Here is a 54,705-nt window from a genome sequence, read left to right as displayed (position 1 = left end):
GCACGGCGAGCGGGTAGCGGCGGCGCACCGCGAGTGCGGCCGAGGCGATGAGCGCGAGGGTCGCCATGAGGGCCAGGCCGCCGAGGCCGGAGGGCGGCATGTGGTGGGGCACACCCTCCTGCTTCGAGTTGTCGATGGCGTAGTGGAGGGTGGCGATGCCGACCACCAGCGCCAGGAGCGTGTCGAACTGCCGCGCGCGCCGGGTGGGCCGCGGCGGCGGGCCAGCTGGGTGCCTGGCGTCGCGGATCGCTTCCCGCAGCCGCTCCGGCGTCGTACGCACCTTCATCACCGGCTCATTGTCGCCGCCGCACGGGGCCCTCCGAGTCCGTCCCGGTGGTCATTCCCGGCGCAGCGGATACATCAGCCGCCTACATCGCAGGGATGACGTTTCGGGTGCTCGTCCCAGCGTGGTACCGCAAGGGGTCCGGGCGGGCGACGCGCTCAGGCCGGGCCCGCTCCTAGCGTTCACGGAGCCAGCTTCCCGTACCCAAGGAGCCCTCTCATGACCACGCCGGTGATCGAACTGTGCGGGGTGAGCCGCCGATACGACGACGGCCCGCCCGCTCTGGACGACGTGTCACTGACCGTGCAGGCCGGCGAGGCCGTCGCGATCCTCGGCCCGTCCGGCAGCGGCAAGTCCACGCTGCTCAATCTGGTCGCGGGCCTGGACCGGCCGGATACGGGCACCGTCACCGTGGACGGCGTGCGGGTGGATCAGCTGGGCGAGGCCGGAGCGGCGCTGTACCGGCGGTCGAAGGTCGGCATGGTCTTCCAGTTCTTCAACCTGCTCGACGATCTGACCGTCGCCGACAACGTCGTCCTGCCCGCACGGCTGGCGGGTGTGGCACGTGGCGAGGCCGGCCGTCGGGCGGCGGAACTCCTGGAAATCCTCGGCATCGACCGGCACGCCCGCGCCTGCCCGGGCCGGCTGTCCGGCGGCGAGCGGCAGCGCGTCGCGGTGGCCCGGGCGTTGATGAACCGGCCGCCGCTGCTCCTGGCCGACGAGCCGACCGGGGCCCTGGACACGGCTGCCGGACAGGACGTCAGCAGGCTGCTCGCCGACCTCCATGCCGAGGGCCAGACCGTCGTCGTGGTCACCCATGACCTCGCTCTGGCCCGGTCCTGCACGAACCGTACGGTCAGGATCGCCGACGGCCGGATCACCGAGGACGTCCGGTCGCACGCCGTCACCCCGGAGGCCGTTCGATGAGCGCGCTCGGCAAGGTGGTGCGCTCGGGGGTGGGACGACGCCGGGTACAGACGCTCGTGATCGGGCTCGCCGCGATGATGGCGGTGGCCGCCTCCGTCCTCGGCGGATCGCTGCTCGTGGTCTCCGGCGCGCCCTTCGACGACGCCTTCGCCAGGCAGCACGGCGCGCATCTGTCCGTCCAGTTCGACGCGGGCGAAGTGACTGCCGCGCAGCTGTCGGGGTCCAAGGACGCCGAGGGGGTGAGCAGCGCGGCCGGGCCGTTCCTTACGGCGACGGTCACACCACGGGCGGACAACAGCCCCGGGTGGCCGATGACCGTGGTGGGACGGGGTGATCCCGGTCGAGGCGTGGACGAGGTGGCGCTGCTCGACGGGCGGTGGCCCACGCGCCCCGGCGACCTGGTGCTGTCCGCCGGATCCGCCCTCGTCCCGACCCTGGGCTCGAAGGTCGCCTTCCCCGATCTGCCCGGCGAGCCGACGCTGACGGTGGTCGGTGTGGCCCGCTCGGTGACGCAGACCGCCGACGCCTGGGTGGTCCCGGCCCAGATGACGGCGCTCACCGCGCCCGGCAGCGGCGGCCACCAGATGCTCTACCGCTTCACCGGCGCGGGCACCGCCGCGCAGGTCACCGCGGGCCGCGAGGCCGTGACGGAAGCCCTGCCGCCGGGAGCGGCCGTCGGCGAACAGTCCTGGCTCACCGTCAGGAAGACCGCCGAGCGCGACACCGCCCTCTACGTCCCGTTCCTCATCGCGTTCGGAGCCCTCGGCCTGGTCATGTCGGTGCTCATCGTCGGCAACGTCGTCGCGTCGGCCGTCGGTACGGGAACGCGCCGCATCGGCATCCTCAAGGCCATCGGCTTCACTCCCGCCCAGGTCGTACGGGCCTACGTCGGCCAGGCGCTGATCCCCGCCGCGGTCGGCACGGCCCTCGGTATCCTTTCCGGCCACCTGCTCGCCGTCCCCGTACTGGCCGAGACCGGGGAGGTCTACGGCACCTCCTCCCTGACCATCGCCCCCTGGGTCGACCTGGCGGTGGTCGCCGGGGTGCTCGGCCTGGTGACAGCGACCGCGTGGGCGAGTGCCTGGCGGGCCGGCCGGCTGCGTACCGTCGACGCGCTCGCCGTCGGGCGGGCCGCTTCGACGGGACGCGGCCGGTGGGCGGCCCGCCTGGCCGGACGGCTGCCGTTGCCGCAGCCGGTCGCCCTGGGCCTGGCCCGGCCCTTCGCGCGGCCCGCCCGCGCGCTGGCCATGGGCACGGCAGTCCTGTTCGGCGCCATCGCCGTCACGTTCACCGTGGGGATGGGCGCCTCGCTCGGCGAGGTGATGAAGGCCAAGGCCCACGGTGCCGCCGATGTCGTCGTTCCCGCGCCCCTGCCGGAGTTCGGGTCCGAAGGCCCTGGCGCCGACAGACAGCCCAGGGCCGATCCCGCCGTGGTCGCCGCGGCCATCGAGGCCGGCGCCGGGACCGGGAAGTACTACCGCGCCGCGACGACACGGGCGACCGTCTCCGGCGTGACCGGCATTACCGACGTGATCGCCTTCACCGGCGACGCCTCCTGGGGCGGCTACACGATGGTCTCGGGGCGCTGGATCGCCAAGCCCGGCGAGGCCGTGGTCCCCACCCCCTTCCTGGCCGCCACCGGCACCCGCGTCGGCGACACCGTCACCCTGAACGGCCTGGCCGAGCCGGTATCCGTCCGGATCGTCGGCGAGGTCCTCGACCCCCGCAACGACGGTATGCAGGTCTTCACCGACGCCACGACCCTCACAGCCGCACACCCCGACCTCACGGAAACGAGCCATCACATCGCGGTCACGTCAGGCACCGACGTCACCCGCTACGTCGACGCGCTGAACAGGGACCTGGCACCGCTGGGGGCCAGTGCTCAGGCCGGCGGCCTCGACGGCGGCAGCGACATGGTCGTCACACTCAACGCGCTGTCCGCGATGCTCACCCTGATGCTCGTCGCCGTCGCCGCGCTCGGCGTGCTCAACGGCGTGCTGCTCGACACCCGCGAGCGCGTCCGGGAGATCGGTGTCCACAAGGCGCTCGGCATGACCCCCCGGCAGACCATCGCCATGGTCCTCACCTCGGTCGTCGTGACCGGACTGGTCGCCGGCGCCCTGGGCGTGCCGCTCGGCGTAGTCCTGCACGGCTGGGTCATCCCCGCGATGGGCGACAGCGCGGGGCTCCGCCTCCCCGACTCCGTCATCGCCGTCTACCACGGGGCCGAACTGATCCCGCTCGCACTCGGCGGCCTGCTCATCGCCACCCTGGGCGCGCTCCTGCCCGCAGGCTGGGCCGCCAGGGCCCGAACCGCCACGGCGCTGCGCACCGAATAGGAGGTCAGGTTCCGGGCTCTGGCTTCCGGCCCCCACCACCGCACGCGGTGGCGGGGGCCGCCTGCCCGGCCTGAAGGAGCCGAAGGAGCTCTGGAGTGCTCATGCGTGCCGTCCGTCGTCGGCCTCTCTGTGCATGCCCATGCACAGAGCCCAGACGACGAAGATGTTGACGGCGACCAACGTCAGGGCCCACAGCGGGTAATACGGCACCCACAGGAAGTCGGCGATCGCGCTGAGCCCCGCCACGGCTACGCCGAGGAAGCGTGCCCACAGCGCTCCGCTGAGCACGGCGCACCCCGCGACGACGATGACAACGCCCAGGATGAGGTGCACCCAGCCCCACCCCGCCAGGCTGAACTCGAACACGTAGTGGCGCGTCACGATGAACAGATCGTCCTTGGCGATCGCCCGATGCGGGCGCATGCCACGGGCACGGGTTGGCGTTGGCTGTTCTGGGTGGGACGGCGTCACTGGCCACGTCCGACTCGGGTAGCGGGGCCCGCACGGAGCCGGACGATCCCATCGGAACCGTTGGCTACGGACGGCTGCCGGACTGCGCACCGACGGCCGCTGCACACCAGAGCCCCAGGTCAGATGCCTGGGCCTCAGCCGTTCTTCTCCATGCCCGGGCGCAGGCGCTCCAGCAGGGCGTACAGGGTTGCGCTCTCGTCGGCGCCGAGCGTGTCGAGCGCGCCGTGGGTTGCCTGCATCTCCTCGCGTACGCGGCGGATGATCTCCCGGCCCTCGTCCGTCGCCATGACGTTCTTGACGCGGCGGTCGGCGGGGTCGGGCTCGCGGCGCACCAGGCCGCGGGCCTCCAGGCGGTCCACGACCCCGGTGACGTTCGAGGCGTCGCACACCAGCAGCGTGGCGAGCGCGCGCATCGGAAGCGGGCCGTCGAGCTGGGCGAGGAGCTTGGCCTGCGTGGACGTCAGACCGTAGTGGGCCGCCGCCGCCGCGAAGTCGCGCCACTGGGCCGTGCCGATGACGGCGAGAAGCTCAAGGAGCTGGAGCTTGGTGGGGGACTCGGGGGGCGTCGCGCTCATGGTTCGAGCGTACTCAAGATCCTTGACATTATCAATTGTTTACTTGACCACCTAAACTATCGAGGTTTACCGTCGAGCAAGTACTTGATGAGGTCAAACATCTACGTTCTGAAACATTGAGAGAGCAGCCCGGACATGAGCCCCGCCACCCCACCCTCCCAGGCCGATCGCCGACGCGAGACGACCGTCATCCTGGCCCTGAGCCTCGCCGCCATGGTCGTGTCGATGATGCAGACCTTGCCGGTCCCGATCCTCGGTCTCATCCGCACCGACCTCGGTACCTCGACGGCCAACGTCAGCTGGGTGACCACCGCCACGCTGCTCTCCGCCGCCGTCTTCACCCCGCTGCTGGGCCGCTTCGGTGACCAGCACGGCAAGAAGCCCACGCTGGTGGCCGTCCTCGGCGTCATGGTCGTCGGCTCCGTCGTCGCCGCGCTGGCGACCTCGCTCCCGCTGCTGATCCTGGGCCGCGTCCTCCAGGGCGCCGCCACCGCGATCTTCCCGCTCGCCCTGTCCGTCCTGCGCGAGGAGGTCCGTCCGGAGAAGCTGCCCGGCGCGATGTCGCTCGTGAGCGGCACCCTCGCCTTCGGCAGCGGACTCGCACTCGTCGCCACCGGCCTGCTGACCTCCGGGCCCGACGCCGACTACCGCAACGCGTTCTGGATGGCGACCGGATTCGCCGTGCTCGCCCTGCTCGCAGTCGTCCTCCTGGTCCCCGCGACCCGCCACAAGACCGGCGGACGCACCGACTTCCTCGGTGCGTTGACCCTCGGCATCACCCTGCTGCTGCTCCTGCTGCCCATCTCGCAGGGCCACGAGTGGGGCTGGACCTCCACCCGCACGCTGGGCACCCTCGCCGGCGCCGCCGTCATGACCGCCGTCTGGGTCCTCACCGAACTCAAGGTCCGCGAGCCTCTCGTCGACATGCGGATGTTCGTCCACCGGCCGGTGCTCATGGCCAACCTGGCCGGCATCCTCGTCGGCTTCGGGATGTTCGCGAACTTCCTCGGCGTCTCCTACCTCGTCCAGATGCCCGAGGCCCTCACCGGCTACGGCTTCGACGCGTCCATCCTGCGCGCCTCCGTGCAGTTCCTGCTGCCCGGCGCGATCGTCTCGCTGCTCGCCTCGCCCATCGGCGGTCAGCTGGTCCGCCACCGCGGCCCGCGCACGGCTCTGACCCTCGCCGCCGGGCTCGGCGCCGTGGGCTTCGGCTGGCTCGCCCTGGACCATGGCCACACCGCCTCGGTGATCGGCGCCGGTGTAATCGTCGGCGCGGCCGTCAGCTTCGGTTACGCGGCCATGCCCGCCGTCATCATGGCGAGCGTCCCGCACCACCAGAGCGGCATCGCCAACGGAATCAACTCCATCTCGCGTTCCACCGGCAGTGCGATCGGCAGCGCCGTCGTCACCACGATCCTGGCGTCCAAGACGATCGGACACCTGCCCGCCGGCGCCCCGGCCCTGCCCGCCGAGTCCGGCTTCACCCTCACGTTCTGGCTCGGTGCGGCGGCTTTCGCCCTCGTCGCGGTCATCGGGCGGCTCGGCCTGCGGGGGCACCAGGAGCCTCATGTCGCACCGGTGGCGAGCACTGACTCCGTCACGAAGGTCGCCGAGACGGCAGCCTGACCCCTGTTCAGGTCATCCGTCGGACCGCCGGGTCAGGAAGGTGTGGGGGTCGTGGGGGCCGTGGTGTTCCCACCACCATCACCTGGTGCCTCGGGCCTGCGGGCCACGGTGTGCGCCAACTTCGCACCGACAGGCGTTTATTGACCGATCGTTCCGCATGGGCTTATGGTCTCCGGTGTGGCCAGGACCAAGGAATTCGATCCGGACGCCGCGCTGCAGTCGGCCCTTGAGCTGTTCTGGCGGCGCGGCTACGAAGCGACGTCGATCGCCGACCTCGTCGAGCACCTCGGCATCGGCCGCCAGAGCATCTACGCCACCTTCGGCAACAAGCACGAGCTGTACCTGAAGGCCATGGACCGGTACTCGGAGAGGCGCGATCCACTGCTCCTCGCCGAGCTGTCCCAGCCGGGGCCCGCACTGCCCGTGGTGCGGGCGGCCGTACGGCGCTTCGCCTCGGAAGCGGCCACCCCCGAGAGCCGGTTGAACGGCTGCCTCGTCACCAACACGGCGGCCGAACTGGCCCCGCACGACCCCGCGGCGGCCCGCCGGGTCGAGAGCAGCTGGGAACACTTCGAGACCCTGCTGCACTCCGCCCTCGTACGCGCACGGGCCCAGGGCGAGCTGCCCGAGGACCGCGATCCGCGAGCGCTGGCCCGCATGCTGCTCGTCCTGTTGCAGGGCATACGGATCGTCGGCAAGGCGTCCAGCGATCCCGCACGGGTGCGGGATGCGGCCGAGCAGGCGCTGACCCTGCTGGACTGAATCTCACGCGAAGGAACCACCGAACTCTCTTGCATGCCCGAATAATGGACCGAGCGATCAAATACGAGGAGGGGCATGACCGCCGGGGGAGCCGCCCACGTCGTCGACGTGCAGCACCGAGTCGACGTTCAGCACCGATACGCCTTCGTCCTTCTCGGGAGCGTCCAGACCACGCTGATCTTCACGCTCGCCGCGATCGCCGTACCGCTGCCTCTCATCGGGCGTGAATTCGGCTTGCAGCGGCCCGACTTGATCCTGCTCAGTGCCTCGTACGGACTGACCTTCGCCGGGCTGCTGCTCTTCGGCGGCCGCCTGGCCGACCGTTACGGCGGGCGGCGTACCCTCGCCGCCGGCCTCGTTCTCTTCGCCGTCGCATCGGCCGTCGCCCCGTTCGCTCCCGGTATCGGGGCACTGCTCGCGGCCCGCCTCGTACAGGGCGCGGGCGCGGCCCTCGTCGCGCCCGCCGCCATGGCGGTGCTGCGCGTCGTCTTCCCCTCCCCCACCGCGTACGGCAGGGCAATGACCACCTGGGGTGGACTCTCCGTGCTCGGCGCGACCGCCGGCAATCTGCTCTCCGGCGTCATCCTGTCGTGGCTTTCGTGGCGCTGGACCTTCGTCGTCCCGCTCGTGGTCGCGGTCACGGCCCTGGCCCTAGCGTCCCGGCTGCTGCCGCGCACCGCTCCGCACCCGGGCAGGAGTCTCGACCTGCCGGGCGCACTGCTCGCCACCACCGGGATCACCCTCGCCAGTTACGGGCTCGTCGTCACCGACATCCGGCCCTGGTCGTCGGCCGGCGTGCTCGCCCCCCTGCTCGGCGGGGCCGTGCTGCTCGGGGCGTTCCTGTACGCCGAGCGTCGCGCCCGCGACCCGTTGCTGCCGACCCGCTTCCTGCTCAACCAGCGGCGCGCCCTCGCCCTCACGGCCATCGCGCTGAGCGCCTGCGGGACCGCGATGACCTTCGTGGTCCTCTCGCTCCACCTCCAGCAGACACGCGACTGGTCACCGCTGCAGACCTCGGCCGCCTTCGTACCGTTCGCCCTCGCACTGCTCGCCTCGGGCCGGGCGACTGGACCACTCGTCAGCCGGTACGGGGCCCGAGCCGTCACGACCGCGGGGCTCGGCACCGGCGCGGCCGGGCTGGCCTTCCTCGCCTCCACCGGACTCCACGCGCACACCCCGTACGCGTACGGGCTGCTTCCCGGCCTCGTGCTGCTGTCGGCCGGCACCGCGGCTTCCTTCGGCGGTGCCGCCGTGCTCGCGACCGAAGGCGTACCGCCGCAGCAGACCGGGCTCGCGGGCGGTGTGCTGAACAGCGCGATGGAGCTCGGCCCGACCGTCCTGTTCGCCCTCCTGCTCACGCTCGGCAGCGATGCCGTGTCCCTGGCCGCGACGGGGTCCGCCCTTGCCGTCGCGGCCTTCCTGAACCACCACGCCAAGTAAGCCGTGAATCAAAGGAGTTACGAAGAATGAACCGCTTCACCGGCAAGACCGTGCTCGTCACGGGTGCGGGCTCCGGACTCGGCCGCGCGATCGCGCTCGCCTTCGCCGCCGAGGGCGCATCCGTGATCGCCGCGGGTCGCACCGCCGCCTCCCTGGACGAGACGGTCGGCCTCATCGAGACGGGTGGCGGAACGGCTGCCGCCGTCACCGTCGACGTCACCGACTCCGACCGGCTCCGGGACCTCGTACGCGAGAGTGTCACCCGCTTCGGCGGGCTCGACATCGCAGTCAACAACGCCGGGATACTCCGCGGCACCGTCCCTGCAGGAGAGGTGAGCGAGGAGGACTGGGACGCGGTGCTGCGGACCAATGTCACCGGTGTCTGGCTGGCCATGAAGCACGAGATCGCGCACATGAAGGAGAACGGCGGTGGGGTCATCGTCAATATCTCCTCCAACCTGGGCGCACACCTGCGTATCCCGAACGCCGCCGCGTACATCACCTCGAAGGCAGCGGTCTCCGCGCTGACCCGCGCCGCCGCGCTCGACCACATCCACCAGGGCATTCGCATCAACGCGGTCAGCCCGGGTGCCTCCGCCGCTCCCATGTCGCTGCGGCCCGGCGAGACCGAGGCCGACCGCGCCGAGCGGATGAAGTCGGAGAACCCACTCGGCCGGGTCGCGGAGGCCGAGGAGGTGGCGGCCGCGGTGCTCTACCTGGCCTCGCCCGTCGCCGGCGCGGTGGTCGGCACCGATCTGGTCGTCGACAGCGGGTCATCGGCCTGACGGTTCGTAGGCAGGCGTGGGTCGTCAGCCTGACGGTTCGTAGGCAGGTGTGGGCCGTCAGCCTGACGGCCGGCCGACTGGAGGGCCACGCCCGACGACGCCGGTGCGTCAGGACCGTGTACGCACCACCGCTAGCGCGGCGCGGTGTCGTCGGCCGGGAACGCGGGGCCGTGGCCGGGCACGATCTGGTCCGCGGCGGCGAGTACCCGGAGCCGGGAAGTCAGCAGGATCTCGTGGTCCGGGGCCACCGGGTCGTCCACCGGGCCGTTGGGGCGCCACCACAGGTCGCCCACGAAGGCCACGACACCCGAGTCCGTGCCTGCCAGCAGGGTGATGTCCTCGCGGCTGTGGCCCGGGGTGCGGATCAGCCGGAGCGAGGAGCTCAGTTCGTAGCCCTCGGCGTCGCGGTCGGTCCACTGGTCGTTCCGGTAGATCGCCTTGTGGTCGTGGACGCGGGCCCGGCCGAAGAGGCCGACGTTCATGGTGTTGTCCGGATGGTGGTGGCTGAGCACCACATCGGTGATGTCGTCGGGGCCGATCCCCAACTCCGCGAGCGGACCGAGTATCCGGTCGCGGCCGGCCACCATGCCCGGGTCGACGATCACGTGGCGTTCCCCGTCACGGATGTAGGAGACGGTGGCGGCCACCCCGGGGCCGGTGGAGAGGGTGTAGCCCGTGGTCAGGATCTGGAAGGTGGCGCTGCGGTCGAGCGGTGCGTCTGTCATGGCCCCAAGTCTTCGTTGTGGGGCCCTCCTTCACGAGTGGCCTCTCTGCCACTGATCGCAGGAATCGTGCCACCCTGCCCGCATGCCGTCCTTCGTCAATGTCGCCGCCTACGCCTCGCCCGGTGTCGGGATGCTCGGAGCCGGCATCGTCTCCGAGGTGTTCGACGCTCGCGGCCAGGGCCTGCCACGCTTCGACTTCGCCCTGTGCACCGACCGGCCCGGGCGGATCCGCAGCGATGTGGGGCTGCCGATCGTGGTCGAGCACGGCCTGGAACGGCTGGCCACCGCCGACCTGGTGATCGCCCTGCCCTGGGCGGATTTCCGTACACCGCCGGGACCCACCGTGCTCGATGCGCTGAACGCCGCGCATGAGCGGGGCGCGCTGGTCGCGGGACACTGCGTCGGCGCCTTCGCGCTGGCCGCGGCCGGTCTGCTCGCCGGGCGGCGCGCCACCACCCACTGGCGGTTCACCGGCCTGCTGGCCGACCGCTACCCGGACATCACCGTCGAGCCCGACGCCCTGTACATCGACGAGGGCCGGATCACCACAGGCGCGGGAGCCGCCGCCGGCTTCGACCTCTGCCTGCACCTCCTGCGGCGGGAGTACGGCGCCGCCACGGCCAACGCCATCGCCCGGGACCTGGTCCTGCCGTCCCACCGGGACGGGGGGCAGGCCCAGTACCTGGACACTCCGGCTCCCGAGGACTGCCAGGACGACCGGCTTGCCGACGTGCTCGCCTGGGCCCGCGAGAACCTTCACGCGCCGCTTCCCGTAGCGGAGTTGGCCCGCCGCTCCCTGATGAGCAGGCGCTCCTTCGCCCGCCGCTTCGCCGCTTCGACCGGCACCACCCCGCACGCCTGGCTGCTCGGCCTGCGGCTCAGCCGCGCCGAGGAACTCCTGGAGACCACGGACCTGCCCGTCGAGGAGATCGCCCGCCTCGTCGGCTTCGGGAGCGCGGCCGTCCTGCGCGCACAGTTCGTACGGCGCCGGGGAGTGCCGCCCCGCTCCTACCGCCGGTCCTTCACCCGCACTCCGTAGTCGGCGGGAACATGCCCCCGCCCCCTGAGCCCTTCGCCAGGTGGACGGCCGACGAACGGCTGACCTCGCCAGGTGTTCATGGTCGTGAATAGAAATCATGTACACGACCGTTGACGCGGTCACGACAGTCCCTCTAGCGTCCATAGAAAGCGCTTGTTGCTGCGGATCTCAGGACTCTGCCGCGCGCCCTCCGTTCATGTACCCGAACGGGGCGCCGCCACCGTCCCACACCTGAAGCCGCGACAGAAAGGGGGCGGCAACCCCCAGTTCCCCCGCCGCGCCCGCCGTGACCGAACGCCGCGTTCACCGCCACCCCCTGTGAGAAGAACCCACCCCCTGGAGACGAACGATGCAACTGAAACCCGTCATCGCGTGCGTCAGCCTGTTGGCCGGCACGCTCGTGGCGCTGTCCGGTAACTCGGCGCAGGCCGCGGCCGTCCGGTACGAGGCCGAGCGCTCGCCCGCCGTCTGCAGCGGCGCCATCGAGTCCGAGTGGGGCGGCTACTCCGACAGCGGCTTCTGCAATGCCAGCAACGCGGTCGGCGCCCACGCGCAGTTCACCGTGAACGCCGCCACCGCGGGCACCGCGACGGTGCAGGTGCGCTTCGCCAACGGGACCAGTACCGCACGGCCCGCGAACGTCGCGGTCAACGGCGCGGCGGCCGGCTCCGTGGCCTTCGAGGGCACCGGGGCCTGGACGGCCTGGGTGACCAGGACGGTCACCGTGCCGGTGCGGGCGGGCAGCAACACGATCCAGCTCAGCCCGACCACCGCCAACGGGCTGCCCAACATCGACTACATCGATGTGGACGTCCAGTCGGGTGGCACCACGCCTCCCCCGGCCGGCACCGCGCTGTACGTGGCACCGAACGGCACCGACGGCGCGGCCGGGACGGAGGCGGCGCCGACGACGCTCACCTCGGCGCTCACCCGCGTCTCGTCCGGCGGGAGGATCTACATGCGCGGCGGCACGTACGCCCTCGCCCAGACGGTCACCATCGCGCCGGGCAACAACGGCACCGCCGGCGCCCCCAAGGAGCTGTCCGCCTACCCGGGCGAGACTCCGGTGCTGAACTTCTCCGCCATGGCCGAGGACCCCGCCAACCGCGGGCTCGCCGTGAACGGCTCGTACTGGAACATCGACGGCCTCGTCGTCGAGCACGCCGGTGACAACGGGATCTTCGTCGGTGGCAGCAACAACACCATCGAGCGCACGGTGACGCGCTTCAACCGCGACACGGGTCTGCAGCTCTCGCGGACCGCCTCCACCACCCCGCGCGACCAGTGGCCGTCCAACAACCTCGTCCTCAGCGCGGAGTCGCACGACAACGCCGACTCCGACGGTGAGGACGCCGACGGTTTCGCCGCGAAGCTCACCGTCGGCTCCGGCAACGTCTTCCGCTACGCCGTGGCGCACAACAACATCGACGACGGCTGGGACCTCTACACCAAGACCGACACCGGCCCCATCGGCGCGGTGACGGTCGAGGACTCCCTCGCCTACGAGAACGGCACGCTGAGCGACGGCAGCCAGAACTCCAGCGGTGACCGCAACGGCTACAAGCTCGGCGGCGAGGACATCAAGGTCGACCACGTGATCCGCCGCAGCATCGCCTACGACAACGGCAAGCACGGATTCACGTACAACAGGAATCTCGGCACGATGGCCGTCTCGGACAACGTCAGCATCGACAACGCCGAGCGCAACTTCTCCTTCGACGGTGGCACTTCGGTCTTCCGCAACAACGTCTCGTGCCGCAGCGGCAGCGGCACCAACGACAAGACCGTGGGCGACGTCGGCAGCACGAACCAGTTCTGGTCCGGCACGAACGGGTCCCGGTGCTCCTCGTACGCGGGCGCCCTGGCCTGGTCCTACACGACGGACGGCCGCCTCGCGGTGACCTTCGGCGGCAACCGGGTGACTCCGTAACCGGTCCGTTGACCCATGAAAAGAAGGCCCAGGTCGATGACCTGGGCCTTTTCGTCTCACTTCTCGCGTCCACCGGCGCCCGGCGGCGGTTCAGTCGTAGCTGAAATCGCCCACGGTCCAGGCACTGACGTCCTCGATCGAGACCCGGTACATCCCGCCCGTCTCCGGGATTCCGACGGTGCCCTGCAGGATGCGGGCGACGTGGAAGTGCAGATGGGTGGGCGGGTCGTCCTTTCCGGTGGAGGTGGTGAAGATGCCCGAGAACTCGCCCAGCCGGGCGGAGTCCGTCAGGACCTCCGACACACGCTGCCTCCACACGGCTTCGGGAGCCAGTCGGCCGGTGATGACAGCGCCACCGGCGACCACGGTCAGGGACATCTGATTGCTTTGCCCGGACTCCACCAGAGCGGCGATGTCCACGAGCAGTTCGTCAGTCTTCGACATGGAAGCCGAGTCTATTAGCCGCGCCGCCGGGCGGCTCGGGGCCGTCCCCTCCTTCCTGTGTCACCGGCCCGCGCCCCTGACTGTTCGACTCTGATTACCTCGCCGTCGAACACGCGAAAACCTGTGACGGCCAAGGTAGACATTGAGCAAGCGCGTGGCTATGGTTTCTCTCGTAGCCAAGGTTGAAGGGCCCGGCAGGGACGAACTGCCGGGCAGTAGTACACGCAGTGCGGTGCGGTGGTGGAGCGTCGAAGCCAGGGTTTTCGCAGGACGGCGACGGGGCTGACGACCGGACCGGGTGGCCCGCGGTGATCAGGGGCCACCACCAGCAGTGAGCGGTACGCAGAACAGCAGTCGGTTGGTATGCGGTATCTCAGCAAAGGCGCCGGACTGCGGGCGCGCGTGCTGAGGGGTCCGGTAGTCGGGTCCTCCGCCCGGTCAGTACGAGGGGCGGCGGGACGGTCTGCCGGGCGAGGTGCACGCGGTTCAAGGGTGCACCGACGGCAACACCGGTTTGGTACATGTTGATCCAGAGGGAACGAACGGAGGATGCAGGCGCCATCAGGATCGCCCGGGCGGGATGGATACGGCCCGGGTACCGCAAGGCCCCGGAACGGAAGGTGGTCCCCGGTCAAGCAACCGCGATCCCCGCACTCCCGCCCTCCTTCAGGGCGAGGCCGCGGAAACAGAAGGTCGGCGCAGCACTGAGGCCGACAGATGGTGTTGAATTTCCTTCGGGGCCTTGGTGCCGTACGGCACCAAGGCCCCTCGACGCGTTCCCAAGAAGAGGTGCAGATGACAGCGGATAGTGCGCTCGGCGGCCGGCTCGACGACGATGACTACCCCGCGTACACCATGGGGCGGGCGGCCGAGATGCTCGGCACCAACGCCGGCTTTCTCCGTGCTATCGGAGATGCCCGCCTGATCACCCCGCTCCGTTCCGAGGGCGGCCACCGCCGCTACTCCCGGTATCAGCTGCGCATCGCGGCCCGCGCACGCGAACTCGTCGACCAGGGCACGCCGGTCGAGGCCGCCTGCCGCATCGTGATCCTCGAGGACCAGCTCGAGGAGGCACAGCGCATCAACGCCGAATTCCGCCGCACCACGGTGAAGGCGGACGAGAGCGTCGGCTGAGCCCGATACAGGGCCCAGTTGGCAGTCACCAGCCGGCCGACCTGCGCACTGTGCGTGCGTGCGCAGGGCCGGTGAGCGGGGGGAGTGGTTGCGCCTCCCCCCGGAGATTCCCCGTACCCCCGCCTCCTGCCGGCCCTCGTCAGGCACCGGTGCGGCGCGCGTAGTGGCGCTGGGCCTTCGCCCGGTTGCCGCACCCCGACATGGAGCACCAGCGGCGCGTGCCGTTCTTCGAGATGTCGTAGAAGTGCAGGATGCAGGCGTCGTTGGCGCACGGACGGATGCGTCCGGGGCGGTCGGCGAGCAGCTCCAGCCAGCTGTCGGCCGCGTGCCAGGCGGGCGCCCAGGTCGCGTCCTCCAGTTCCACCCGCGTGTGCGGCAGCCCGTCCGTGCCCAGGCTCCGCCGTACGTGACCGTGGGCGAGTACGCCGTTGAGTGCTTCCGCCGCCTCCGCCGCCTCCGGCGTGGCTGATTCCTCGCGTACGACCAGGGTGTCGAGCGCCGCACGGGTCCGCAGGAGTCGGGCGAGCGTGGTGGCATCGGCCGGCACGCCGGGGCCGGTGCGTTCGCGCACGGCCGGACCGGCCAGCCAGGCGGCCAGCCCTTCGACGGTTTCCAGCAGGTCGTGACGGCCCTCCGCGTCGATCCAGCGCGTGTTGAGCAGGTCGAGAGCGAGCGGTTCGCCGGTCAGCGGCCGGGGGTCGGCCCCGGGGGTCTGCGGCACGGCGCGGGTCCTTCCGTCGCGGGCGGAGCGGGTCACCCGGAGTGGGTCACCACCACCGATACTAACCGGCCAAGTACTCATGAACGGTTGACCGAACTGGTTCTAACCCTTAACTTTTATTTCAACGGTTACGCGATCACCTCGCGGCCCTGACCCGGAAGCATGGGGAGCAACCATGAGCAAGGCACCGACTCTGCAGACCGGCCACATCGGCCTCAACGTCACCGACCTGGACCGTTCGCTCGCCTTCTACCGCGAGGTCTTCGACTTCGACGTACTGGCCGAGGGCAAGGAGGACGACCGCCGCTGGGCCTTCCTCGGTCGCGGGAACCGGCTGCTCGTCACCCTCTGGCAGCAGAGCGAGGGCACCTTCGCGGCGGACCGGCCGGGACTGCACCACCTGTCCTTCCAGGTGGACACCGTCGACGAGGTCCGGGCCACCGAGCAGGTCCTGCGCGGGCTCGGCGCCGCGTTCTCGTACGACGGCGTCGTACCGCACGGGGAGAACGGCACCTCGGGCGGCATCTTCTTCGCCGACCCCGACGGGACCCGCCTGGAGATCTACGCGCCCACCGGGGCCGACCCGTCCGACGCACCGACCACCGGCGCCCCCACCTGCGGGTTCTTCTAGAGGGGAAGCCCGTGGACAGCAGCTATCACAGCGGAGAGACAGCCGTTCAGGACCGGGCCGGCCTCACCCGGCAGGCCGGGTCCGCCGGGCGCGCGATCAAGGACAGCGTTCCCGAGGTGGCGATGGCCTTCCTCGCCCAACAGCCGATGCTGGTACTGGGAGGCACGGACGGCGCGGGCCGGGTCTGGGCCACCCAGCTCACGGGTGAGCCCGGGTTCCTCAGCACGCCCGACCCCCGGACCCTGCACGTCGGTTCGCTCCCCCTGCCGGAAGATCCGCTCGCCGGCGTCCTGGCCGGACCGGACGGCGGTACGGGCCCCGCGCGGATCGGCGCGATCGCCATCGAACCGGCCACCCGCCGCCGCATGCGCGTCAACGGCCGCGCGGTCAGGGACGGTCAGGGGCTGCGTATCGACCTCGACCAGGTCATCTCCAACTGCCCCAAGTACCTCCAGACACGCGACTACCGCCTTCTCCCGGCACACGACCACGATGCCCGGACCCGCTCCGTCACCGACAGCACCGCGCTGAGCCCCGCCCAGCAACAGGCGCTGCGGACCGCCGACACCTTCTTCGTCGCCACCGCGTCCGACCGGGGCGACGCCGACGCCTCGCACCGGGGCGGCAACCCCGGCTTCGTCGAGGTGCTCTCGCCCACCCGGCTGCGCTGGCCCGACTACCTCGGCAACTCCATGTTCCTGACCCTGGGCAACCTCGAACTCAACCCGGCCGCGGGCATCCTGCTGCCCGGCTGGGAGACGGGCGGCACCCTGCACCTCACCGGCACCGCGCACACGGTGTGGGACGCGGAGGAGACCGCTCGTGTGCCCGGCGCTCAGCGGCTCGTCGAGTTCGAGATCGAGGGCGTACGGGAGATCACGGCCGCCTCGCCCCTGCGCTGGTCCGAGCCCGGCTACTCCCGGTTCAACCCACCGGTCGTCTGAGCGCGCCGCGCCCCGCCCCCTCCCGGCCGGGAGACCTTGACCACATCGCCCGCGCGGGGGGATGCCGGCGCCGTACCCGGATGTTGGCACCCGGAGGACACCACAGCCACTGAACAGGACCTGACGTGACAGACGTACATGCCGACCGCGCCGCAGCGACCCTTTCGCGCCCGTTCGCAGTCCGCGGGCTGTCCTCGCGCAACCGGATCGCCATGGCCCCCATGACCCGGCAGTTCTCCCCCAACGGCGTCCCCGGCCAGGACGTGGCGGACTACTACAGGCGGCGGGCCGCCGGCGGTGTGGGGCTGATCATCACCGAGGGCACCTACATCGACCACCACTCCGCGGGCACCAGCGACCGCGTCCCGCGGTTCCACGGCGCGGACGCCCTCGCGGGCTGGGCGGCTGTCGCGGACTCCGTGCACCAGGTGGGCGGCGCGATCATCCCGCAGCTGTGGCACGTGGGCGTGACGCGCGCCGAGGGTGCCCCGCCCGTGGTGGACGCGGAGCCGGTCAGTCCCTCGGGCATATCGCTGGCGGGTGACCCGAAGGGGCGCGCCATGACGCAGAAGGACCTCGACGACGTGGTCGGTGCCTTCGCCGACGCGGCGGCCGCCGCCGAGCGTGCCGGCTTCGACGGCGTCGAACTGCACGGCGCCCACGGCTACTTGATCGACCAGTTCCTCTGGTCGGGGACCAACCGGCGTACGGACGCCTACGGCGGCGACCTCGTCGCGCGGACCCGTTTCGCGGCCGAGATCGTGGCGGCCTGCCGCGCGGCCGTGTCGGACGCCTTCCCCCTCTTCTTCCGGATGTCCCAGTGGAAGATGGACGCGTACGGGGCGAAGCTCGCCGAGACGCCCGAGGAGCTGGACGCCCTGCTGACGCCGCTGGCCGAGGCCGGTGTCGACGTCTTCCACGCGTCCACCCGCCGCTACTGGCTGCCGGAGTTCGACGACTCCGGTCTGAACCTCGCCGGATGGGTGAAGAAGATCAGCGGCAGGCCGACGGTCACCGTCGGCTCGGTCGGCCTGGACGGTGACTTCTTCGGCGCCTTCCAGGGGAACAGCTCCGGCGTCACGGGCGTCGAGCAGCTGCTGGAGCGGATGGAGCGCGACGAGTTCGACATGGTGGCCGTCGGCCGCGCGCTGATCGCCGACCCCGAATGGGCTGCGAAGACGCTGCGCGGGAGCACCGGCGAGATCACGCCCTTCGGTGCGGAGATGCTGTCGACCCTGCGCTGATCACGGGGTACCGGGGGCCGGACGGCATCCCGAGCGTGGGGGAAGCCCCGGGCCGTCGGCCCGGGGCTTCCCTCATGACACGGATCAGGCGGTTCGTCAGGACGCGGTCGGGGTCCAGCCGCCGAGCCAGTCCGCGGTCTCCTGGCCCGCCGCCTGGCTGTCGGTCAGCTGCGGGCGGTTGCTGCTCGCGGTGCCCGCGCCGGGACCGGTGTTCCGGTACTCGGCGAACCGGTCGTCCTTCCACGAGAATCCGCCCATGTCGGCCCAGGGGGTCGTCTTGATCGCGGCGCTCAGCTGGGTGTCGCGGACGGTGGTCTGCGGGTCGAGGCTCGCGTCGCCGCCCGCGTGCCAGTTACGGCCCAGGAAGAAGCTGCCCGCGGTCACGTCACCGTTCACGACGGACCGCGTGATCAGGAAGCCCTTGCGGTCCGCTGCGGTGCTCGGCGCGGTGAGGTAGCCGGCGGACGTGCCGTCCCAGCGCTTCTTCAGCGTCAGCACGGACCGGTCGATCACGGCGCTGGCCCGGCCGAAGACGAAGTCGACGTTTCCGGCTATGTAGGAGTTGGTGACGTACACCCGGCCGAGCCTGTCCCGGGCCGCGGTGTCCAGCAGCAGGGTGTCCTGGTCGCCGTCGACGATGACGCCGTCGAGGAGGACCTTGTCGGCGGCGGTGCGCAGGGCGACGGCCTGGTGGCCGCTGAGGCTCTGGTTGGCGCGTTCGTCGAAGCTGTTGGTGATGGTCAGGTTGCGGGCCTGGAAGTCGTCGGCCTCGACGGCGACGGTGGCGCTGCCGCTCGTGCCGTACGTACCCGAACCGTCGGGCTTGGGCGTGCCCGCCGCGTTCCCGTAGACGATGACGGTGTCCTTGCGGCTGCCGCCCGAGCCCTGGAGGGTGACGTGCGGCTTGTTGGCGGGGACCTTGACGGTCTCGCGGTACGTGCCGGGCGCGACCGAGATCACCACCCGTGAACCGTTGCCCGCGGGGACTGCGTCGACGGCCTTCTGCACGCTCGTGTACTGACCGCTGCCGTCCTTGGCCACGGTGATCGTCGTGGCCGCCGCGGCCGTCGTGCTCACCGTGCCGATCGTGGTGCGCGGTCCGGCGCCCGCCTTGAGCAGGGCCGGGACGTCGGCCGCGCTGTCGAGGGTGTAGCCGTAGTACGTCTTCGGGTCGAACGCCGCGCCGCCCCCGCTCTCGTTGCGCCCGCTGGTCCCCTTGAAGACGTTGCCGCGCTGGACGACGGCGGCCGTGGTGTCCCGGGTGACGGGGTTCGCGAGCCCCTCGAAGTAGGAGTTCTCCAGGACCATCTTCGTGCGGCCGCGCGCGTAGTTGCCGTAGGACGTCGTGATGTCCGTACCGGGCACGTCCTGGAGGTAGTTGTTGTACAGGTGGGCGCGCGCGACGTTGTCCGTGGACGGGTTGCGCTGCTCGGTCTCGCGGAACCAGTTGTGGTGGATCGTGAGATCGGTGGTGACGTTCTCGGTCCAGCCGATCCCGAAGGTCTTGTTGTTGTCGCTCAGCTTGTTCCAGGACACCGTGACGTACGTACTGTCCTTGCGTACGTCGATGAGGCCGTCGGCCATGTGCCGGAGGTCGTTGTGATCGACCCACACGTGGTGTGCGCCGTCCATCTGGATGGCGTCGAAGTCGTGGTCCTTGTCGTTCCAGATGCCCTGGTACGAGTCCCTGATCGTCAGGTTCCGGATGATGACGTTGTGTACGCCCTGGCCGAGGAAGAAGCCGCCGCCGACGATCTGGCCCGAGGTCCCCGCGCCCACGATCGTCTTGTCCGACGCGACCTTGATCTCCTTGCCGACCGGGTTCATGGTGATCGTCGCGGCCACGACGATCACGTACGGCTCCGGGGCGGTCGCGTACCTCTCCAGGTCGGCGAGGGACTTCACGGTGACGACCGTGCCGCCGCGCCCGCCGTACGTACCGTCCTGGCCGAGCGCCTTGACCGAGGCGAAGCCGTCGGCGGCGTCAAGCACCGATGCGGGTACGGCCGTTGCAGCTGAGGCGTTCGCCCGGCCGTCCTCGCCGAACAGGCCCACGTCGGTGCCGTAGGCCATGGCGACGGCCGCGGTCAGCGCCAGCGGGACACCGACGGCCAGGGCCGGCCTGCGTCTGCGGTGACGGGAAGTACTGCGTGTATCAGTCACGGGATGCGTCCGTTTCCACTCCGTGGGGGATGGGGGCACTCGTCAGTCGCCGCCGGGGAACGGAAGGTTGCCGCGGACGTGAACAGGTCCGGCGCCGCCGTGAGCGGCGCCGGACCACGGGCCCGGGAAGAGTTGAGACGCGCGTGCGCGGAGGTCCGCTCAGGCGCGGCCCGTCGCGGCGGGGCCGACGAGCTCTTCCAGGACGTCCTCCATCGTGACGAAGCCGATGACGGTGCCCTTGTCCCCGGTCACGGCCGCCAGGTGCGTGCCCGCGGCCCGCATCGCGGTCATGGTGTCGTCGAGCGGGGTGTCGATCTCGACGCGGATGACACGGTGGAAGGCGCTCCTCGGGAGCGGCTGGGTCCGCTGGGCGACGCCGAGGGCGTCCTTGATGTGCAGGTATCCCAGGATCTCGTCGCCCGGCCCGGTGACGGGCAGCCGGGAGAAGCCCGAGGTGGCCGCCGCGCGTTCCAGCTGCTGCGGGGTGATGTCGTGGCCGACGGTGACGGTCCTGTTGAGCGGGACCATCACCTCGCCGACGGGGCGGGTGCCCAGCTCCAGCGCGTCGCGCAGCCGTTCACCGTCGGCCGGGGCGAGCAGACCGGCCTCGCTGGAGTCCTTCACCAGCCGGACGAGTTCGTCGTCGGTGTAGACGGACGTGACCTCGTCCTTCGGCTCGACGTTCAGCAGCCGCAGCAGGACGTTGGCGAAGGCGTTGATGCCGAAGACGACCGGGCGCAGCGCCCGGGTCAGCGCCACCAGCGGCGGGGCCAGCGCGAGCGCCGTCTCCGTGGGGGCGGCCAGCGCGATGTTCTTCGGGATCATCTCGCCGACCAGCATGTGCAGATACGTGGCGAGGGCCAGCGCGATCACGAAGGCGATGGGGTGCACCAGCGCTTCGGGCACGCCGGCCGTCGCGAAGGGCGGCTCCAGGAGGTGGGCGATGGCCGGTTCGGCCACGGCGCCCAGGACCAGGGAGGAGATGGTGATGCCGAGCTGGGCGGTGGCCATGGCGGCCGACAGGTGTTCGAGGCCCCACAGCGTGCTCCGGGCACGGGTGTCGCCCTTGACGGCCCGGGGCTCGATCTGACTGCGCCGTACGGAGATCAGGGCGAACTCCGCCCCGACGAAGAACGCGTTGGTGACGAGGGTGAACACGCCGATGGCGAGCTGAAGCACGGTCATCGGGAGCCCTCCTCGACGAGCGAGGCGGGAGCCGGCGCGGGCGCGGTGACGCGGACCCGGTCGGCGCGGTGGTGTTCGACGTGGAGCACGGTCAGGTGCCAGCCCTCCACGGAGATCTTGTCGGTGGGTACGGGAATGCGTTCCAGGCGGGTCGCGACCAGTCCGGCGAGGGTTTCGTACGGGCCTTCAGGCACGTCGAAGCCGATGGATTCGAGCTGGTCGAGACGGATGCTGCCGTCCGCCTCCCAGACGGCGCACCCCTCCGGGGACGGTGCGCCCGGCGCCAGGTCGGGGCGCTCGTCGGGGTCGTGCTCGTCGCGGACCTCGCCGACGACCTCCTCGACGATGTCCTCGACGGTCGCGACGCCCGCGGTGCCGCCGTACTCGTCGATGACGACGGCCATCGTGCGGCTCTGCCGCAGCCGTCCCAGGAGGGTGTCCACGGGCAGCGAGTCGGGGACGAGGAGCGGGGGCGTGGCCAGGTCGGTGACCGGGGTCCTGTGGCGCAGCGGTTCGTCCAGCGCGAGCACGTCGCGGATGTGGACGGTGCCGATGACCTCGTCGAGGCTGCCGCGGTAGACGGGGAACCGGGAGAGGCCCGTGGCGAGCGTCAGACCGGCCGCGTCTGCGGCGGTGGCGCCTGCTTCGAGGGCCCGGACGTCCACGCGCGGCGTCATGACGTTCTCGGCGGTCAGGTCGGCGAGGTGGAGGGTGCGGACGAACAGCTCGGCCGAGTCCTGCTCGATCGCGCCCTCACGGGCGGAGTGCCGGGCCAGGGCGACGAGTTCCTCCGGGGTACGGGCGGAGGCCAGCTCCTCGGCGGGTTCCATGCCGAAGCGGCGTACGACCCGGTTCGCGGTGTTGTTCAGGTGGCGGATCAGCGGGGCGAAGCAGGCGGTGAACGCGCGCTGCGGGCCGGCTACGACCTTGGCGACGGCCAGCGGGCTGGAGATCGCCCAGTTCTTCGGTACGAGTTCGCCGATCACCATCAGCACCACGGTGGAGAGGGCGACGCCGAGGAGCGTGGCGACGGCCGGGACGGCGCCCGGGGGCAGGCCGACCGTTTCCAGGGGGCCGCGCAGGAGCACCGCCAGGGAGGGCTCGGCGAGCATGCCGATGACCAGTGAGGTGACGGTGATGCCGAGCTGGGCACCGGAGAGCTGGAACGTGAGGCGCTTGGCGGCCTTCAGGGCGCTCTCGGCGCCGCGCTCGCCGGCCCGGGCGGCGCGCTCCAGCTCACCGCGTTCGATCGTGGTCAGGGAGAACTCGGCTGCGACGAAGACCGCGCATGCCAGCGTGAGTGCGAGCGCGAGAAGGAGAAGGAGGACTTCGCTCACCGTGCCACCGCCGCCCGGCGACGCGGCGGGGCGGGAATGGCACGGTTCGTACTGGGAGGCTCACCCATTGCGGGACCGGAGCTCCTTTTCGGTTCGATGGCGGTCACCTGGTGCAGGTCTGGGGCGGATGCCCACGCCAATGGTAAAGGGAAAGCAAAGCGTTCCCCTGTGGCCCCGGTCACAGGGGGTGCTCCCCCTGCCCGTCCCCTCGGTCCTCATCCGCGGCCCGGTCCTCCTCGCGGGCGCCGCCGTCTACGCGCCGCGCCGCCGGACCACGGGCCGACGGACCGCCGCCCCGCCGTTCCCGACTTGCCGGACCTCCCCTTTTGAGGTTGGTTCGAAGTAGGTGTGTACGTGGTTCCCGTCTCCCCGGTCTGGGGGTGAACCGGCGTGCTGTTCACCGATCGAACCGACGCGGGGCAACAGCTGGCCGAAGCGCTCCGGCACCTTGAGAAGGAGCACCCCGTCGTCCTCGGCCTGCCGCGCGGCGGAGTCCCGGTGGCCTTCGAAGTCGCGCAGGCCCTCGGCGCTCCCCTCGATGTGATCGTCGTCCGCAAACTCGGCGTTCCGTACCACCCCGAGCTGGGATTCGGTGCGATCGGTGAGGACGGGGTGAAGGTCATCAGCGAGGAGATCGTCCGCCGTGCCGGGGTCACGCAGCAGGACCTCGAGTCCGTCGAGCGCGCCGAGCAGGAAGAACTCGTACGCCGGGCACGGGCGTTCCGCGCCGACCGGCCCCGGGTGCCGCTGGAGGACCGGACGGTGATCCTGGTCGACGACGGGATCGCGACCGGCGCCACGGCCCGGGCCGCGTGCGAAGTCGTACGGGCGCACGGCGCGGCCCGGGTGGTGCTCGCCGTTCCGGTGGCGCCGCCGAGCGCTGCCGAGCAGCTCCGCGGCAGCGCGGACGACGTGGTGTGCCTGTCGCAGCCGGCCCTGTTCTCCGCCGTCGGCGAGTGGTACCGCGACTTCTCCCAGACCCCGGACGAGGAGGTGCTCGCCCTGCTGGCCCGTGCCGCGCACCGCGACGCACCGGACCGCCCCGTCCGTACGACCGAGGCCGAGGTGGCGGCCGACGGCCTCGCACTGGCCGGTGAACTCGCCCTCCCCGAGGACGCCGGGGCGGTCGTTGTGTTCGCCCACGGCTCCGGAAGCAGCCGCCACAGCCCCCGCAACCGCGCGGTGGCGGCCGACCTGAACCGGGCCGGCCTCGGCACCCTCCTGTTCGACCTGCTCGTGCCCGCGGAGGAGACCGACCGCGGGTACGTCTTCGACATCGAGACCCTGGCCCGCAGGCTGACGCACGCCACGCTCTGGCTGCGCGACCGGGTGGACCTGCCGATCGGCTACTTCGGGGCGAGCACCGGCGCCGCCGCCGCCCTACGGGCCGCGGCGGACCCCGACGCGGACGTCGGCGCGGTGGTCTCGCGCGGCGGACGTCCCGACCTCGCCGGGCCGCTCCTCGCGGACGTACGGGCACCCACGCTCCTCGTCGTGGGCGGCCACGACGAACAGGTCCTCGCGCTCAACCGGCAGGCACAGGCCGAACTGCGCTGCGAGAACCGCCTGGAGGTCGTGCCGGGCGCCACGCACCTCTTCGAGGAACGGGGCGCCCTGGACACGGTCGCCGGCCTCGCACGCGACTGGTTCACCCGTCACCTGGTGACGGGTGAGCGGTGACGGCCGGCCGTCACCGCTCATGGCGGGCTCGACGGCCTGCTCGTCTCATGGCATCAGCGGGTACGACGTACGCCCCGACGCCTCGTCGATCTCGTCGTGCGCCTTGGTCAGCAGCTTCATCGCCAGCTCGTTGAGGGCTCTGCCCCCCGCGATCTCCTCGCCCACCCTCGGCTGCTCCGCGTCACTGGGGTGACGGCTGGCGTAGCCGTGCGAGCGCAGCTCGGTCCCGTCCGGGAGGCGCACCATCGCAGCCGCACGGGTGCGGTTGCTGTCCTCCTCGAATTCGAGCTCGATGTGCCATCCGACAGCGGTCTTCAGCATGACGGTCACCTCCGGAAACCCCCTCCGGACAACCCCTGATACCAGGGTGCTCCTGTTCCCCGCGCCGCGCAGCCCCCGAGCGGGCCGCTCCCGGCGGGCAGCACGCTCAGGGCGAAAACTTTCCGCTCGTGCCCTTCAGGATTACCGTTGAAGAATGTCCAGCCACCAGCGCGAGACCAATCGACAGACGGAATTCACGTGTCCGGTCTGCAAGCAGCCGGTTGCGACCGAACTGACCCGGCACAAGACGCTCGGAATCTTCGTCCCCGTATGGGGAGCGGGCCCGTGCCGTAACACCGACTGCCGCGAGCACCGGGCAGAGGACGCGGAGCAGAAGCAGGACAAGGCCCACTCATAGCCGCCACGCATCGCAGCCACCGCCGGGCACCCCACCCGCCGCACGGGCTTCGCACCAGGGCGTGATCACGCCGGTATACAGTGCGAAAATCAGTCTGTTCGAGTAGGTGGGGGCCTGGCATGGCACTGTTCGGAAACGCGCACACGATCGACCCGGGGACGGCTCAGCAGGACTACGCCCGGCTTCTGGGCCCGGGCGAACAGGTCAACGCGGCCTATCTCCTGATCCGCGACACGATCCTGTTCACCGACCGCCGGCTCATCCTCGTCGACAAGCAGGGGATCACCGGCAAGAAGGTGGAGTACCACTCGGTCCCGTACCGGAGCATCACGCACTTCTCGGTGGAGACGGCCGGCACGTTCGACCTCGACGCCGAGCTCAAGATCTGGATCTCCGGGACCCCGACCCCGGTCCAGAAGACGTTCTCCAAGGGCGTCGACATCTACGAGGTGCAGGCCATCCTGACGCAGTACGTGGCCAAGTAGAGGCCAAGTAGGGCAGGCGCCGGGCCCGGCGGCCCCGCGCGTGCGCCGGACGCCTCAGCGTCGGCGCTCGCGGAGGGCCGCCACCGCCTCGCGGATCGCGGGCAGCTGCGCGTACAGCGAGTCGCCGGGGCAGCCGGTGAGATAGCTGTCCCGGTGCCCCGAGACGACGTGGAGCTTCACCGCCTGACCCTTCGGGTAGCGGCTCTGGTCGTTCGTGGAGACCAGCCGCACCGAGCCCCGCGGATCGATCCCGGGGCGCAGTTTCCAGGCGATCACCCGGGCGATCGCCTCCACGACCGCGTTGGGTACGGGCACGTCGGCCCCGAAGGTGCCGATCGCCGCGATCCCGACACTGTCGGCGTTGAACCCCTTGGTGTGCGCGCCGCGCACCGGCCGCGTGATCCCGCCGGCCCGGCCCTCGTAGATGGTCCCGCAGCGGTCGACGACGAAGTTGTACCCGATGTCGTCCCACCCGTCCTTCTGGATGTGGGCCGCCTGGATCCCGCGCAGCAGCTCCGGGGCGTCGGCGCAGTCGTAGCCGTTGGGGTGCCCCGTGTGGTGGATGAAGGCGGCGCTCACCCGGCCCGTGTACGCCGCCGCGTCCTTGACCATGCCCTCGTCGGCCCGCCAGGTGGACCGGGGGACGATGTCGGGCTGGGGCGCCCCCGGCGGGGCCTCGGGCAGGGCGAGGGATTCGGGCGCGGCGAACCGTACCGGGGCATCCCGGAGGACCAGGAATGCCAGCGGCATGAACACGGCACACAGGACGAGCCGACGCGACCACATGGGCATATGTCCACCCTGCGGCCTGTCCGGCCGGCCCGCAGCCGTGCTGGCCAACCGGGTGAGGCAGGGGCCCGGAGGCAGTCCCGGCCGTTACCCGGAGGAGGGACCGACAGAACATACCGAGCGTACCTTTTGGGGGCGTCCGAAACATTCCGGCCAATCAGCACGATGGAGCGCCGACGGAGCCGACGCAGCTCCGCCGGGACGCCGCTGGGATGCCGCCGAGGACGCCCTGGTCAGGAAGCGACCGCTTCCCTGCTCTCCTTGAGGAGCCGCTCGGCGCGGTGCGGGGACGTGTCCAGCCTCGACAGCACGCCCGGGACGGCGTTGTTGGGGAGGATGAGTTCGAAGAGGGCCGAGATCTCATAGACCAGGTCCGGCGGCTCCGACATCGACTCGGCGACCAGCTGAACTCCGGTCCACGCACCGACGAACAGCCGGGAGGTGGTCTCCGGATCGACGTGCGGGAGCAGCTCCCCGCGCTCCTTGGCCTCGGTGAGGATCTCCGTGCCCATCTCGATCCAGTCGGGCCAGCGGGTGCCGAACAGGCCCCGGGCGCGCGGGTCGACGGACAGCCGGATCGAAGCGCTGAGCATCGGCTCACGGGGCAGCCGGTAGGCCAGCAGCAGTGCTATGTCCACCCACTCCTGGAGTTTGAACGCCTGCGGCGTGAGCCCCTCGGCGGTCACGGCCTCTTCGAGAACTCCTCGCGCAAGCTCTTCCTTCGAAGTGAAGTGGAAGTACAGTGCACCTCGGGTAAGTCCAGCCCGCTCAAGGATTGATGCGATGGTGGCGGCGTCGTAACCGTGCTCGTCGAAGACCTCGGCCGCCGCTTCCAGGAAGATCCTGCGCGTGCGGATCGCCCGTTGCTGTCTGGCCAACCTGCGCTCCTTTTTGACCTTGTCTTTGCGCTACTCCAAAACAAACGGGTGAGCCGGTATTATATCAGTGCGAGCATCATCACATTGCGCCACGTCCGGGGGGAATCGTGTCCAAAGCTCCTGTGATTGACGACGACTTGACCACGGTGTCCAAGGAGATCGTCCATCTCCGGCGCGACGCCTCCGTGTTCATCACCGACTGGAAGTGCCACGGGCCGGGTGACTTCACGCTCACCGCCCGCTGGCCCGCCACCACCATCGGCCACGCGTACGACCCCAGGGTGCTCACCCAGACCATCCGGCAGAGCGGCCTGGTCATCGCCCATGCCGCGTACGACGTACCGCTCAGCCATCAGACACTGCTCCATGACTTCAACTTCACTGTCCGGCCCGGCTTCCGGGTGCCTTCCGACCGCCCGTCGGCCCTGGACATCGGAATAAGGGTCTCGGAGCCCACCCGCCGCGGGAGGAACGTCAGCAGTCTCGGCATGGATGTTCACGTGTCCCAAGACAACACCACCGTGGCCGTGGCGAATTCGGAGTTCGGCTGGATTTCGCCGGCCGCCTACCGCCGGCTGCGCGGTGAACACCTCGCGCGCGGGTGGAACGAATGGCCGCTTCCCACTCCTGTCGCCCCGCACACCGTCGGTCGGCTCACCGCTTCGGACGTGGTCCTCTCCGCCACCGACCACCCCCACCGCTGGCAGTTGCGCAACGACGCCGAGAACCTCCTGCTCTTCGACCACCCGGTCGACCACGTCCCCGGACTGGCCCTCATGGAGGCCGGCTATCAGGCGGCGCAGGCCCTGCTCTCCCCGGCGGCCTTCGAACCCACCGGCATCAGCAGCAGTTACGAGCGGTACGTGGAGTTCGACCGGCCCTGCTGGGTCGAGGCCGAGCTGATGCCGTCCCCCGGCCCCGGGTGCACGACGGTGCGGGTCACGGGCATGCAGGACGAACAGCCCGTGTTCCGCGTCGAGCTGAGCGGGGCCGTCACGTAGCGGTGGCGCACAGGACGGGACCGGCCGACGGTGTCCGCCGGCCCCGCGCCGCACCCTGGGGTCACTGATTGATGAACCCGCCGTCCACCGGCATGACCGTGCCCGTGAGGAACGGGCAGCGGTCGCTGAGCAGCCACGCGGCGGCCGCCGCGATCTCCTCGGGCTCGGCCGTACGCCCCTGCGGGGTCAGGGAGTTGACCATCTCCTCAAGGCCGGGGTTGCGCCCGAACCAGTCGGCGGTGATCTCACTGCGCGTCGTACCGGGGGCGACGGCGTTCACCCGGATGCCCTGCCTGGCGTACTCGTCGGCCGCGGCCCGCGTGAGGCCGACCACCGCGTGCTTGGACGCTATGTAGGGCGCCGCGGCGGGTATCGCCACCAGACCGGCCACACTGCTGTTGTTGACGATCGTGCCGCCACCACTGGTGAGCATCGCGGCGATCTCGTACCGGAGGCAGTTCCACACGCTTCGTACGTTGGTGTCCATGAGGGTGTCGTAGATGTCGTCACCCATCAGGTGCATCGGCGTCCGGTCACCGCCGAGACCGGCGTTGTTGAAGGCCGAGTCCAGGCGCCCGTAAGTCGAGACGGCGAAGTCCACCGCCCGCGAGACGTCTTCCGCCACGGATACGTCGGTGACGACATAGGCCGCTTCCGCGCCCTTGTCGCGCAGTTCGCCGACCAGCGCGGCCAGCCGCTCTTCGCGGCGGGCGGCCAGCACCACCTTCGCGCCCTCCTGGGCGAACACCCGGGCCGCCGCCGCGCCGATACCACTGCTCGCCCCGGTGATGAGGACGACTTTGTCTGAGAGGAGATCGTTGCTCATGGGCGCAGTGTCGCAGGGCTGTTCGATACGGGCACGGGCAGCCCCGACTCTCCCGAGAGCCGCGGCAGCATCAGCGACCAGAACTGCGCCAGCGCCCGGCACGGGGACCACTCGGCGTCCGCGCGCCCCAGGATCTCCGAGCCCACCACCGCCGCCGTGACCGCGGACACCGCGGCGTCAGGCAGCACGTCCGCCGCCAGGTCGCCCCGCTCACCGGCCAGGGTGAGCGTCGCCCGGACCCAACTGCGCCATGACAGCCAGAGTTTGGCGTCCTCATGCCACGTGGCGTCATGGCCGAGCCCGAACGCGGCCCTCAACACCACGTCCTGAGTGAGCCGTTGGGCCAGCAGGTGCGATGTGTCGACCAGGACGCGCAGCGGATCGGGGTGGCTGGGCGGGCACGGGGCGATGATGGCGCGCAGCGTCTCCGCCGCGGCCGCCTCGACCGCCTCTCCCAACTCCCTCTTGCTGCCGAAGTGGAAGTGCAGGGCGCCACTGCTGACTCCGGCGCCGGTGCTGATGTCGAAGAGCGAGGACAGTCCGAAACCGCTCCGGTCGAACGACTCGGCGGCCGAACGGATCAACTGCTCGCGCGTGCGCACCGCACGGTCCTGCTTGGCCATCCTGACGCTCCCGGGGGCGTGATCAACGACTGGTCGGTCGGTCCAGGCAGGTCCGGTCGGTCCACGCGCACAAGCGCGTGGACCACGCTTTCCACGTTAACAAACCGGCCATATGGTTTCGGAGCAGGTTTCGTGTATCTGGCCGAAATTCTGTCCTGGCCCCGGCTTCGGATGCCGCGCGGTACCGTGCGGCATGCTCGCTATCCAGTTCGGCCACTTCGGTGGTCCTGAAGTCCTCGCGCCCGTTGAACTGGCCGCCCCCGTCCCGGGACCCGGAGAAGTGCTCCTCACGGTCGAGGCAGCCGGTGTGAACTTCGCGGACACCCATCAGGTGGACGGGTCCTATCTGACCGCCGACGCCCTGCCGTTCGTCCCGGGCAGCGAGGTCGTGGGCCGCACCCCGGACGGCACCAGGGTGCTGGCCCGGGTCTCGGGCGGATACGCGGAGCAGGTGGTCGCCAAGGAGTCCGCCGTCCAGGAGATTCCCGAGGAACTGGGCGCCGCCGAAGCGCTCGCCCTGATGATGCAGGGCCTGACCGCCTGGCATCTCCTCCGCTCGGCGGCCCGGCTGCGCGAGGGCGAGACCGTCGTCGTCCACTCGGCGGCCGGCGGAGTGGGCAGCCTCGCCGTCCAGCTGGCCAGGGAGTTCGGCGCCGGACGGGTGCTCGCCCAGGTCTCGACCCCCGCCAAGGAGCGCCTCGCCCTGGACCTCGGTGCGGACGCGGTGATCACGTACCCCCACGAGGAGAAGGCGGACGTCGTCCTGGACGCGGTGGGCGGCGAGCTCTTCGACCAGGCCCTGGGGTCCCTGGCCTCCTTCGGACGTCTTGTCACCTACGGCAACGCCGCGCGGTCCGGATTCACCCCGGTCGACCCGGCCCGGCTGAACCGGCTCAACGCGGCGGTCGTCGGCTTCTGGCTGCGGCCCGCTCTGGCCGCGCCGGGCGCGGTCAGCGGTCCCCTGAAGGAACTCTTCGCCCTGGTGGCGAAGGGAAGCCTCAAGCCGGTGGCAGGCGGGAGCTATCCGCTCGCGGACGCCCGCCGCGCTCACGAGGACCTGCTCGCCCGCCGCACGGTCGGCAAGATCGTCCTCGTCCCCGGAGCCTGATCGCCTCGCCCGTCACCGCGGGACGGGAAGCGGGCGCCGGGGGGCATGACCGGTGCGAGCGATGGCGTGCGGAGGCATGAGCGGTGCGAGCGATGGCGTGCGGAGGCATGACCGGTGCATGACCGGTGGCATGAAACGGCTCGTCCGGGGCCCGGCGGCCGCTCACCCGTTCCCCCGCGCGGGAGTGCCACGACGCCGGAACGGGCTTTGACTGCTTCGTACGAGTACGAGAGCCCTTCCCCAGACCTCGCGCCCCCACGAGTCCTGGCCCGACCAGGAGTGCCCCATGCCCCTGCCGCCCTCCACGCACGGTTCCGGTGCGGAACCCGGCCCAGGGCCCCGCGCACCCCGCCGCGCGGAGGCCCCGCGCCGCCCGGGTGTCCTGCGCCGCACCGGCCAGTGGTGCGCCCGGCACTTCGTCACCGTCATCGTCCTGTGGCTCGCCGCCCTGGCCGGGCTCCAGGTCCTGAACCACGCGTACGGCGGCGACTACTCCGACGACTTCTCCCTCCCCGGTACCCAGTCGCAGAACGGCCTCGACGTACTCAAGGCGCACGAGCCCTCGGCCGGCGGCTACAGCACCCAGGTGGTACTGCACGACGCGTCCAAGCCGCTCACCGAGGTCAGCAGCCAGGTCTCCTCCGCCGTCGCGGCCCTGGAGAAGCTGCCGCACGTGCTCTCCGCCCAGAACCCTCTGCCCTCGGACGGCTCCACACCTCCGGCCCCCACTTCCGGGACCCCTGATGTCGGGCCGCTCTCCACCGACGAGAAGACGGCGTACATCACCGTCCGGTTCGACGTGCAGCCCTCCACCCTCGGGGCGGGCTATCTGGACGGGGTGGACTCCGCCGTCGCGCCACTGCGCGCGGCGGACGTCGACGTGGAGTACGGCGGCCCGCTGGGCGAACTGGCCCGCCCCGAGGCGGACGACAGGACCAGTGAGGCCATCGGATTCGGCGTGGCGATCCTCGTCCTGCTGATCGGCTTCGGCAGCCTGCTGGCCGCCCTGCTGCCCCTGGTCACAGCACTGATCTGCGCCGTCTGCGGCCTCGCCCTGCTGGGACTCCTCGCGGCCGCGGCCACCTTCGCCACCGTGTCCCCGACGCTGGCCACGATGATCGGGATCGGCGACGGACGCGGAGCCCGGCCGGGAGACACAGGGCGGCTGGCACCGGTACGCGCAGCGGGTGGAGCGCAGGCCCTGGTGGTTCCTGACCGGCGGGGTGATCGTCCTGGTCGTCCTGGCGTTCCCGCTGCCCTTCATCCAGCTCGGGCACATCGGCGACGGCGCGGACCCCACGTCCTTCACCGACCGGCGGGCCTTCGACCTGATGTCCTCGGCCTTCGGACCCGGTTCGAACGGCCCCCTGACCCTCGTGATCGACCAGTCGGCGGTCCCGCAGTCCGACCGGTCCGCGCTGGCCACCCAGGCGCAGCAGGCCCTCACCAAGGTGCCGGACGCCGCCACCATCACCCCGCTGAAGGCCACGTCCGACGGCGACGTCCTGATCGGCACCGCGTACTCCGTGGCCTCCCCGCAGGACGAGAGGACCACCGGTCTCGTCAACCGGCTGCACGACGAGGTGCTGCCCAAGGCCGTCTCCGGGACGGACGCGAGCACCTACGTCACGGGCACGACGGCCGCGCAGGTCGACTTCCTGGACATCGTCTCCAGCAGGCTCCCCCTGATCATCGCGGTGGTGGTGGGCCTCGCCTTCCTCGTCATCCTGACCGTGTTCCGCGGCCTGCTCGTCGCGCTCAAGGCAGCCGTGCTCAACGTGCTGTCGATCGCCGCCTCGTACGGCGTCGTGGTGGCCGTCTTCCAGTGGGGCTGGGGAGGCCCGGCGCTCGGCGTTTCGGGGGACGTCCCGATCGAGAGCTACGTACCGATGATGATGTTCGCCATCGTCTTCGGCCTCTCCATGGACTACGAGATCTTCCTGCTCTCCCGTATCCACGAGGCGTGGCTGCGGACCGGGGACCCCCGGGCGAGTGTGGCGCACGCCCTGGAGATCACCGCCCGGGTGATCACCTGCGCGGCGCTCATCATGGTCAGCGTGTTCGCGGCCTTCCTCATCAGCGACAACATCGTGGTGAAGATGCTGGGCCTGGGACTCGCGGCGAGCGTCCTCATCGACGCCACCGTCGTCCGTCTGCTGCTGGTACCCGCCGTGATGACCCTGCTCGGCAGGGCCGCCTGGTGGACCCCGCGTTGGCTGGACCGGGTACTGCCGCACCTGGACGCCGAAGGGGACACCCGTACCTGACGGGCGCCCGGTGGCCTGCCCACAGGGGCCCGAGGGGCCGGACGGGAGCCGCCTACGGGCAACGCGCCGGTCACCCCGCTTGCGGCGGTCATTAAGGTGTCGGCGTGACCTCCTTGACCTCGCAGACACCAGGCCACGCTCCCACGGAAGCCGGGGCGGCAGCGGCCGGTGCCCGCAGCGGGCGCGACCCGTTCTTCGACAACGCGAAATACCTGGCGATCGTCCTGGTCGCGATGGGCCATGCCTGGGAGCCGCTGCCCGACAGCGGGCGGGTGGTCGAGGCGCTCTACACCTTCGTCTACACCTTCCACATGCCGGTCTTCATCGTGATCGCCGGTTACTTCTCCCGCAGCTTCGACCTGCGGCCGGAGCGGGTGTGGAAGCTGGTCACCCAGCTTCTGGTGCCGTACGTCATCTTCGAGGTCGCGTACACCGTCTTCGAGCGCGTGGTGGAGCGCCCCTCGCAGCCGTTGACCATCGTCGACCCGTACTGGCTGCTCTGGTTCCTGCCCGCCCTGTTCATCTGGCGGCTCACCACCCCGGTCTGGCAGGTGATCCGCCAGCCCGTGGCCGTCTCGGTTGCCATCGCGGCCATGGCCTCGATGATGAACGGCATCGGCGGCGACCTCCAGCTTCAGCGCGTGCTGCAGTTCCTGCCGTTCTACGTGCTCGGCCTGCGCCTGCGCCCGTACCACTTCGACCTGGTGCGCCGCCCCATGGCACGCATCCTGTCCCTGCCGGTCTGCGCCGTGGCCCTGCTCGTCGCCTACTGGGCGGTCCCTCGCATCTCGACCAGGTGGTTCTACCGGCGGCAGAGCGCCGAGGAGCTGGCCTCGCCCGTCTGGGCCGGCGCGGCCATGACGCTCCTGCTGTTCGCGGCCGCCGTGGTGCTCAGCGCCTGCTTCCTCGCCTGGGTGCCGAACCGGAAGCTGTGGATGAGTGCGCTCGGAGCGGGCACGATCTACGGCTATCTCCTGCACGGGTTCGTGATCAGGACCGCCACGTACGAGAACTTCTACGACCACGCGTTCCTGGAGACACCGCTCGGCCGGATCGCGGTGACGGTGGCTGCCGCGGTGATGGTGACGCTCCTGTGCACCTCACCGGTGCGACGGGTGTTCCGCGTCGTGGTCGAGCCCCGGATGAAGTGGGCCCTGAAGCCCAAGCCGAAGCCGGCGCCCTGACGCCTCGGAACTCCGACGCCCTGACGCCTCGGACCTGCGGACGCGTCAGCCGGTGACGCCTCAGCCGGTGACGTAGGTCCTGCCGAGCACCGTGGCGTGCTCCAGGACGTCCTCCAGCGGGTCGTCGATCTGACCGGTCGAGATGAGCGCCACCTGCGGACCGTTGTGCGCGTCGGTGTGCGTCTCGTCGGCGTACGCGATCCCGGCGGGCAGTAAGGACGCCAGTACCGTCGTTCCGAGTACGGTCAGCTTGCGCATGTTCATGTCGGTTCCTCGCCCGTGGGGTGCAGTCGGCCGCACCATCCTCTCCCTCCGCCCGGGAACGACACGCCCGTCAGCACCCGGATGGCGGAGCGACTGTTACGCAGAACGCACCGCACCCCTGTGCCCGGACTACGGGCACAGGGGTGCGGGTGGTTCTACGGACTACGGGTTCAGACCGGGTCCGGCGTACCGAGCAGGGCCGACGCGTTCTCCATCGGGGTGAGGGGCACCGCGGGGGCGGGCACCTCGGCCGAACGGCAGGTGAAGCCGAGGCGCGTCAGCGCCCGGGTGACCTCGGCGGAGGAGAAGTCACGGCGGTCCTGCCGGGTGATCACTTCGCCGACCTGCTTGACGGGGTAGACCCGGCGGCTGATGACTACCGCGTCACCGGTGACGGGTTCGGGCTTGATGCCCTTCATCGAATCCTCGACTTCGTTCTTGAAGAGATCGAAGGGGAAGCGGGCGATGACACAGCGCATAGTGCCTCAACAAGGTGGTGGGGACGGCCGGACGGGGACTTACCGGTTCGGATTCAGGCAGCCCGGTTGGTGCGGCGCTGCGTCGACGCGGTACGCGCCTCCGGCGTGGGGGCGCCCGGACGGCGTCCCTGTGCGGGGCGGCGACGGCCACGGCCGGCGAATCCACCGCTCTTGCGCTCGGACGGCGGCGAGCTGATGGTGACCGGGACACCCGACGGGGCCTGCGCCCCGGTGATCCGGCTCAGCTCGGCCTCGCCGGAACGGACCTGGGCGACCTGCGGGGTGATCCCGGCGTCCGCCATCAGGCGGGTCATCTCGCGGCGCTGGTTGGGCAGCACCAGCGTGACGACGCTGCCGGACTCACCGGCACGGGCGGTACGGCCGCCGCGGTGCAGGTAGTCCTTGTGGTCGCTCGGCGGGTCGACGTTCACGACGAGGTCGAGGTTGTCGACGTGGATACCGCGGGCGGCGACGTTGGTGGCGACGAGCACCGTGACATGGCCGGTCTTGAACCGGTCCAGGGTGCGGGTGCGCTGCGGCTGCGACTTGCCGCCGTGCAGGGACGCTGCCCGTACACCGCTGGACAGCAGGTGGTCGGTGAGCTTGTCCACGGCGTGCTTGGTGTCCAGGAACATGATCACCCGGCCCTCGCGGGCCGCGATCTCGGTGGTCGTGGCGTACTTGTCGGCGCCCTGGACGTAGAGCACGTGGTGCTCCATCGTCGTCACCGCGCCGGCCGCGGGGTCGACCGAGTGGACGACCGGGTCGTTGAGGTAGCGACGGACGAGCAGGTCGACGTTGCGGTCGAGGGTGGCCGAGAACAGCATCCGCTGGCCGTCGGGGCTCACCTGGTCGAGCAGCTCGGTGACCTGGGGCATGAAGCCCATGTCGGCCATCTGGTCGGCCTCGTCGAGGACGGTGATGGTGACACGGTCGAGGCGGCAGTCGCCGCGCTCGATGAGGTCCTTCAGCCGGCCCGGGGTGGCGACGACGACTTCGGCGCCGCCGCGCAGGGCGCTGGCCTGGCGGCCGATCGACATGCCGCCGACGACGGTGGCGATGCGCAGCTTCAGCGACCGGGCGTACGGGGTGAGCGCGTCGGTGACCTGCTGGGCCAGTTCCCGGGTGGGGACGAGGACCAGGGCCAGCGGACGGCGGGCGTCGGCGCGGCGGCCCTCGGTACGGGCCAGCAGGGCCAGACCGAAGGCGAGCGTCTTACCGGAGCCGGTACGGCCACGGCCCAGGACGTCGCGCCCGGCGAGCGAGTTCGGCAGGGTGGCTGCCTGGATCGGGAACGGCACCGACATGCCCTCGGCGACGAGCGCCGCCATCAGCGGTGCGGGCATCTCCAGGTCACCGAAGGCTTCTACTGCGGGAAGCGCCGGGGTGATGGTCACGGGGAGGGCGAACTCGCCCTTCAGCGCCGCGGGCCGGCGGCCGTAGCCACCGGAGCGTCCGGAGCCGCCGCCGGAACGGCCCTGGGAGGGACCGCCCTGCCGGCTCGACGGAGCGGAGCGGAACCCGTTGGCGGTGCGACTGCTTCCGGCGGAACCGCCTGAGCGGGTCCGGGAAAATCGGTCGTTCGTACGAGACGTGCGTTCGCGGTTCATGCAGAACCTTCCTCGATATGGCGCGTATCGAGGGATTCTTTATCGGGCAGCAGCAGCCTGAGCGGCGCCAAGAATCGCAAGAACGTGCCGATGAAATACGAAAATAAAGCCCGGCCGCTGGGAACAAGCCGTATCCGGCGCTTCAGATTGACTGCTTCGACATGACCGACATGCATCCGGAACAAGTCACCGGGGAGTCGCTCACGGGGTCGGTCATGGATCGGTCAAGATGTGGTACGTGCGGTGGTGCGGTGGTGCGTGTGCTTCGGGGACCGTCGACGGTCCCCGAAAACAACAACGAGCCGGGGCCCGCACCCCAAGGTGCGGGCCCCAGCTACGCCGTACGCCTGAGTGATCAGGCGGGGGTGATGTTCTCCGCCTGCGGGCCCTTCTGGCCCTGCGTGACGTCGAAGTTCACCTTCTGGCCTTCCTGCAGCTCGCGGAAGCCGGAAGAGGCGATGTTCGAGTAGTGAGCGAAGACGTCAGCGCCGCCGCCCTCCTGCTCGATGAAGCCGAAACCCTTTTCCGCGTTGAACCACTTCACGGTGCCAGTAGCCATGTCATATCTCCTTCGGGGCAGTGCCCGTGGGCTCACACTGTGCGAGCCCTACGTCGCCGCAAATGATTGCCCCTTCCGGAAAGAACCGGAAATACAAAAGCGCGCCCACCGATGTAGAACCGGCGAGAGCACTTGAAGTTTTGGGAACCACAACTGCAACTGAGATCAACCGTAGCACGATTCGCCGGGATCGGGGATGTACGCCATATCACTCGGGTCGCAGGCATAAAATTACTGTTGTCCATTGAGTAATATTCTGTGCTGGCCAATGCAGATATTCAGCGGCCGGTCGCGGACGCCGCAGCTCCGCGTTGAGACGCAGGGCTTCTTCGAGCCGGTCCTCAAGGATGACGATGCGGCACGCGGCGTCGGCCGGCGTACCGCTGAGGACCAGCTCTCGCGCATGGGCGGCGATGCGCGGTCGGTAGCGGGAGTAGCGGCGGCGGCCGCCCTCGGACCGCAGGGGCGCGATCAGACGGGCCTCGCCGACCGCACAGGGGAGGCACCGCCGACTGACCAGCTGGCCAGTTGGTTACGTGCCTGGCCCGGGGCCATAATGCGTGGTGTAGCCCTTCACGCATCCCCCGTCGTGAAGGGCTACACCCTTGTCCGGGCCCGGGCCGGGCGGTGTGGCGTGGCGTGTCGGGGTCCTGAGGTCCCGTGACGTGCGTGCGCCGCGGTGGGCCGAGCGCTCCGGCCGGACCTGGCGTGGCGTTCATGGCGAACCTCGCCTGCACCACCCTCGCCGCCGCGCCGCTCCCCGACACGGCCCGGCGCGGCCGGGTGACCACACAGGCGGTGGTGACGCTGCTCATCAACCACCCGCTGTGGACGGGCTGGTGAGCCCGTCCACCGTCACACCGGGCCCCTGGGAACAGCCCGTCACACCCGCACCCGCACCTGCCCGCGCAGACGCTCCAGCACCCGGCCGCGCAGCAGCTCGTACTCCTCGCGGAGCCTCACGATCTCCGCCGGACGGGGCACCACCGTGCCGCCCGTCACGATCTCCTCCGGCCCGAACTGCTCGCGGGTGAGGTCGATCTCGATGCCCATGCCCAGTCGGTTCCACCAGTGGAAGTCCGTCTGGACGCCGTCGACCCGGACCTCACCGCGAATCAGCTCGCCACCGAGCAGGTCGTTGACCACCATGGCCGTGACACCGCACTGGTCCCGCGCCGGGTTGTCCGGGTTCCAGTGCGGGCGGTGGACGGGGGTGGTCGTGTCGGCGTCCCAGCTGCTTCTGATGGCGGCTTCGAGATCGGCGAGGAGGAGGGGTTCCATGCCGTGATCCTCCCACCGTCCACTGACACTCCGGGCCCGTCAGCGCGAGGTCCGCGAGGCCATGACGGCGATGTCGTCCTCCGCGTCCTGCCCGAACCGGTCCAGCACCTCGTCCAGCAGGTCTTCCAGCCTGCCGCTCATCGGCAGGGCGAGCCCGGAGAGCCGTCCCACCGACACATCGATGTCCTCGCCCCTGCGCTCCACCAGACCGTCGGTGTACATGAACAGCACCGTCCCCGGACCACACGGCACCCTCGTCGTCCGGTACCCGCCGAATCCCGTACCGAGCGGCGGCCCCACCGACACGCCCGTCACCCGCCCGGCCGACCCCGGGTCGATGAACACCGGCGGCAGATGACCCGCGCTCGACATCTCGCAGACCCCGACCGCCCGGTCGACCACCGCGATCAGACAGGTCGCGGCCCGGTCGATGCCGGAGCGCTCGACCATCTGGTCCAGGTGCTCCAGGATCTCGTGCGGCGGCAGATCGTCGTACGCCAGGAGCCGTAGCAGCGAGCGGTAGTGGCTCATGGCGACGGACGCCTCCACCCCGTGACCCATCACATCGCCCATCGCCTTGAGATGGCGCCCGTCCCGCAGCGGAATGACGTCGAACCAGTCACCGCCCACCAGCGCCCCCTGCTCCGCGGGCAGATAGCGGCTGGCGATCTCCACGTGCGGATGCGGCCCGCGCGGCTCGGAGAGCAGGGAACGCTGGAGCTCGCGGGCGATGGAGTGCTCGTGCGTGTACCGGCGGGCGTGCTCCAGATCGATGGCGGCGCGGCCCGCCAGCTCGCGCGCGACCACCATGTCCTCGTCCGTGAAAGAGGGCGAGCCATCGGCCCGGACGAGGCTCAGCGCGCCCTGCGGAAGTCCGCGCGCGGTGAGCGGCACCACGAGCGCCGAGTGGATGCCGATGGCACGGTAGGCAGCGGCCCGTGCGGGCGAGGGCCCCCATGAGCTGAGCTCCTCGTCGCTCAGGAAGTCCACACTCACCGGGGCGTTCGACACCAGGCAGCGCGGTACGGCCGCGCCCTCCTGGTAGTCGATGTGGTCACCCGGCCTGCTGAACCTGTCCACGATGTCGCGGAGCGACGGCACGGTCGCCAGCGCGGCCCGACGCAGCCTCAGCACGCCCGGCGGCGCGTGCCGCACCTCGTGCCCGACTTCCGGCGGGAAGACGTCCACGGCTGCGACGTCGGCCAGCGCCGGTACGACGCAGTCGGCCAGCTCCTGGCAGGTGGTGTCCATGTCGAGCGTCGTACCGATGCTCACCGCCGCCGTGTCCAGCAGCGCCAGATGACGCCTGGCCCGTTTCAGCTCCTCGTTCCGGATCTCGGACTCACTGACGTCCAGGACGATGGCGACCAGCCCGATGACCTTTCCTTCCTCGTCCTCCAGCCGGTGGTACGCGCCGTGCCAGTACCGCTCCTCCAGGTCGGACACCGCCCAGGTCTGGCCCGTGTAGGTGATCTCGCGGGGCTGCCCGTCGGCCAGCACCTTGCGCAGGACGTCCTCCCGCGCCTCGATCTCCGGCAGGACCTCGAAGACGGAACGGCCCAGGTGGCAGGCGGCCGAGACCCCGTTGATCCGTTCGAGTGCCGGGTTGACGTAGAGGTAGCGCAGTCCGGTGTCGAGCACGGCCACCCCCGCCATCGCACCACCGAGCAGAGCGGCCGGCCCTGCCAGGTCCAAGGGCGTCGGCCGGGCTGCGTGCTCTTCGGACGGCAAGGGAGCCTCCTGGGCGTGGCACGGGCGGGCACACGGTGGCCGGGCGGCGGACGGGGTGGGTGCGCCGCCCGCAGCCAGGCTCTTCATCGTGGTCCGCCCCGCCGCACCCCGCATCTCCGCGTCTCCGAACGGACCAGAGCCCGCCTTCGGGGCATCCGTGCCCGCGCTCAGTGCGCGTGCGGTCCCGACAACCGCGGCTTCCCCTGCGGTACGAGCGCGAGCGCCATCACCGCGCTCACCCCGGCGGCCACGGCACACACCGTGAAGGCGTCACCGAACGCCCCGATGGCCGCACTCCCGCCCGCGATCCCCGCCGCCGCGACCGTGGACACGACCGCCACCCCGATGGAACCGCCCACCTCGTGGAAGGTGTTCACCACACCCGAGGCGAGCCCCGCTTCCCGGTGGTCCACCATGGCCAGCGCCGTCGTCGTCGCCGTCACGAACACCGCCCCCAGTCCGAACGAGGCCACGACGAGTCCGGGCAGCAGCCCCGCGTACACACTGCCGTCCACCGAGAGCCAGGTCAGGGGTACGCACCCGGCGGCGGCGATCGCCATCGCGCCCACGGCCGTCGTACGGCTGCCGAGCCGCCCGACGAGCCGCGACCCGAGGTGCGCGCCGATGCCGACGGCGAGCGCGACGGGCAGGAAGACGAGGCCGGTCTTCATCGGCCCGAAGCCACGTCCGTGCTGGAGGTAGACGGAACCGAGGAAGAAGAACGCGATCAGCAGCGCCGTGGCGATCAGCATCAGGAACGCCCCCGCGAGCACCGGCCGCCGCGTGAACATCCGCAGGTCCATCAGCGGCGCCTTCGCGGCGCGTTCGACAGCCGCGAACACCGCGTACAGCACCGCCGCCCCCGCGAGCGGCAGCAGCGTCGCCGCCGAGCCCCAGCCGGTGTTCCCCGCCTCGACCAGCCCGTAGATCAGCGAGCCGGTCCCGGCGGTGACGAGCAGCGCCCCGGGCACGTCGAGCCGGGCCCGCTGCGTTGCGCGGACCGGAACCAGGAGGGGTACGGCCACCAGGAGGGCCAGGCCGACGGGGACGTTGACGTAGAACACCCACTGCCAGCCGGGACCGGCGGTCAGCGCGCCGCCGAGCAGCACCCCGATCGCCGAACCGGTGCCGCCGATCATGGCCCACACGCCGAGCGCCTTGTTGCGCTCCTCGCCGTGGAACGTGGTGGTGACGAGGGACAGCGCGGCGGGCGAGAGCAGCGCGGCCCCCACCCCCTGCGCGATGCGGCCGCCGATCAGCAGGGCGGCGCTGTCGGCGAGCCCGGTGGCCAGCGAGGCAGCGGTGAAGACGGCCAGCCCGGCGAGCAGGACACGGCGCGCTCCGAGCGCGTCGGCGAGCCGCCCGCCCAACAGCATCAGACCGCCGAAGCAGAGGGTGTACGCCGTGACGACCCAGGTCAGCGTGGTGCGGCCGAGGTGCAGATCCGCCGCCATGGCGGGCAGCGCGACATTCACCACGGTCACGTCGAGCACCAGCATGAACTGGCCGGCGCAGATCAGCGCCAGGACCGCCCAGCGCCGTGGGACGGCGACGCGATCAGGGTGCGTAGGAGGCTGCGGATGGGCGTGCGGATGGATCTGATGGACCTCGGAACGGCTCATGAACTCAACTGTACGGTTCAGTTCAGTTGAACTCAACCGTACAGTTCAGGTCGCTGTTAGCCTGTCCCCCATGAACGCGAAGCAGCCCCCCGCCGGACCCCGCGCCGAAGCGAAGCGCCTGGCCATCGTCGGAGCCGCCCGCACCGCGTTCCTCCGCGAGGGTTTCGGCGTGGGCATGGACGCCATCGCCGCCGAGGCGGGCGTATCGAAGGTGACGGTCTACAACCACTTCGGCAGCAAGGAAGCCCTGTTCACGGCCGTCATCACGGGCGCCCTGGACGAACCCCTCGGCGGCGCGCCCACGGCAGCCCTCGCCCAACTGGCCGACGCCGACGACCTCCGTACGGCCTTCGTCGACGCGGCCCGCGCCTGGGTGGCAGCGGTGCGGGGCAACACGGACGTCGCGGCCCTGCGCAACCTGGTCGCCGCCGAGCAGCACCGCTTCCCCGAACTGGGGACCGCCTGGCAGGGCCACGGCCCCGAAGGCCACCACCCGGCCGTCGCCGACGCCCTGCGCACGCTCACGGAACGGGGCCGCCTCGACATCCCCCACCTGGAAACGGCGATCGTGCAGCTCTACGCGCTGCTCGTCTTCCCGCACCTGGTCTTCAGCTCGTACGGGACCGCCATCGACGACACCGCCACGGATCGTCTGATCACGGGCGGCGTCGACATGTTCTTGAGCTACTACGCGCCGAAGGGGTAACCCGCCGCAGCGGCCACGAACGCCGCGAAGGCGGCGGGGGCGACGGTGAAGGCGGGGCCGCCGGGGTTCTTGGAGTCGCGGACGGCGATACGGCAGGGCTGGGCGGCGACTTCGACGCACTCGCCGCCACTGCTGCCGCTGTACGAGGACTTCAGCCAGGCTGCGGTGCCGAGGGGGGCGCACTCGATGCAGTCGCCGCCACTGCTGCCACTGAAGCTGGACTTACGCCACACCGCGCTCTTCAGGTCCTGGCTGCTGCCCATAGCGTTCCTCCATTACGCGCGCGATCAGTGCCGCCGAGTCCTCCGGGGAGAGGGCCGCGGCCTGCAGGCGAGCGTAACCCAGCGAACGCTCCCTGATCACTTGCGGATTGGCGGTCATGTGACCCGAGTCGTAGCTCTCCGAGTAGAAGAGATCCGGGTCGTTGTCGAAGCGCAGGACCGTGAACGAACCCATCATTCCCGCGTGTTGCCCCACCCTGAAGGGCAACACCTGAATCTGCACCCAGGGTCGATCGAGGAAAGACAACAGGTGCGCGAGTTGGCTGCGCATGACCTCGGCTCCGCCGATCTCCAGGTGCAGTGCCGCCTCATCCAGCACCACGCACAGCACCGGCGGATTCTCACGGCGGAGAATCCGCTGCCGCTCCATCCGTGCCGCCAAGACCTCCTCGACGGTGTCCTGATGGTCCACACCAAGCACAGCCCGCGCGTACGCCTCGGTCTGCAACAGCCCGTAGACCAACTGTGATTGGTACGTGGAGATGAATGAAGCCTTCGCCTCCATCTCCGCATACGCCTGGAACCACGTCGGCAGTTGGCTGCGCAGCACCAGCCCCACCAACCGGGACAGCACCCCCTCGGTCCCCAGCGCGGCATCCGCCCGGTCGGAGAAGTCACGGGTCGGGAGCTTCCTGGCCGTCTCGATCTGGCCGACCAGCGACGCCGTGCAGAAGATGATCGCGCCGAGTTCCTTCTGATTGAGCCCTGCCGCCTCGCGGAGCCGCCGAAGTTCGGCACCGTAGTAGTCCAGCGGTGAAGCATGCGGGTCGAGGTCACGGATGTTGACCATGTGCGGGGGTTCCCCTCGTTCACGTACAGCTCAGGTACAAGCTCACGCGGCGCAGCGTTGCTTTGCGCCCGTAGCCGAGCGTAACCATCACTGTCCATTCTGGTGACGTGAATCACGTAACCGATGAACAGACGCCCGGAGTTGAGGGGCCCACCCGCTATGGCATGAGCTTCACGGTCGGTGACCACTCGGCTCGGCATCTGCGGCGCATCCTCCGCACGTACCTCGCCGGATGGGGCCTGTCCGAACTCGCCGACGCGGCCGAACTCGCGCTGACGGAACTGGTCGCGAACGTCGTGCGGCACGTGCCCGACCGCCGGTGCGCCCTGCTGATCCTGCGGACCCCGGAGGGTGTGCGGGTGGAGGTGAGCGACAACTGCCCCGACCTCCCCGAGGTGGGAGACGCGGCCCCGCTCGCCGAGGACGGGCGGGGCCTGTTCCTCGTCGCGGCCGTCGCCGGCGGATGGGGGGTGGTGCCACGGGCGGGCGGGAAGGCGGTGTGGTTCGAGTGCCGGCCGGACGTACCGGAGCCGGAGGTCTACGAACGGGCCCCCGTGCGAGCCACGGCGTACGGGCGCGGCAACGCGTCGATGCTCACCGTGCCGCGCGCGGAGTCCGCGTCCCGGGGCGGCCGGAGTGCCGCCGAGACGGCGTCCGGCAGAGTGCTCTGACCGAGCAGACCGGTGACCAGGGCGGTCGTCAGTTCGTGCCAGAGCGCGGCGCGGCGCAGCATCGCGTGGTCGCTTCCCTCGACCGTGACCAGGCAGGTCCGGGCGCCCGCATCGCGCGCCCGGTCGGCCAGCGCCCGGCTGGCGCGGGGGTTCGTGACGCGGTCGTGGGTGCTGTGGATCAGGACGACGTCACGGTCCACGAGCTGGGTGACCGGGTCCTCGGGCGGGCACCACGGGGCGAGGCCGACCACCGCGCGTACCAGCGGATGCCCTGCGGCACGGAGGGAGGCGCGGGCGCCCATGGAGTGACCCACGAGGACGACGGGAAGGTCACCGGCCTCTCGCTGGAGGTCGTCGAGGGCGCGTACGGCGTCGTGGAGGGGGTCTTCGCGGGGGCCGTTCCAGCCGCGGCAGGTGTAGCGGACGCTACGGACCAGGACGTCGGCCGGGAGCGTGGCCTTCCTGACGGACCGCCGGAAGGGGCGCATCCGGACCGCCGGCAGATTGAGCGGACCGAACGGCGGCGGGCCGGCCCCCGCCTCACGGCCACCGTGCAGGAGGAGTACCGCAGCGGAGGGGGGATGGTGTGCCATACGTTCACGGTACGGGGCACGCACCCGTCCCCGTAAGGCGATCAAGGGAGCCATCATGGCATCAGGACCTCAAGTCGGTCAGCCGGTGCAGGACTTCACCCTGCCCGGAGGAATTCTCACCGACGACGCTTTCGAGCGCACCGATTACACGCTCTCGAAGGCGCGCGGCCGGTCCGTCGTCCTCGCTTTCTATCCGGGAGACAACACTCCGGTTTGCACGAAGCAGCTCTGTTCCTACTCCTCCGGGTTCGAGACCTTCGAGGGGCTGGATGCCGAGGTCTGGGGAATCAGTCCACAGGGTGTGGACAGTCACGAGGCGTTCGCCCGCACGCACGGACTGCGGATGCCGCTGCTCGCCGACGAGGGGCGCGAGATCGCCAAGGCGTACGGGGTTTCCGCGCCCGGCATCGGTGTGCGGCGCGCGGTCTTCCTGGTCGGCCCCGACGGCGTTCTGCGCTGGAAGCACGTGGCACTGTTCGGCGCCACGTTCCAGTCGCTGGACACGCTCGCCGAGCACCTGTCCGGCATCAAAGTCGCGTAAGGAGTGCCGGGACCCGGCAGTACCACAACCCCCCGGCGTATGGGATCATCCAGCCAGTTCGACGGAAATGTCGGGGGACGTCGAAAAACCGGGGGAGTGATCGCGTGACCTTCTTTCTGGGTCTCGGCATTGCGGGACTTGTTCTTCTCGCCCTCTCCCTGATCTTCGACGGAATCCTCGAAGGACTATTGGGCGGCGTACTGGACGGCCTGTTCGACGGCCTCCTCTCGCTGCCGGTCATCGCCGGCTTCCTCTCGATGCTCGGCTTCGGCGGCGCGATCATGCTCGGCGCGACGGGTGTCGGCACGGTCGCGGCCACCGTCACCGGAGCCGTCGCCGGTCTCGTCGCGGCATGGGTGACCTGGAGGTTCAGCCGGGCCCTCATGCGCGACCAGACGACCGCGACGCCGCGCGGGGACGACCTCATCGGCACGTCCGGATCGGTGGTCACGCCAATTCCGGCCGGCGGCTACGGCGAGGTGCTGCTCCGACTCGCGGGCCAGACCGTGAAGTTCGCCGCGAAGAGCCCGGAGCCCGTCGAGCGGGGCGCCGAGATCTGGGTGGAGGCCGCACTGTCGACCACCTCGGTCCAGGTCCGTCAGGTCGAGCGCTGACCACCACCTGACCGTTCGACACGGTCTGACCGAAAAACGATCTGCCGTCCCCCTCGTCGGGAGGCAGGGGGGACCCTTCTCATGAGCCCAGTTCTGATCGCCGTCATCGGCATCGTCGTACTCGTCGTACTCCTCGGCCTCGTAGTGATCACCCGCTACAAGGTGGCCGGGCCCAGCGAGGCGTTCATCATCACCGGCCGGCGCGGCAAGAAGTCGACCGATCCGGTCACCGGCCGCACCAGCATCGACAACAGCGGCCAGAAGGTCGTCGTCGGTGGCGGCGTCTTCGTCGTGCCGTTCGTCCAGCAGAAGTTCACCCTGGACCTCTCCAGCCGCCACATCCCGATCTCCGTGCGCGGCGCCGTGACCCTGCGCGGCGTGAAGTCGAACCTCGAAGGCGTCGCGATCGTCAAGGTCGGCGGCAACGAGGACGCGATCCGGGCCGCCGCCCAGCGTTTCCTCCAGCAGCAGGACGGCATCGTCGGCTTCACCCAGGAAGTCCTGTCGGGCGCGCTGCGCGCCATCGTGGGCCGGATGTCGGTCGAGGACATCATCCGCGACCGTGCCGCGTTCGCGAGCCAGGTCGCCGAGGAGGCCGAGGCCAGCCTGTCCGGGCAGGGCCTGATCCTGGACGCGTTCCAGATCCAGGACATCACCACCGAGGGCTCGTACCTCGAAGACCTCGGCCGGCCCGAGGCGGCGCGCGCCAAGCAGGAGGCCGACATCGCGGAGGCCATCGCCCGCCGTGCGTCTGAGCAGGCCCGTCTGAAGGCGGCCGAGGAAATCGCCATCGCCGAGCGGACGTTCTACCTCAAGCAGGCCGAGATCAAGGCGGAGACGGAAGCGGCGGCCGCCAAGGCCAACGCGGCCGGCCCGCTCGCCGAGGCCGCCCGCCAGCAGGAAGTGCTCCAGGAGCAGGAGAAGGTCGCCGAGCGCCAGGCGGCGCTGACCGACCGCGAGCTGGACACGAAGGTCCGTAAGCCCGCGGACGCCGCCCGCTACCAGGCCGAGCAGGAGGCGGAGGCCCGCCGCATCGCCCAGGTCAAGGAGGCCGAAGCGGACGCGGAGCGCTCCCGCCTGACCGGTCAGGGCGAGAAGCTGCACCGCTCGGCCCTGGCCGACGCGGTCCGCATCGAGGGCGAGGCGGAGGCCGCGGCGATCGCGGCCAAGGGTGCGGCCGAGGCCGAGGCCATGCAGAAGAAGGCCGACGCGTTCGCCCGGTACGGGGACGCGGCGGTGCTCCAGATGCTGGTCGAGGTGCTGCCGACGGTCGTGGCGAAGGCTTCCGAGCCGCTCAGCGCCATCGACAAGCTGACGGTGATCTCCACGGACGGCGCCAGCCAGCTCGCCCGCACGGTCACGGACAACGTGACGCAGGGCATCGAACTCCTCAACTCCACGACGGGCGTGGACCTGGGCGCCCTCCTGGAGAACCTGAAGAACCGCACGGCCCCGGCCACCGGGGTCCCCGCCCAGGCCGCGGACCCCAAGAACAACGGCAAGATCGAAATCACCGACTGAACGACAGCGTCACCCACCACCCCGTGCCCGGCCGGAGAATCCTTCCGCCGGGCACCGGCGCGTCCGGGGGGCGCGGAGAGCGGCACCGCTGAAGTCGCCACACGGCTGTCGCCGACGGGACGGCTGTCAGCCGACCGACGGTACGCCGGGCCTCCGGTCCGACGGCAACGCACAGGCCGGGGAGCCGCCGGGCAGACGGTCACGGTTGGCGGCGACGAGCCGGTAGACCCCGTGGGCGATCCACCGCGGCGGGGGCAGGGTGAGCAGGCCACCCAGCCATGCCCAGGCTCCACCGGCTCGCAACAGCAGCTTGGCGACGGCCTGCGCACCGCCGTACACCGCGCCGGGCGGCGAGATCCACAGCACTTCGTGCTCGGCGCGCGCCCGGGTGACGCCGAGGGCGTCCAAGTCCGCGAACTGCCACGGCGTGACGGCGCAGTCCGGCCGCAGTCGCCGCACGAGGAACGCCACCGAGGTCGTGCAGAAGGCGCAGTCGCCGTCGTAGACGAGCACAGGTCGGGTCGGCATGCTCCCATCCTGCCCGAGCACCGTGCCGGAGGGCCGCTTCCCTCGCGTCAGAGCGGTGTGCCCGCGTGCGGGATGCGGACCAGCGTGACCGTCGGGTCCGGGTGGCGCGTACGAGGGTCCATGGGCGCGGGCGGCGCACCCGCGCCATCTCCTCGCCGGTCCGCCCCTGGCCCGTCACGCGAAGATCACCGACCTGCCGGACCGGACGGTAAGGAACAAGGCATGCTGGGATTCGTGCCCCCACTCCCTCAGCAGCCCCAACGCGTCCCCGCAGGCGGCCACATGGTCGTCTGCGGAGACGACACCCTGGCCAGGCGCCTCGCGGTGGAGCTCCGTTACGTCTACGGCGAGCGGGTGACCCTGCTGCTCCCACCCGGCGGCGACCCCGACCACCCCGAGCGGCAGATAACCCAACGCGGCCGCGCGGCAGCGCTGTTCGGGCGGATGTCGGCGGCGATGAACCGCAACGGCAACGCGGCCGGCAGCACGGACACCGACACGAACGCCGGGATCGAGGCCGTCCGCATCCTGGAGGCACCTGAGCCCTCCGACGACGTGTTCGAAGAGGCGGGCATCGACCGGGCCGCCGCGCTCGCGCTCGTCTACGACGACGACGAGCGCAACATCCGGGCCGCCCTGACCGCCCGCCGCCTCAACCCGCGCCTGCGCCTGGTCATCCGGCTCTACAACCGCAAGCTCGGCCAGCACCTGGAGACGCTGCTCGACCAGGCGGCGGCGCTGGCCGTGCCCGGGCTCGACCAGGCGGCACTCGACGCCTCCACCACCGTGCTGTCCGACGCGGACACGGCGGCGCCCGCCCTGGCCGCCACCGCGCTCACCGGCAGCAGCAAGGTCATCCAGGCCGGGGGGCTGCTCCTGCGGGCCGCCGAACGGCCGCCGCCGCGCCACGGCGAGGTGGCCGACCCGGGACTGTGCACGCTCGCGCTGCTCTCCTCCACCACCCACGACCCGGCGGGCGCCGAGGGTTCCGACAGCAGCGGCGACGAGGGCCCCCGACTCCTGCCGGACGCCGCCTCGGTGGCGGCCGCTCCCGGGCGCGGAACCATCGTCCTGGAGAACATCAGCCGGGCGGACCCGGCCCGCCCGGCGAAGCGGATGGGCGGGCGGGGCGCGCCGCTGAGCCAGGTGTTCTCACGGCGGCTGCGCTGGTCGGCGGCCGGAGTCGCGAGCACCGTGGTCGGCCTCGCGGTCGCCTCGGTGCTGACCACCGGCTACCACCCCCTGCACGCCGCCTACCTGACGCTGCTCGACCTGTTCGCGATGGGCGATCCGGCGCTCGACGACCCGCCGGGCCGCCAGATCATCCAGCTGCTCTCCGGACTGGCCGGGCTGATGCTGCTGCCGCTGCTGGTGGCCGCCGTCCTGGAGACGTTCGGCTCGCTGCGCACCACCTCGTCGCTGCGCCGCCCGCCGCGCGGACTGTCCGGGCACGTCGTGCTGCTGGGCCTCGGCAAGATCGGTACGCGGGTCCTGGTGCGGCTGCGCGAACTGAACATCCCCGTGGTCGTCGTGGAGGAGGACCCGGAGGCGCGCGGCATCCCGCTGGCCCGGAGCATGCACGTCCCGACGGTCATAGGCGATGTCACGCAGGAAGGCGTCCTGGAAGCGGCGAAGATCCATCGCGCCGGTTCCCTGCTGGCCCTGACCAGCGTCGACACCACGAATCTGGAGGCGGCGCTGTACGCCCGCTCGGTCAAGCCGGACCTGCGGGTGGCGCTGCGCCTGTACGACGACGAGTTCGCCACCGCCGTCTACCGCACCCTGCGCACCGCCCACCCCCAGGCCCGGACCCGCTCCCGTTCCGTCTCCCACCTGGCTGCCCCGTCGTTCGCGGGCGCCATGATGGGCCGCCAGATCCTGGGGGCGATCCCGGTCGAGCGGAAGGTCATGCTGTTCGCCGCGCTGGGGGTGGCCGGCCATCCCCAGCTGGAGGGCCGCACGGTCGAGCAGGCGTTCCGCGCGGGTGCCTGGCGGGTGCTGGCAGTGGACGCCACCCCGCCCGCCGACCGGCAGCCGGACCTGACGGCCGCCGGGACGACGGGGCAGCCGCTGGGCCTGATCCAGGACCTGCACCCCGGGTACGTACTGCGCCCCGAGGACCGCGTGGTGATCGCCGCGACCCGTCGCGGTCTGGCGGAACTCCTGCGCGGGCAGCGGACGATGACACGCCGCTGACCAGGTCCTGGCGTGCGGCACGTGGGGCTACCGCAGGCCGCCCATCGCGTCGCGCACCTCGTCCAGGGTCCGTTCGGCGATCTCGTTGGCCCGCTCGTTGCCCGCGCGCAGCACCGACCGTACGTACGCCATGTCCTGGGCGTACTCCGCGCGCCGGGCGCGGATCGGCGCCATACGTGTGTTGACCGCGTCTGTCACCGTCCGTTTGAGGGCGGCGGCTCCCCCGTTCCCGATCTCCCCGGCGACCTCGTGCGGGTCCCGGCCGAGGCAGAGCGCGGCGAGCAGCACGAGGCTCGACACCCCGGGCCTACCCTCCGGCTCGTACGTGATGCGGCGCTCCGCGTCCGTCGTCGCACCCTTGATCAGCCGCGCCGTCTCGTCCGCACCGGCGGAGAGCGCGATCGAGTTGGCGCGGCTCTTGCTCATCTTGGTGCCGTCGGTGCCGAGCAGGAGGGGCGCGGCGGAGAGCAGTGCGTCCGGTTCGGGGAAGACCGCCCCGTACCGCTCGTTGAAGCGCCGGGCGATGGTCCGGGTCACTTCTAGGTGCGGCAGCTGGTCCTGGCCGACCGGCACCAGGTTGCCCTTGCAGAAGAGGATGTCGGCGGCCTGGTGGACGGGGTAGGTGTACATGAGTCCGCTGACCGAGGACTGCCGGGAGTGCGCGATCTCGTCCTTCACCGTGGGGTTGCGGCCCAGTTCGGCGACGGACACCAGGCTCAGGAAGGGCAGCAGGAGCTGGTTGAGGGCGGGCACGGCGCTGTGGTTGAAGACCGTCGTGCGGGCGGGGTCGATCCCGATCGCCAGGTAGTCGAGCAGCAGCCCTTCCACATACTCGGAGAGCCGCTCGGCGACGTCCCGGTCGGTGAGCACCTGGTAGTCGGCGACGAGCACGAAGACCTCCACGCCGAGGTCCTGAAGCCTGACCCGGTTGTGGAGGGTGCCGAAGTAGTGGCCGAGGTGGAGCGCGCCGGTGGGGCGGTCGCCGGTCATGACCCGGAAGCGTTCGGGGGTGTGCCGTAGCTGCTGTTCGAGCTCGGTGCTGCGGGTCTGTGCGGGCGTGGTGGGGATCACGGTGGCCGGGACTCCGGAAGCGGTGATGGTCATGGTCGGTCTCTCCTCGCGCGGGTGCTGATGCGTGGAGGACGGCCCGCCGAACCGGGGATCCGCGCCGCCCGGAGGCAGCAAAAAAGGGCCGTCCATGTCGAACGGCCCTGGTTCCGTGCAGATGAGGTGGCCGCTCCTAGTAGGAGCGCCACCAGTTCCGGCACAGTACGGAGGTCATGCGGCCCAGTGTACGGGGAGGGGCCGTGGGCGTACGGCGTGTCCGGAGTACGCACCGGCCCGGCTCGGACGGCGGACGAGATGTTGCCGCCCCGATCACCCGAGGAGAGCCTGAGCGGGACGTCACCAGGTCTCAGCGAGCGCGGACCGCACCGCGCCGGTCGTGGTGGGCGTAAGGAGCGAAATTGCGATGAGAGTCATGTTGAGGGCACACCTGGACACCCAGGTCTCGAACGACGCGCTCAAGAGCGGCCAGCTGCTGAAGGTCATGCAGGAGATGATGGAAGCGCTCAAGCCCGAGGCGTCCTACTTCGGCCCCAGCGAGGGCGGCCGGTCCTGCACCTTCGTCTTCGACATGCAGGACAGTTCACGGCTGCCCAGCATCGCGGAGCCGCTCTTCGAGCAGCTCGGCGCGAGGATCGAGATCCAGCCGGTGATGAACGCCGAGGACATGAAAAAGGGTCTTGCCGCGCTGAAGCACTGACCTCGGAGTAACCGCCCGGCTCCGTCCGGGCGGTTACCCGAAGGACCGCCCCCGCGCCTGGGACAAGAGCCTGGTCATCGACCTGGCCGCGACCGCCCGGCGCTCCCGGCACCGCCTCGCCCTCCACAACGGGGTTCTCACCCACCGCACCACGACCTACGCCGGCCGGCACCTCATCGTGCCGGCCGCTCTGGTGACCGGGCTCTCCTCCGTCCCGGCCCGGGAGGAGATCTTCGGGGCACAGCGGGAAGCGATCGCGCGCGCCGAGCGGTGGGGCGCCGACCAGCGGAAACCGACACGTCCGGGGATACGGAATAGGTCGCGGGGGTGCCTCGTTGTAGGGTGTGTTCACATAGTTCAACATTCAACCAAAACCTCTTGGAGGCGGGCGTCATGCAGTTCGGGATCTTCACCGTCGGAGACGTCACCACCGACCCCACGACCGGCCGGACACCGAGCGAGCACGAGCGCATCAAGGCGACGATCGAGATCGCGCTGAAGGCGGAGGAAGTGGGCCTGGACGTCTTCGCGACCGGTGAGCACCACAACCCGCCGTTCGTCCCGTCCTCGCCGACCACCACGCTCGGCTACATCGCCGCCCGCACCGAGAAGCTGATCCTCTCCACGTCCACCACGCTGATCACCACCAACGACCCGGTGAAGATCGCCGAGGACTACGCGACCCTCCAGCACCTCGCTGACGGCCGCATCGACCTGATGATGGGCCGCGGCAACACCGGACCGGTCTACCCCTGGTTCGGCAAGGACATCCGCCAGGGCATCCCGATGGCGATCGAGAACTACGCCCTGCTGCACAAGCTGTGGCGCGAGGACGTCGTCGACTGGGAGGGCAAGTTCCGCACACCGCTCCAGTCCTTCACCGCCACCCCGCGCCCGCTGGACGGCGTACCGCCGTTCGTCTGGCACGGCTCCATCCGCTCCCCGGAGATCGCCGAGCAGGCCGCGTACTACGGCGACGGCTTCTTCCACAACAACATCTTCTGGCCCATGGAGCACACCGAGAAGATGGTGAAGCTCTACCGCAGGCGCTTCGCCCACTACGGCCACGGCACCGAGGAGAAGGCCATCGTGGGCCTCGGCGGCCAGGTGTTCATGCGGAAGAACTCGCAGGACGCGGTACGGGAGTTCCGCCCGTACTTCGACAACGCACCGGTCTACGGCCACGGGCCCTCGCTGGAGGACTTCACCGAGCAGACCCCGCTGACCGTCGGCTCCCCGCAGGAGGTCATCGAGCGGACCCTGTCCTTCCGTGAGTCCGTCGGCGACTACCAGCGCCAGCTGTTCCTGATGGACCACGCGGGTCTCCCGCTCAAGACGGTCCTGGAGCAGCTCGACATCCTCGGCGAAGAGGTCGTGCCGGTGCTGCGCAAGGAATTCGCCAGGCTGCGGCCGGCCGGAGTGCCGGAGAGCCCGGTCCACCCGGCGGTCACCGCCGCCCGTACGGCCGCCGCCGCTGCCACCGCCACTGCCGCCAAGGAGGTCTGAGTACCGTGTTCGCCACCGCACCCCTGAAGATCGTCGCCGTCTCGGCCGGGCTGAGCAGCCCCTCGTCCACCCGGCTGCTGGCCGACCGGCTGGCCGACGCCGCCCGCGAGCGGCTGGAGGCCGACCAGGACCGCAGGATCGACGTGCAGGTCATCGAGCTGCGCGAGCTGGCCGTCGACATCGCGAACAACCTGGTCACCGGTTTCCCGCCGCGCGCCCTGAAGGACGCGATCGAAGCGGTGACGGAGGCGGACGGCCTGATCACGGTGACACCGGTCTTCACCGCCTCGTACAGCGGACTGTTCAAGTCGTTCTTCGACCTGATCGACCACACCGCACTGACCGGCAAGCCCGTCGTGATCGCGGCGACGGGCGGCACGGCACGGCACTCGCTGGTCCTGGAGCACGCGCTGCGCCCGCTCTTCGCCTACCTGCGGGCCGTGACCCTGCCGACGTCCGTGTACGCGGCGTCGGAGGACTGGGGCTCGTCCGGCGACGAGTACACCGAGGGTCTGCCGTCCCGCATCCGGCGGGCCGGCGGCGAGCTCGCATCGGCGGTCCTGGGGCGGACGGTCTCCGGAGCGTCGAGGGCGCTGGGCCTGGACGACGGCGAGGACGCGGTCGTGCCGTTCGAGCAGCAGCTCGCCGACCTCCGGCTGGACTGAGCCACCGAAGGGTGAGATATCCGGTTTGATTACAGTTGGACCGAACGTTCTCACCAAGCTGGACCGAGCTGGACCGAGCTGGAGGCAGACATGGGCAGGATCGTCGTGGGCGTGGACGGCTCCGATTCATCGATCAAGGCACTGCACTGGGCCGTTCGCCAGGCCGAACTGACCGGCGATTCCGTCGAGGCCGTGAACAGCTGGGAGTACCCCGCGACCAGCTGGGCGTCCATGATGCCGGGCCTGCCGGAGGACTTCGACCCGCAGGCCCTGGCCACCGTCTCGCTCACCGAGGCGCTGGAGGAGGCCCTCGGCGCGGAGGGCGCCGCGGCCATCAGCAAGATCATCGTGATCGGTAACCCGGCCCAGGTGCTCCTGGAACGGGCCAAGGGCGCGAACCTGCTGGTCGTCGGGGCCCGCGGCCACACCGGCTTCAAGGCGACGCTGCTCGGCTCGGTCAGCCTCCACGTCACACAGCACGCGCCGTGCCCCGTGACGGTCGTACGCGACTGACGAGGACGAGGGAGGGAGGGGCGGCCGGCATGATGCCGGCC

55 protein-coding genes and 2 pseudogenes (1 of these 57 only partly in view) are annotated in these 54,705 nt (G+C 70.6%); 30 read left to right on the top strand and 27 right to left on the bottom strand.

Translation table 11 applies throughout. The annotated features are described in order from the left end of the window. Positions 1-286, bottom strand: partial view of a sensor histidine kinase gene (locus tag ACFWSK_RS26245; protein WP_383790844.1) — the 5' end (the start) only. 989 nt of this gene lie to the left of the window's left edge; 286 of the gene's 1,275 nt are visible here — the first part of the coding sequence; the start codon lies at positions 284-286; the stop codon falls past the left edge of the window. Positions 287-502: 216 nt separating this feature from the next. On the opposite strand from ACFWSK_RS26245, the gene ACFWSK_RS26240 reads away from it, so the two are divergent. Continuing rightward, entirely contained in the window at positions 503-1,210 is a 708-nt protein-coding gene (locus ACFWSK_RS26240) for an ABC transporter ATP-binding protein (protein WP_383790841.1), read from the top strand. Next, positions 1,207-3,552 (top strand): ABC transporter permease, encoded by a 2,346-nt coding sequence (locus ACFWSK_RS26235; protein WP_383790838.1) that lies wholly within the window; start codon positions 1,207-1,209, stop codon positions 3,550-3,552. The genes ACFWSK_RS26240 and ACFWSK_RS26235 overlap by 4 nt, the downstream gene beginning before the upstream one ends. Positions 3,553-3,651: 99 nt before the next feature. On the opposite strand, the gene ACFWSK_RS26230 is transcribed toward ACFWSK_RS26235, so the two are convergent. Then, complete coding sequence (locus tag ACFWSK_RS26230) at positions 3,652-3,975, bottom strand: hypothetical protein (RefSeq protein WP_383790835.1); 324 nt, start codon at positions 3,973-3,975, stop codon at positions 3,652-3,654. 182 nt (positions 3,976-4,157) lie between these two features. Further along, positions 4,158-4,598, bottom strand: coding sequence for a MarR family winged helix-turn-helix transcriptional regulator (locus tag ACFWSK_RS26225; protein WP_383790832.1), 441 nt, complete (start codon positions 4,596-4,598; stop codon positions 4,158-4,160). A gap of 135 nt (positions 4,599-4,733) precedes the next feature. Here ACFWSK_RS26225 and ACFWSK_RS26220 point away from each other — a divergent pair, with 135 nt between their 5' ends. The 4 genes from ACFWSK_RS26220 to ACFWSK_RS26205 all read left to right on the top strand — a co-directional run bounded on the left by ACFWSK_RS26220 (position 4,734) and on the right by ACFWSK_RS26205 (position 9,211). Further along, positions 4,734-6,224 (top strand): MFS transporter, encoded by a 1,491-nt coding sequence (locus ACFWSK_RS26220; protein WP_383790829.1) that lies wholly within the window; start codon positions 4,734-4,736, stop codon positions 6,222-6,224. Positions 6,225-6,401: 177 nt separating this feature from the next. Continuing rightward, entirely contained in the window at positions 6,402-6,986 is a 585-nt protein-coding gene (locus ACFWSK_RS26215) for a TetR/AcrR family transcriptional regulator (protein WP_383790825.1), read from the top strand. Between the two features lie 75 nt (positions 6,987-7,061). Next, positions 7,062-8,426 (top strand): MFS transporter, encoded by a 1,365-nt coding sequence (locus tag ACFWSK_RS26210; RefSeq protein ID WP_383790822.1) that lies wholly within the window; start codon positions 7,062-7,064, stop codon positions 8,424-8,426. A 26-nt stretch (positions 8,427-8,452) separates the two neighbouring features. Further along, complete coding sequence (locus ACFWSK_RS26205) at positions 8,453-9,211, top strand: SDR family NAD(P)-dependent oxidoreductase (protein ID WP_383790819.1); 759 nt, start codon at positions 8,453-8,455, stop codon at positions 9,209-9,211. Positions 9,212-9,342: 131 nt separating this feature from the next. Here the strand turns inward: ACFWSK_RS26205 and ACFWSK_RS26200 are convergent, their stop codons facing one another. Continuing rightward, positions 9,343-9,936, bottom strand: coding sequence for an MBL fold metallo-hydrolase (locus tag ACFWSK_RS26200; RefSeq protein WP_383790816.1), 594 nt, complete (start codon positions 9,934-9,936; stop codon positions 9,343-9,345). Between the two features lie 82 nt (positions 9,937-10,018). On the opposite strand from ACFWSK_RS26200, the gene ACFWSK_RS26195 reads away from it, so the two are divergent. Next, positions 10,019-10,975, top strand: a complete 957-nt coding sequence (locus ACFWSK_RS26195; protein WP_383790814.1) for a helix-turn-helix domain-containing protein — start codon at positions 10,019-10,021, stop codon at positions 10,973-10,975. Between the two features lie 349 nt (positions 10,976-11,324). After that, positions 11,325-12,905: a carbohydrate-binding protein gene (locus tag ACFWSK_RS26190; protein WP_383790811.1), complete on the top strand. Its 1,581-nt coding sequence runs from the start codon at positions 11,325-11,327 to the stop codon at positions 12,903-12,905. Between the two features lie 90 nt (positions 12,906-12,995). Here ACFWSK_RS26190 and ACFWSK_RS26185 read toward each other — a convergent pair whose 3' ends face one another. Continuing rightward, a complete protein-coding gene (locus ACFWSK_RS26185; protein ID WP_383790808.1) occupies positions 12,996-13,349 on the bottom strand; it encodes a hypothetical protein in 354 nt (117 codons plus the stop codon). 795 nt (positions 13,350-14,144) lie between these two features. Between ACFWSK_RS26185 and ACFWSK_RS26180 the strand changes: the two genes are divergently transcribed. Continuing rightward, positions 14,145-14,483, top strand: a complete 339-nt coding sequence (locus tag ACFWSK_RS26180; RefSeq protein WP_383790806.1) for a MerR family transcriptional regulator — start codon at positions 14,145-14,147, stop codon at positions 14,481-14,483. Positions 14,484-14,622: 139 nt separating this feature from the next. On the opposite strand, the gene ACFWSK_RS26175 is transcribed toward ACFWSK_RS26180, so the two are convergent. Next, positions 14,623-15,204: a CGNR zinc finger domain-containing protein gene (locus ACFWSK_RS26175; protein WP_383790804.1), complete on the bottom strand. Its 582-nt coding sequence runs from the start codon at positions 15,202-15,204 to the stop codon at positions 14,623-14,625. Between the two features lie 175 nt (positions 15,205-15,379). Here ACFWSK_RS26175 and ACFWSK_RS26170 point away from each other — a divergent pair, with 175 nt between their 5' ends. The 3 genes from ACFWSK_RS26170 to ACFWSK_RS26160 all read left to right on the top strand — a co-directional run bounded on the left by ACFWSK_RS26170 (position 15,380) and on the right by ACFWSK_RS26160 (position 18,023). After that, entirely contained in the window at positions 15,380-15,835 is a 456-nt protein-coding gene (locus ACFWSK_RS26170) for a VOC family protein (RefSeq protein WP_383790801.1), read from the top strand. Positions 15,836-15,846: 11 nt separating this feature from the next. Next, entirely contained in the window at positions 15,847-16,779 is a 933-nt protein-coding gene (locus tag ACFWSK_RS26165) for a pyridoxamine 5'-phosphate oxidase family protein (RefSeq protein WP_383790799.1), read from the top strand. Positions 16,780-16,904: 125 nt separating this feature from the next. After that, positions 16,905-18,023, top strand: coding sequence for an NADH:flavin oxidoreductase (locus ACFWSK_RS26160; RefSeq protein WP_383790796.1), 1,119 nt, complete (start codon positions 16,905-16,907; stop codon positions 18,021-18,023). 96 nt (positions 18,024-18,119) lie between these two features. Here the strand turns inward: ACFWSK_RS26160 and ACFWSK_RS26155 are convergent, their stop codons facing one another. From ACFWSK_RS26155 to ACFWSK_RS26145, 3 genes are all read right to left on the bottom strand, one after another. Further along, on the bottom strand, positions 18,120-20,186 hold the full coding sequence (locus ACFWSK_RS26155; protein WP_383790793.1) for a pectinesterase family protein: 2,067 nt from the start codon (positions 20,184-20,186) through the stop codon (positions 18,120-18,122). Between the two features lie 159 nt (positions 20,187-20,345). Next, a complete protein-coding gene (locus ACFWSK_RS26150) occupies positions 20,346-21,371 on the bottom strand; it encodes a hemolysin family protein (protein ID WP_383790790.1) in 1,026 nt (341 codons plus the stop codon). Next, the gene (locus ACFWSK_RS26145; RefSeq protein ID WP_383790787.1) at positions 21,368-22,708 is read right to left on the bottom strand and encodes a hemolysin family protein; all 1,341 of its coding nucleotides are present in this window, start codon (positions 22,706-22,708) and stop codon (positions 21,368-21,370) included. The genes ACFWSK_RS26150 and ACFWSK_RS26145 overlap by 4 nt, the downstream gene beginning before the upstream one ends. Before the next feature lie 390 nt (positions 22,709-23,098). Here ACFWSK_RS26145 and ACFWSK_RS26140 point away from each other — a divergent pair, with 390 nt between their 5' ends. Further along, the gene (locus ACFWSK_RS26140; protein WP_383790785.1) at positions 23,099-24,388 is read left to right on the top strand and encodes a phosphoribosyltransferase family protein; all 1,290 of its coding nucleotides are present in this window, start codon (positions 23,099-23,101) and stop codon (positions 24,386-24,388) included. 45 nt (positions 24,389-24,433) lie between these two features. Here ACFWSK_RS26140 and ACFWSK_RS26135 read toward each other — a convergent pair whose 3' ends face one another. Continuing rightward, the gene (locus ACFWSK_RS26135) at positions 24,434-24,709 is read right to left on the bottom strand and encodes a DUF1876 domain-containing protein (RefSeq protein ID WP_383790782.1); all 276 of its coding nucleotides are present in this window, start codon (positions 24,707-24,709) and stop codon (positions 24,434-24,436) included. 154 nt (positions 24,710-24,863) lie between these two features. Between ACFWSK_RS26135 and ACFWSK_RS26130 the strand changes: the two genes are divergently transcribed. Together ACFWSK_RS26130 and ACFWSK_RS26125 are read left to right on the top strand one after the other, a co-directional pair. Beyond that, positions 24,864-25,067: a hypothetical protein gene (locus ACFWSK_RS26130; protein ID WP_383790779.1), complete on the top strand. Its 204-nt coding sequence runs from the start codon at positions 24,864-24,866 to the stop codon at positions 25,065-25,067. A 119-nt stretch (positions 25,068-25,186) separates the two neighbouring features. Next, positions 25,187-25,552 (top strand): PH domain-containing protein, encoded by a 366-nt coding sequence (locus tag ACFWSK_RS26125; RefSeq protein ID WP_383790776.1) that lies wholly within the window; start codon positions 25,187-25,189, stop codon positions 25,550-25,552. Between the two features lie 54 nt (positions 25,553-25,606). Here the strand turns inward: ACFWSK_RS26125 and ACFWSK_RS26120 are convergent, their stop codons facing one another. Together ACFWSK_RS26120 and ACFWSK_RS26115 are read right to left on the bottom strand one after the other, a co-directional pair. Next, complete coding sequence (locus ACFWSK_RS26120) at positions 25,607-26,338, bottom strand: peptidoglycan recognition protein (protein WP_383790905.1); 732 nt, start codon at positions 26,336-26,338, stop codon at positions 25,607-25,609. A 236-nt stretch (positions 26,339-26,574) separates the two neighbouring features. Beyond that, positions 26,575-27,219, bottom strand: a complete 645-nt coding sequence (locus ACFWSK_RS26115) for a ScbR family autoregulator-binding transcription factor (RefSeq protein ID WP_383790773.1) — start codon at positions 27,217-27,219, stop codon at positions 26,575-26,577. A 122-nt stretch (positions 27,220-27,341) separates the two neighbouring features. On the opposite strand from ACFWSK_RS26115, the gene ACFWSK_RS26110 reads away from it, so the two are divergent. Beyond that, positions 27,342-28,220: a ScbA/BarX family gamma-butyrolactone biosynthesis protein gene (locus ACFWSK_RS26110; RefSeq protein ID WP_383790771.1), complete on the top strand. Its 879-nt coding sequence runs from the start codon at positions 27,342-27,344 to the stop codon at positions 28,218-28,220. A 61-nt stretch (positions 28,221-28,281) separates the two neighbouring features. Here ACFWSK_RS26110 and ACFWSK_RS26105 read toward each other — a convergent pair whose 3' ends face one another. Further along, positions 28,282-29,046, bottom strand: a complete 765-nt coding sequence (locus ACFWSK_RS26105; RefSeq protein ID WP_383790767.1) for a glucose 1-dehydrogenase — start codon at positions 29,044-29,046, stop codon at positions 28,282-28,284. Then, a complete protein-coding gene (locus ACFWSK_RS26100; protein WP_383790764.1) occupies positions 29,043-29,669 on the bottom strand; it encodes a ScbR family autoregulator-binding transcription factor in 627 nt (208 codons plus the stop codon). Before ACFWSK_RS26100 ends, ACFWSK_RS26105 begins: the two co-directional genes overlap by 4 nt. A gap of 193 nt (positions 29,670-29,862) precedes the next feature. On the opposite strand from ACFWSK_RS26100, the gene ACFWSK_RS26095 reads away from it, so the two are divergent. The 3 genes and pseudogenes from ACFWSK_RS26095 to ACFWSK_RS26085 all read left to right on the top strand — a co-directional run bounded on the left by ACFWSK_RS26095 (position 29,863) and on the right by ACFWSK_RS26085 (position 34,228). Beyond that, a complete protein-coding gene (locus tag ACFWSK_RS26095; protein ID WP_383790762.1) occupies positions 29,863-30,777 on the top strand; it encodes a zinc-binding alcohol dehydrogenase family protein in 915 nt (304 codons plus the stop codon). 286 nt (positions 30,778-31,063) lie between these two features. Beyond that, positions 31,064-33,044: pseudogene (locus ACFWSK_RS26090) on the top strand (MMPL family transporter). A gap of 104 nt (positions 33,045-33,148) precedes the next feature. Continuing rightward, positions 33,149-34,228 carry an acyltransferase family protein gene (locus ACFWSK_RS26085; protein ID WP_383790759.1) on the top strand — a complete coding sequence of 360 codons (1,080 nt, stop codon included), beginning with the start codon at positions 33,149-33,151 and terminating at the stop codon, positions 34,226-34,228. A gap of 60 nt (positions 34,229-34,288) precedes the next feature. On the opposite strand, the gene ACFWSK_RS26080 is transcribed toward ACFWSK_RS26085, so the two are convergent. From ACFWSK_RS26080 to ACFWSK_RS26060, 5 genes are all read right to left on the bottom strand, one after another. After that, entirely contained in the window at positions 34,289-34,492 is a 204-nt protein-coding gene (locus ACFWSK_RS26080; protein WP_383790756.1) for a hypothetical protein, read from the bottom strand. 170 nt (positions 34,493-34,662) lie between these two features. Further along, on the bottom strand, positions 34,663-34,971 hold the full coding sequence (locus ACFWSK_RS26075) for an SCO5918 family protein (protein ID WP_382726236.1): 309 nt from the start codon (positions 34,969-34,971) through the stop codon (positions 34,663-34,665). A gap of 53 nt (positions 34,972-35,024) precedes the next feature. Then, positions 35,025-36,581, bottom strand: coding sequence for a DEAD/DEAH box helicase (locus ACFWSK_RS26070; protein WP_383790754.1), 1,557 nt, complete (start codon positions 36,579-36,581; stop codon positions 35,025-35,027). A gap of 355 nt (positions 36,582-36,936) precedes the next feature. Then, positions 36,937-37,140 (bottom strand): cold-shock protein, encoded by a 204-nt coding sequence (locus ACFWSK_RS26065; protein ID WP_151476148.1) that lies wholly within the window; start codon positions 37,138-37,140, stop codon positions 36,937-36,939. 208 nt (positions 37,141-37,348) lie between these two features. Continuing rightward, positions 37,349-37,660: a hypothetical protein gene (locus tag ACFWSK_RS26060; RefSeq protein ID WP_383790902.1), complete on the bottom strand. Its 312-nt coding sequence runs from the start codon at positions 37,658-37,660 to the stop codon at positions 37,349-37,351. Positions 37,661-37,857: 197 nt separating this feature from the next. Here ACFWSK_RS26060 and ACFWSK_RS26055 point away from each other — a divergent pair, with 197 nt between their 5' ends. Next, a complete protein-coding gene (locus ACFWSK_RS26055; protein ID WP_383790751.1) occupies positions 37,858-37,983 on the top strand; it encodes a hypothetical protein in 126 nt (41 codons plus the stop codon). A 39-nt stretch (positions 37,984-38,022) separates the two neighbouring features. Here ACFWSK_RS26055 and ACFWSK_RS26050 read toward each other — a convergent pair whose 3' ends face one another. The 3 genes from ACFWSK_RS26050 to ACFWSK_RS26040 all read right to left on the bottom strand — a co-directional run bounded on the left by ACFWSK_RS26050 (position 38,023) and on the right by ACFWSK_RS26040 (position 41,774). Beyond that, the gene (locus ACFWSK_RS26050; RefSeq protein WP_383790748.1) at positions 38,023-38,421 is read right to left on the bottom strand and encodes a hypothetical protein; all 399 of its coding nucleotides are present in this window, start codon (positions 38,419-38,421) and stop codon (positions 38,023-38,025) included. A 39-nt stretch (positions 38,422-38,460) separates the two neighbouring features. Then, entirely contained in the window at positions 38,461-40,152 is a 1,692-nt protein-coding gene (locus tag ACFWSK_RS26045; protein ID WP_383790745.1) for a SpoIIE family protein phosphatase, read from the bottom strand. Positions 40,153-40,319: 167 nt separating this feature from the next. Next, complete coding sequence (locus tag ACFWSK_RS26040) at positions 40,320-41,774, bottom strand: MFS transporter (protein ID WP_383790743.1); 1,455 nt, start codon at positions 41,772-41,774, stop codon at positions 40,320-40,322. A 70-nt stretch (positions 41,775-41,844) separates the two neighbouring features. On the opposite strand from ACFWSK_RS26040, the gene ACFWSK_RS26035 reads away from it, so the two are divergent. Continuing rightward, complete coding sequence (locus ACFWSK_RS26035) at positions 41,845-42,480, top strand: TetR/AcrR family transcriptional regulator (RefSeq protein WP_383790740.1); 636 nt, start codon at positions 41,845-41,847, stop codon at positions 42,478-42,480. Here the strand turns inward: ACFWSK_RS26035 and ACFWSK_RS26030 are convergent. Then, entirely contained in the window at positions 42,462-42,743 is a 282-nt protein-coding gene (locus ACFWSK_RS26030) for a DUF397 domain-containing protein (protein WP_383790737.1), read from the bottom strand. The genes ACFWSK_RS26035 and ACFWSK_RS26030 overlap by 19 nt on opposite strands. Next, entirely contained in the window at positions 42,703-43,551 is an 849-nt protein-coding gene (locus ACFWSK_RS26025; protein ID WP_383790734.1) for a Scr1 family TA system antitoxin-like transcriptional regulator, read from the bottom strand. The genes ACFWSK_RS26030 and ACFWSK_RS26025 overlap by 41 nt, the downstream gene beginning before the upstream one ends. Positions 43,552-43,715: 164 nt before the next feature. Here ACFWSK_RS26025 and ACFWSK_RS26020 point away from each other — a divergent pair. Beyond that, positions 43,716-43,991, top strand: a pseudogene (locus ACFWSK_RS26020) (ATP-binding protein); the annotation flags it as partial. Positions 43,992-44,089: 98 nt separating this feature from the next. Here ACFWSK_RS26020 and ACFWSK_RS26015 read toward each other — a convergent pair. Continuing rightward, positions 44,090-44,815 (bottom strand): dienelactone hydrolase family protein, encoded by a 726-nt coding sequence (locus tag ACFWSK_RS26015; protein ID WP_383790732.1) that lies wholly within the window; start codon positions 44,813-44,815, stop codon positions 44,090-44,092. Between the two features lie 55 nt (positions 44,816-44,870). On the opposite strand from ACFWSK_RS26015, the gene ACFWSK_RS26010 reads away from it, so the two are divergent. From ACFWSK_RS26010 to ACFWSK_RS26000, 3 genes are all read left to right on the top strand, one after another. Continuing rightward, positions 44,871-45,356, top strand: a complete 486-nt coding sequence (locus tag ACFWSK_RS26010; protein WP_383790730.1) for a peroxiredoxin — start codon at positions 44,871-44,873, stop codon at positions 45,354-45,356. Positions 45,357-45,460: 104 nt separating this feature from the next. Beyond that, positions 45,461-45,970: a hypothetical protein gene (locus ACFWSK_RS26005; RefSeq protein ID WP_383790726.1), complete on the top strand. Its 510-nt coding sequence runs from the start codon at positions 45,461-45,463 to the stop codon at positions 45,968-45,970. An 81-nt stretch (positions 45,971-46,051) separates the two neighbouring features. Further along, positions 46,052-47,491 carry a flotillin family protein gene (locus ACFWSK_RS26000; protein ID WP_383790723.1) on the top strand — a complete coding sequence of 480 codons (1,440 nt, stop codon included), beginning with the start codon at positions 46,052-46,054 and terminating at the stop codon, positions 47,489-47,491. Between the two features lie 126 nt (positions 47,492-47,617). Here ACFWSK_RS26000 and ACFWSK_RS25995 read toward each other — a convergent pair whose 3' ends face one another. Continuing rightward, complete coding sequence (locus ACFWSK_RS25995) at positions 47,618-48,019, bottom strand: thiol-disulfide oxidoreductase DCC family protein (RefSeq protein WP_383790720.1); 402 nt, start codon at positions 48,017-48,019, stop codon at positions 47,618-47,620. Positions 48,020-48,241: 222 nt separating this feature from the next. Between ACFWSK_RS25995 and ACFWSK_RS25990 the strand changes: the two genes are divergently transcribed. Further along, positions 48,242-50,215 carry an NAD-binding protein gene (locus ACFWSK_RS25990; RefSeq protein ID WP_383790717.1) on the top strand — a complete coding sequence of 658 codons (1,974 nt, stop codon included), beginning with the start codon at positions 48,242-48,244 and terminating at the stop codon, positions 50,213-50,215. Between the two features lie 27 nt (positions 50,216-50,242). Here ACFWSK_RS25990 and trpS read toward each other — a convergent pair whose 3' ends face one another. Beyond that, positions 50,243-51,319: a tryptophan--tRNA ligase gene (gene trpS, locus ACFWSK_RS25985; RefSeq protein ID WP_383790714.1), complete on the bottom strand. Its 1,077-nt coding sequence runs from the start codon at positions 51,317-51,319 to the stop codon at positions 50,243-50,245. Between the two features lie 367 nt (positions 51,320-51,686). On the opposite strand from trpS, the gene ACFWSK_RS25980 reads away from it, so the two are divergent. From ACFWSK_RS25980 to ACFWSK_RS25965, 4 genes are all read left to right on the top strand, one after another. Further along, positions 51,687-51,980, top strand: coding sequence for a DUF3303 family protein (locus ACFWSK_RS25980; RefSeq protein WP_383790711.1), 294 nt, complete (start codon positions 51,687-51,689; stop codon positions 51,978-51,980). A gap of 393 nt (positions 51,981-52,373) precedes the next feature. Then, a complete protein-coding gene (locus tag ACFWSK_RS25975; protein WP_383790709.1) occupies positions 52,374-53,486 on the top strand; it encodes an LLM class flavin-dependent oxidoreductase in 1,113 nt (370 codons plus the stop codon). A 5-nt stretch (positions 53,487-53,491) separates the two neighbouring features. Further along, on the top strand, positions 53,492-54,151 hold the full coding sequence (locus ACFWSK_RS25970; RefSeq protein ID WP_383790706.1) for an FMN reductase: 660 nt from the start codon (positions 53,492-53,494) through the stop codon (positions 54,149-54,151). A 90-nt stretch (positions 54,152-54,241) separates the two neighbouring features. Next, entirely contained in the window at positions 54,242-54,664 is a 423-nt protein-coding gene (locus ACFWSK_RS25965; protein ID WP_383790704.1) for a universal stress protein, read from the top strand. The last annotated feature ends 41 nt before the right edge of the window (positions 54,665-54,705 follow it).

It is taken from the genome of Streptomyces sp. NPDC058620, assembly GCF_042717135.1.
In the GTDB taxonomy this organism is placed as follows: domain Bacteria; phylum Actinomycetota; class Actinomycetes; order Streptomycetales; family Streptomycetaceae; genus Streptomyces.
The sequence above is the reverse complement of the archived record's forward strand: the minus strand, read 5'-3'. Positions and strand labels throughout refer to the sequence as shown.

What these genes read in the sequence shown, in the direction of transcription:
- ACFWSK_RS26240 (WP_383790841.1), top strand. Translation starts at nt 503, where the DNA reads ATGACCACGCCGGTGATCGAACTGTGCGGGGTGAGCCGCCGATACGAC.
- ACFWSK_RS26235 (WP_383790838.1), top strand. Translation starts at nt 1,207, where the DNA reads ATGAGCGCGCTCGGCAAGGTGGTGCGCTCGGGGGTGGGACGACGCCGG.
- ACFWSK_RS26230 (WP_383790835.1), bottom strand. Translation starts at nt 3,975, where the DNA reads ATGCGCCCGCATCGGGCGATCGCCAAGGACGATCTGTTCATCGTGACG.
- ACFWSK_RS26225 (WP_383790832.1), bottom strand. Translation starts at nt 4,598, where the DNA reads ATGAGCGCGACGCCCCCCGAGTCCCCCACCAAGCTCCAGCTCCTTGAG.
- ACFWSK_RS26220 (WP_383790829.1), top strand. Translation starts at nt 4,734, where the DNA reads ATGAGCCCCGCCACCCCACCCTCCCAGGCCGATCGCCGACGCGAGACG.
- ACFWSK_RS26210 (WP_383790822.1), top strand. Translation starts at nt 7,062, where the DNA reads ATGACCGCCGGGGGAGCCGCCCACGTCGTCGACGTGCAGCACCGAGTC.
- ACFWSK_RS26205 (WP_383790819.1), top strand. Translation starts at nt 8,453, where the DNA reads ATGAACCGCTTCACCGGCAAGACCGTGCTCGTCACGGGTGCGGGCTCC.
- ACFWSK_RS26200 (WP_383790816.1), bottom strand. Translation starts at nt 9,936, where the DNA reads ATGACAGACGCACCGCTCGACCGCAGCGCCACCTTCCAGATCCTGACC.
- ACFWSK_RS26195 (WP_383790814.1), top strand. Translation starts at nt 10,019, where the DNA reads ATGCCGTCCTTCGTCAATGTCGCCGCCTACGCCTCGCCCGGTGTCGGG.
- ACFWSK_RS26190 (WP_383790811.1), top strand. Translation starts at nt 11,325, where the DNA reads ATGCAACTGAAACCCGTCATCGCGTGCGTCAGCCTGTTGGCCGGCACG.
- ACFWSK_RS26185 (WP_383790808.1), bottom strand. Translation starts at nt 13,349, where the DNA reads ATGTCGAAGACTGACGAACTGCTCGTGGACATCGCCGCTCTGGTGGAG.
- ACFWSK_RS26180 (WP_383790806.1), top strand. Translation starts at nt 14,145, where the DNA reads ATGACAGCGGATAGTGCGCTCGGCGGCCGGCTCGACGACGATGACTAC.
- ACFWSK_RS26170 (WP_383790801.1), top strand. Translation starts at nt 15,380, where the DNA reads ATGAGCAAGGCACCGACTCTGCAGACCGGCCACATCGGCCTCAACGTC.
- ACFWSK_RS26150 (WP_383790790.1), bottom strand. Translation starts at nt 21,371, where the DNA reads ATGACCGTGCTTCAGCTCGCCATCGGCGTGTTCACCCTCGTCACCAAC.
- ACFWSK_RS26135 (WP_383790782.1), bottom strand. Translation starts at nt 24,709, where the DNA reads ATGCTGAAGACCGCTGTCGGATGGCACATCGAGCTCGAATTCGAGGAG.
- ACFWSK_RS26130 (WP_383790779.1), top strand. Translation starts at nt 24,864, where the DNA reads ATGTCCAGCCACCAGCGCGAGACCAATCGACAGACGGAATTCACGTGT.
- ACFWSK_RS26125 (WP_383790776.1), top strand. Translation starts at nt 25,187, where the DNA reads ATGGCACTGTTCGGAAACGCGCACACGATCGACCCGGGGACGGCTCAG.
- ACFWSK_RS26120 (WP_383790905.1), bottom strand. Translation starts at nt 26,338, where the DNA reads ATGTGGTCGCGTCGGCTCGTCCTGTGTGCCGTGTTCATGCCGCTGGCA.
- ACFWSK_RS26105 (WP_383790767.1), bottom strand. Translation starts at nt 29,046, where the DNA reads ATGAGCAACGATCTCCTCTCAGACAAAGTCGTCCTCATCACCGGGGCG.
- ACFWSK_RS26100 (WP_383790764.1), bottom strand. Translation starts at nt 29,669, where the DNA reads ATGGCCAAGCAGGACCGTGCGGTGCGCACGCGCGAGCAGTTGATCCGT.
- ACFWSK_RS26095 (WP_383790762.1), top strand. Translation starts at nt 29,863, where the DNA reads ATGCTCGCTATCCAGTTCGGCCACTTCGGTGGTCCTGAAGTCCTCGCG.
- ACFWSK_RS26080 (WP_383790756.1), bottom strand. Translation starts at nt 34,492, where the DNA reads ATGAACATGCGCAAGCTGACCGTACTCGGAACGACGGTACTGGCGTCC.
- ACFWSK_RS26075 (WP_382726236.1), bottom strand. Translation starts at nt 34,971, where the DNA reads ATGCGCTGTGTCATCGCCCGCTTCCCCTTCGATCTCTTCAAGAACGAA.
- ACFWSK_RS26070 (WP_383790754.1), bottom strand. Translation starts at nt 36,581, where the DNA reads ATGAACCGCGAACGCACGTCTCGTACGAACGACCGATTTTCCCGGACC.
- ACFWSK_RS26065 (WP_151476148.1), bottom strand. Translation starts at nt 37,140, where the DNA reads ATGGCTACTGGCACCGTGAAGTGGTTCAACGCGGAAAAGGGTTTCGGC.
- ACFWSK_RS26055 (WP_383790751.1), top strand. Translation starts at nt 37,858, where the DNA reads ATGGCGAACCTCGCCTGCACCACCCTCGCCGCCGCGCCGCTCCCCGAC.
- ACFWSK_RS26050 (WP_383790748.1), bottom strand. Translation starts at nt 38,421, where the DNA reads ATGGAACCCCTCCTCCTCGCCGATCTCGAAGCCGCCATCAGAAGCAGC.
- ACFWSK_RS26040 (WP_383790743.1), bottom strand. Translation starts at nt 41,774, where the DNA reads ATGAGCCGTTCCGAGGTCCATCAGATCCATCCGCACGCCCATCCGCAG.
- ACFWSK_RS26035 (WP_383790740.1), top strand. Translation starts at nt 41,845, where the DNA reads ATGAACGCGAAGCAGCCCCCCGCCGGACCCCGCGCCGAAGCGAAGCGC.
- ACFWSK_RS26030 (WP_383790737.1), bottom strand. Translation starts at nt 42,743, where the DNA reads ATGGGCAGCAGCCAGGACCTGAAGAGCGCGGTGTGGCGTAAGTCCAGC.
- ACFWSK_RS26025 (WP_383790734.1), bottom strand. Translation starts at nt 43,551, where the DNA reads ATGGTCAACATCCGTGACCTCGACCCGCATGCTTCACCGCTGGACTAC.
- ACFWSK_RS26015 (WP_383790732.1), bottom strand. Translation starts at nt 44,815, where the DNA reads ATGGCACACCATCCCCCCTCCGCTGCGGTACTCCTCCTGCACGGTGGC.
- ACFWSK_RS26010 (WP_383790730.1), top strand. Translation starts at nt 44,871, where the DNA reads ATGGCATCAGGACCTCAAGTCGGTCAGCCGGTGCAGGACTTCACCCTG.
- ACFWSK_RS26000 (WP_383790723.1), top strand. Translation starts at nt 46,052, where the DNA reads ATGAGCCCAGTTCTGATCGCCGTCATCGGCATCGTCGTACTCGTCGTA.
- ACFWSK_RS25995 (WP_383790720.1), bottom strand. Translation starts at nt 48,019, where the DNA reads ATGCCGACCCGACCTGTGCTCGTCTACGACGGCGACTGCGCCTTCTGC.
- ACFWSK_RS25990 (WP_383790717.1), top strand. Translation starts at nt 48,242, where the DNA reads ATGCTGGGATTCGTGCCCCCACTCCCTCAGCAGCCCCAACGCGTCCCC.
- trpS (WP_383790714.1), bottom strand. Translation starts at nt 51,319, where the DNA reads ATGACCATCACCGCTTCCGGAGTCCCGGCCACCGTGATCCCCACCACG.
- ACFWSK_RS25980 (WP_383790711.1), top strand. Translation starts at nt 51,687, where the DNA reads ATGAGAGTCATGTTGAGGGCACACCTGGACACCCAGGTCTCGAACGAC.
- ACFWSK_RS25975 (WP_383790709.1), top strand. Translation starts at nt 52,374, where the DNA reads ATGCAGTTCGGGATCTTCACCGTCGGAGACGTCACCACCGACCCCACG.
- ACFWSK_RS25965 (WP_383790704.1), top strand. Translation starts at nt 54,242, where the DNA reads ATGGGCAGGATCGTCGTGGGCGTGGACGGCTCCGATTCATCGATCAAG.